This window comes from Sphingomonas mali NBRC 15500 (assembly GCF_001598415.1).
GTDB classification, from domain to species: domain Bacteria; phylum Pseudomonadota; class Alphaproteobacteria; order Sphingomonadales; family Sphingomonadaceae; genus Sphingomonas; species Sphingomonas mali.
On record NZ_BCYX01000016.1, the window covers coordinates 55394 to 105833 of the forward strand.

The following is a 50440-nucleotide window of genomic DNA, read 5'->3' on the forward strand; positions in this document are numbered from 1 at the left end:
GCAATATCGGGCTGCCGATCCTCGGCGAGGAGCCGCTGCCGGTCGGCGGCGTCTATGTGCTCGAATTGTCGAGCTACCAGATCGACCTGACCTTCGGCCTCGATTGCGACGTCGCGGTGCTGCTCAACATCACGCCGGACCATCTCGACCGTTATGATGGGTTCGATGCCTATGCCGCCTCGAAGGCGCGGCTGTTCGCGATGCAATCGAAGGATCACGACGCGGTGATCGGGATCGGCGACACCGCCTCCGCCAAGATCGCGCGCAGCCTGTCGGCACGCGGCGAGCATCTGTTCAAGATCGCGCCCGGCGTGTGCATGGATCAGTCGCGCTGGCCATCGCTTCAGGGTCCGCACAACGCGCAGAACGCGCTCGCCGCGATTACAGCGTGCCAGGCGCTCGGCGTCGCGGAATCGGCGATCGACGCCGGGCTGGAAAGCTTCAAGGGCCTGCCGCACCGCATGGAGCGGGTCGGCACCGTCAACGGCGTCGCCTATGTCAACGACAGCAAGGCGACCAATCCGGATTCGACCGCGCCCGCGCTGGCCGCGTTCGACGGCATCCACTGGATTCTCGGCGGCCAGGCCAAGACCAAGGACCTCGACGCCTGCCGTCCGTCGTTCGGGCATGTCCGCGCCGCTTATACGATCGGCGAAGCCGGGCCGATGTTCCTCGACCTGCTCAAGAACGACATCCCGACCGTTTATGCCGAAACGCTCGCGCATGCTGTCGAATTATGCCGCGCCGCCGCCAAGCCGGGTGAGACCGTCTTGCTGTCGCCGGCCTGCGCGTCGTTCGATCAGTTTCGCGACTACGAGGACCGCGGCGACACCTTCCGCGGATTGGTCGAGTCGCTGGCATGAATTCGCGGCCGGCCAAGGAAGGATTCCTGACCCGGGTCGCGCGACGCGGCGGGCGGTCGGACCGCTCGCCGCTCGGCGCGTGGTTCTGGGACATCGACTGGGTGCTGCTCATCCTGACTCTGTTCCTGATGGCGATCGGGCTGGTCGCGGTCGCGGCGGCCTCCCCGGCGTCGGCGCAGCGCTACTCGGACGCCACGCATCACATGCCCGCGCTTTACTATTTCTGGCGCCAGGTGATGTGGGTCGCGGTGTCGCTGCCGGTGCTGTTCATCGTCTCGATGCTGCCGACCGAAAGCGCGCGGCGCATGGCGTTGATCGGTTGCGCGGGCTTCCTGGTCATGCTGATGCTGGTGCCGCTGATCGGCGTCCAGGTGAATGGCGCGCGGCGTTGGCTTGGCGTCGGCGTCGCGCAATTCCAGCCGTCCGAATTCCTCAAGCCGTGTTTCATCGTTGCGGTCGCGTGGCTGTTGTCGCTCAAGAACAAGGAGCAGGGACTGTCCGGCGGCGTGCTTGCCGCGCTGACCGGCGGATTGACTGCTTTGGTCGCCGGACTGCTGATGCTGCAGCCCGATTTCGGGCAGACGGTGGTGTTCTGCGCGGTATGGCTCGCCTTGCTGCTGATCTCGGGGATTTCGGCGCGAGTGATCGGGGCGCTGTTCGGCGCCGCCTTTGTCGGCGTGATCTCGGCTTATCTATTCTATTCGACCGCGCGAACGCGCATCGACGCCTTCCTGTTTCCGGATTCGGCCGACGCCGCCGACCATTTCCAGGTCAATGCCGCGCGCGCGACGTTGACTGCTGGCGGCTGGTTCGGAACCGGTCCCGGCGGGGGACAGATGAAGTTCCGCCTGCCTGAAGCGCATACCGATTATATCTACTCGGTGATCGGTGAGGAATTCGGGCTGATATCCTGTGCGATCGTGGCGGTGATCTTCCTCGCGATCGTCGTGCGCGTTTTCGTCAAGCTGCTGGATGAGCAGGAAGAATTTCGTGTGCTGGCTGCGTCGGGCCTCGCCATCCAGTTCGGATTGCAGGCGCTGATCTCGATGGCGGTGAATACTGGCCTGGCGCCGTCCAAGGGCATGACGATGCCGTTCATAAGCTATGGCGGTTCGTCGATGATCGCGCTGTCGATCGGCATGGGGTTGCTGCTTGCGTTTACGCGCCGGAACCCGTTTGTGAGCCGCTCACCCTATGTCGTGAAATGGAGCGGCGAATGACGAGAGTGCGGCAATTCGTTCTGGCCGCAGGCGGGACCGGGGGGCACATGGTGCCCGCCGCAGCGCTGGCCGCCGAGTTGAAGAAGCGCGGCCATAAGGTCGATTTGATCAGCGACGAGCGCGGCGTGCGTTTTCCGGGACTGTTCGACGGGATCGAAACGCATGTGCTGCCCGCGGGGCGGATGCAGGGCGGCCCGATCGGCTGGTACCGCGCGGGCCGCGCGATGCTCGAAGGGCGCAAGCTCGCGATCGACCTGTTCGAGAAGATCAAGCCCGCCGCCGTCATCGGCTTCGGCGGCTATCCCGCGCTGCCGGCATTGCTCGCCGGGTTCAACCAGAAGGTGCCGACCGCAGTGCACGAGCAGAACGCCGTGCTCGGCCGGGTCAACCGGCTGGTGGCGGGTCGGGTCGACGCGATCGCTACCTCCTATGCCAAGGTCGACCGGCTGGCCGACAAATATCGCGGCAAGGCGCATTTGACCGGCAACCCCGTGCGGGAGGACGTGCTCGCGCTGCGCGACAAGCCTTATCCGCTGCTCGAAGAGGATGGCATCTTCCGTGTCCTGGTCACCGGCGGTAGCCAGGGCGCCAGCATCCTGAGCAGCGTCGTGCCCGACGGATTGTCGATGCTCCCGGTCAATTTCCGTCGCCGGCTGCAGGTCACGCACCAGGCACGGGTCGAGGACATCGAGAAGGCGCGGGCAAAATATGCCGAGCTGTCGATCGCGGCCGACCTCGCCACCTATCTGCCAGATCTGCCCGAGCATCTTGCCTGGGCGCACCTGGTGATCGCGCGCGCTGGGGCGTCGACCATCGCCGAGTTGACCGCCGCCGGGCGTCCGGCGATCCTGGTGCCGCTGCCCAGCGCGACCGACGATCACCAGACCGAGAATGCGCGCGAGATTTCGGAAGCCGGCGGCGCGCGAACGATCGCGCAGAGCCAGTTCACCCCGGTCGAACTCGCCAAGCAGATGCAGAAACTCGGCCTCGACCCCGCTGCGCTGCAGAACGCCGCGGCGCGCGCGAGATCGTGCGGGCATCCCAATGCCGCGCGTGATCTCGCCGATCTGGTCGAGGGTCTCGATCATCCCCCAGCCGATATTCCCGTCGGCAAAGTTCAGACCGCCACACCTGGCGGAGAAGCAGCAGCATTCGCATGACCGGGCTAAAGACCGATATCGGCGCCATCCATTTCGTCGGCATCGGCGGGATCGGCATGTCCGGCATTGCCGAGGTGATGCACAATCTCGGCTACAAGGTGCAGGGATCGGACGTGTCCGAGGGCTATGTCGTGCAAGGGCTGCGCGACAAGGGCATCGAGGTGAAGATCGGTCACGCCGCCGACAATCTCGGTGACGCCGCAGTCGTCGTGGTGTCGACCGCGATCAAGCGCGCCAATCCCGAGGTCGAGGCCGCGCTCGAACGCCGCATCCCGGTGGTGCGTCGCGCCGAGATGCTCGCCGAGCTGATGCGGCTCAAATCGACCGTCGCGGTCGCCGGCACCCACGGCAAGACCACCACGACCTCGATGGTCGCGGCGTTGCTCGACGCCGGCGGGATCGACCCGACCGTGATCAATGGCGGCATCATCAACAGCTATGGTTCGAACGCCCGGCTCGGCGACAGCGAGTGGATGGTGGTCGAGGCCGATGAGAGCGATGGCAGCTTCCTGCGGCTCGACGGCACGCTGGCGGTGGTGACCAATATCGATCCCGAGCATCTCGACCATTATGGCAGCTTCGACGCGATCAAGGATGCGTTCGTCCAGTTCATCGAGAATGTCCCGTTCTACGGCGCCGCCTTCCTCTGCCTCGACCATCCCGAAGTGCAGGCGGTGCTGCCGCGCGTGCGCGACCGCCGCATCGTCACCTACGGTTTCTCGACTCAGGCGGATATTCGCGGCGTCAACGTGACGCCGATCCCCGGCGGCAACCGGTTCGAGGCGATCATCCGCAATCGTGACGGCACGACGCGTTCGATCGAGAATATCGAATTGCCGATGCCCGGTCGCCATAATGTCCAGAACGCGCTGTCGGCGATCGGCGTCGCGCTCGAGCTCGGCGTCGACGACGCGACGATCCAGCAAGGCTTCGCCAAGTTCGGCGGCGTCAAACGCCGCTTCACCAAGGTCGGCGAGGTCAATGGCGCCGTGGTGATCGACGATTACGGCCACCACCCGGTCGAGATCCGCGCGGTGCTGTCGGCGGCGCGCGAGGGCGTGGCCAACCGCGTCATCGCGGTGGTCCAGCCGCATCGCTATACCCGTCTCAGCAATCTGATGGAGGACTTCCAGCAGGCGTTCAACGATGCCGACATGGTCTATGTCACCCCGGTCTATGCCGCGGGCGAACAGCCGATCGAGGGTGTCGATGCCCAGGCTTTGGTCGATGGCCTGAAGCGCCGTGGCCACCGCGCGGCCGCGACGATTGGTTCTGCGGAAGAACTCGCGAGCGAACTCGCGGGCGTCATCCAGCCGGGCGACATGATCGTGTGCCTGGGCGCGGGCGACATCACCAAATGGGCGGCGGGACTGGCCGACGGGATCGAGGCGGTGCGGTGACGGTCTGTTACGCCATGCCTCCGGTCCGCGGAAAACTGACGCACGGCGCGCCGCTGGCGCCGCTCGTGTGGTTCAAGAGCGGCGGCGCGGCCGAATATCTGTTCGAACCGGCCGACGTCGATGACCTCGCCAGCTTTCTCTACGCGCTCGACCCGTCGGTGCCGGTGATGGGGCTCGGCCTGGGCTCGAACCTGATCGTGCGTGATGGCGGCGTGCCCGGCGTAGTCGTGCGACTGGGCAAGACCTTCGCCAAGGTCGAGCGGCTCGACGAAACCACTCTCCGCTGCGGCGGTGGCGCAAGCGGCATCCTCGTCTCGTCGAACGCGCGTGATGCCGGGATCGCCGGCCTCGAATTCATGCGCTCCATCCCGGGCACGGTGGGCGGCTTCGTCCGGATGAATGGCGGCGCCTATGGCCGAGAGGTCAAGGACGTCCTGATCGAGGCCGATGTGGTCTTGCGCTCGGGCGAGCGCCGGACACTCGCGCTCGACGACCTCGGTTACACCTATCGCCACAGCGATTTGCCTGCGGGCGCGATCGTGGTCGGCGCGACCTTCCGCGGCCATCCCGGCGAGCCATCCGCGATCCAGGCCGAGATGGACCGCATCGCCGCTGCCCGCGAGGAATCGCAGCCGCTGCGCAGCCGCACCGGCGGGTCGACCTTCAAGAACCCGGACGGGCATAAGGCCTGGCAATTGGTCGACGAAGCCGGCTGCCGAGGCCTTCGCAAGGGTGGCGCGCAAGTATCGGAGAAGCATTGTAATTTTCTGCTCAACCTGGGTGACGCGACGAGCGCGGACATCGAAAGCTTGGGCGAAGAGGTACGCGAGAAGGTGAAGGCGAAGTCGGGCGTGATGCTGGAATGGGAAATTCAGCGCGTGGGGGTGGCCAAGTGAGCGCCTCCCTCCACGTTGCCGTTCTGATGGGCGGCTGGTCGGCCGAGCGCGAAGTCTCGCTCATGTCGGGCAAGGGCATTGCCGAGGCGCTGGAATCGCTCGGCCATCGCGTGACGCGGATCGATATGGGTCGCGACGTCGCGACGAAGCTTACCGAAGCGAAGCCTGACATCGTGTTCAACGCGCTCCACGGCACGCCGGGCGAGGATGGCTCGGTCCAGGGCATGCTCGACCTGATGGGCTTGAAATACACCCATTCGGGAATGGTCACCTCGGTCATCGCGATCGATAAGGTGCTGACCAAACAGGCGCTGGTCCCGCACGGCATCCCGATGCCGGGCGGGCGCATCGTGAAGTCGGCCGAAGTGTTCGAGGGCGATCCGCTCAAGCGGCCCTATGTGCTGAAACCGGTCAACGAAGGTTCGTCGGTCGGCGTCGCCATCGTCACCGATGACGGCAATTACGGTAACCCGATCGGCCGCGATGTCGCCGGTCCGTGGCAGGAATTCGAGGAACTGCTCGCCGAGCCCTATGTCCGCGGCCGCGAACTGACCACCGCGATCCTCGGCGGCCGCGCGCTCGGCGTCACCGAACTCAAGCCGAAATCGGGCTGGTACGATTACGACGCCAAATATACCGACGGCATGACCGAGCACGTCTTTCCGGCGCAAATTCCCGACACGATCGCTGCGGCCTGCAAGCGGCTCGCGCTCGAAGCGCACCATCTGCTCGGCTGCAAAGGTGCATCGCGATCGGACTTCCGCTGGGACGATGAGCGTGGCGAGGACGGGCTGTTCCTGCTCGAGGTCAATACCCAGCCCGGCATGACTCCCTTGAGCCTCGTCCCCGAACAGGCGAGACATCTCGGCATCTCCTATCCGGAGCTGGTGCAGATGATCATCGACGAGGCACTGGCATGAGCCGCGCGCCGACCAAGAGCGGGCGCCCGACCGCGCGCAGGCCGTCGGCAAAGCGCAAGCAGAAGAAGCCGTCGATCATCGATCGCATCCTGGCCTGGCTGCCCATCTCGCAGCACACGCTGCAGCGCATCGCGACCTGGTCGATCTTCGCGTTCGCGGTCGGAGCGGCGCTGGTCGTCGCCCAGATCTTCGGCATTCCCGGCGCGGTCGGCACCGCGGTCGCCGAACAGGCCGGCAATGCCGGTTTCCGTGTCGAGCAGATCGAGATCCGCGGCGTCAAGCGGATGGACCAGATGACAGTCTATGCCGTTGCGCTCGAACAGAAATCGCGCGCGATGCCGCTGGTCGACCTCAACCAGATCCGCGACAAATTGCTGCAATATGGCTGGGTGCAGGATGCCCATGTCTCGCGGCGGCTGCCCGACACCCTGCTGATCCGCATCGTCGAGCGCACGCCCGCGGCGGTGTGGCAGAACGAGGGGACGTTGAGCCTGATCGATCGCGACGGAGTCTATCTGGAGCCGGTATCGGCCGACGCGATGCCGGATTTGCCGCTGGTCATCGGTCCCGGCGCCGATCGCCAGGAGCCGGCCTATCAGACGCTGATGACCACCGCCCCCGCGCTCAAGCCCAAGGTGCGCGCCGCGACCTGGGTGGGCAACCGCCGCTGGGACCTGTTGTTCGACACCGGCGAGACCTTATCGCTGCCCGAGGGAACCGATGAGGCTGCCCAGGCGCTCCGGTTGTTTGCGGAGAGGGATGGTACGCTTCGCCTTTTGGGTAGAGGATGGTTAAAGTTCGACATGCGCAATCCGGATCGAATGGTGATGCGCAAGCCCGACGGATCGAGCCGGATTGGGGTTCCGACGAGTTCGAAGGGCAGTGCGCCGGCATCGGCGGATCGCGCGGCGTCGCGCGACCAGGTATGAGTGGGGGAATAGAGTTATGGCCAAGACACCACCGGAGGGGCTGATCACGGCGCTCGATATCGGGTCGTCCAAGGTCTCCGCGATGATCGCGCAGAAAGGCAGCGGGGGCGAGTTGATCGTGCTCGGCACCGGCCAACGCGAGAGCCGCGGCGTGCGGCGCGGTTGCATCGCCGACATGGCCGCAACCGAAGTCGCGGTGCGCGAGGCGGTCGAACAGGCCGAGCGTATCGCCCAGACCAATATCGAGAATGTCTGGGTCGGCTTTTCGGCCGGCGGGCTGGTCAGCGACGTCGCCTCGATCGAGTTCGAGATGGGCGGGCACCGCATCGAACAGAGCGATATCGACGCACTGTTGCGCGCGGGGCGTGAATCGATCGATCCCGCCGGGCGCATGGTGCTCCATGCCCAGCCGGCGCTCTACACGCTCGACGGTATTACCGGGGTCAAGAACCCGCTCGGCTTGCATGCCGATCGGATGGGCGTGCACATCCATGTCGTCGCCGCAGACGGATCGCCGGTGCGCAATATCGGCCTGTGCGTCGCCAAGTCGCATCTGGAGGTGAAGTCGATCATCGCAGCCCCGGTTGCGACGGGACTTGCGTGCCTGAGCGCCGAGGAACGCGAGCTGGGAACCGCGCTGGTCGAGATGGGGGCGGGGATCACCAACGTCTCGCTGTTCGCCGGCGGCATGCTGGTCGGGCTGGTCACCGTGCCGATGGGTGCGAGTGACATCACCGACGACATCGCCTCGACTTTCGGCGCCAGCCGCGCCCAGGCCGAGCGAATGAAGTGCTTCCACGGCTGCGCCAACGCGACGCCGCGCGACAATCACGAGATGCTGGAGATCGCGCCACTCAGCGACGACGGCGCCGGCGAGGGGCCACGTATCACCCGGGCGCAGCTGATCGCCGTGATCCGCCAACGGCTCGAATTGTTGATGGGAGAGATCGGCAAGGCGCTGACCGCGATGAAGTTCGACGGCAATGTCGGGCGTCAGGTTGTGCTGACCGGTGGCGGCGCCGAGCTCAAGGGTATCGCCGATTATGCGCAGGCAGCGCTCGGCCGGTCGGTGCGGGTCGGGCGGCCGCGCGGGCTCGCCGGCTTGCCCGACGCGCATTCGGGACCCGCTTTCGCGACCTTGGCCGGGTTGGTCCATCACGCCGCGACCGACCCGATCGACCTCAGGTCGTTGGCATCGGGCGAACATCAGCTGGTGCACCGTCCGTCGCCGATGTCGATCTTCCGTCGCCTGATCAGAACGGCTCGGGCGAATTATTAAAGAAATGCGTCATCGACCCCCATTTGTAGTGGATAGTAAGTGGGCGATGGTGCAAGAAGTTGTGGGCATAAGGTGTTCCGGGGGCCGGAGCATGTCGGAGAACGCGTAATGGTTGAATTTCTTCCTCCGGATGTGGACGAGCTGACTCCGCGCATAGCGGTGATCGGCGTCGGTGGGGCGGGCGGCAACGCGATCGCCAACATGATGAAGAACGATGTTCAAGGCGTCGACTTCCTCGTGGCGAATACCGATGCGCAGGCTCTGAAGCAGAGCCAGGCGGGGCAGAAGATCCAGCTCGGCGTGCGGATCACGCAAGGGCTCGGCGCCGGCGCACGGCCGGAAATCGGGCGTGCGGCGGCGGAGGAAGCGATCGACAGCGTCGCCAAGACGCTGGAAGGCGCGCACATGTGCTTCATCGCCGCGGGCATGGGCGGTGGCACCGGTACGGGAGCCGCTCCGGTCATCGCCAAGGCGGCGCGTGACATGGGCATCCTGACCGTCGGCGTCGTGACCAAGCCGTTCGCGTTCGAGGGCAATCGTCGCGCCAAGGCGGCCGAAGCCGGTATCGAGGAACTGCAGAAGTACGTCGATACGCTGATCGTCATTCCGAACCAGAATCTGTTCCTGGTCGCCAACGCCAACACCACGTTCAAACAGGCCTTCGAAATGGCCGACGAAGTGTTGCAGCAGGGCGTGCGCGGCATCACCGACCTGATGGTCATGCCCGGCCTGATCAACCTCGACTTCGCCGACGTCCGTTCGGTGATGCAGGAAATGGGCAAGGCGATGATGGGCACCGGCGAGGCCGAGGGCGACAACCGCGCCATCGAAGCCGCGTCGAAGGCGATCGCCAACCCGCTGCTCGACGGCGTCAGCATGAAGGGCGCCAAGGGTGTGATCGTCTCGATCACCGGTGGCGAGGACATGCGTCTGCTCGAAGTCGACGAAGCGGCCAATCATATCCGCGAACTGGTCGACGAAGACGCCAACATCATCTGGGGTTCGGCGTTCAATCCCGACCTCGAGGGCAAGATCCGCGTGTCGGTCGTCGCCACCGGGATCGAGGCCGACAGCGCTGCCGTGGCTGCCGCCGCGGCGGAGCCCGCGACCCGCGCGTTCAGCTTTGGACGCAGGGCGGAGTCGGTGATTCCGGCATCGCCAGTTGAAGCGGCGCCCGAACCTGAAGCGAAGGCGGAGCCTGAAGCGGACACCCAACCGTTGACGCTCGATACGCCGGCAGACACCACCGCGCCGGACGCTGACGCCGACGAACTGGTGCTCGGCAGCGAGGTCGCGGTCGACGATGCGGCCGTTCCCGCCGAGTATGAAACGCCAGCAGTTGCCGAGGCTGCGGCCGAGGAAACGCCGGGCTGGCTGTCGCCGGGCGAGAGCGCCGAAGAGGCTCCAGCCATTTCGACTGGTGACGAGGCGGAAGCGCCGCCGGCACCGCGCATGAAGCTGGGCGGCACGTTGTTCGAGCGGATGCAGAGCGTCGCGCGCGGCGGCTCGCGCTCCGAAGCGGACGAAGGTGAGAGCAAGGACTCGCTCGATATCCCGCGCTTCCTGCACCGCCAGAACAACCAGTAAGCCGATTTGCGGGGTGGGGGCGGCGTTCATCGTCGCCCCGCCCCGCCTCGCCGCTCGTGAAGCTCAAGGTCATTTCCCGTTCAGCCGCCGACCGGTCTAGGCTGATATCCAATATGATATTCCGACGCGCTTTTGGACTGGCAGCCGTTGTCTTGGCGATGAGCGGCGGACAGGCTTTCGCTCAGACTGCCGACGAGAATCGAGATGCCGACGCGCTGGCCGCGGACATGCGCATCCTCGCCGCCAATCCGCTCGACATCGAAGCGCTGGTTACAGCCGGCGAACTGACCCTCAGGATGGGTGATAATACCGCGGCGGCGGGATTTTTCGGCCGCGCCGAAAAGCTCGATCCGCTCAATCCGCGGGTAAAGGCCGGACTCGGCAGCCTGCTGGTGCGTGCCGAGCGCCCCGGCGAAGCGCTGCGCCGGTTCCAGGAAGCCGAGGCGCGCGGGCTAGACCCGAGCAAATATGCCGGCGATCGTGGCCTCGCTTATGATCTGATCGGTGAGCAGGAACGCGCGCAACGCGATTATCGCCTGGCGCTGCGGAAAGGGCCCGATGACGAGATAACGCGACGCTATGCGCTGTCGATGGGGATTTCGGGCCGCAAGAAGGAAGCGCTCGACCTGCTCGACCCGCTGCTTCGCAAGAGCGATCGCGCGGCATGGCGCGACCGCGCTTTCATCCTGGCAATGAGCGGCGACCGTGACGGCGCGCAAAAGATCGCCAATTCCATGATGTCGCCGGGGCTGGGCGCGGGGCTGGCCCCGTTCTTCGACCGGCTGCCGATGCTGTCGGCCGCCGATCGCGCCTTCGCGATCAATTTCGGTGAGTTGCGTGCGACGCCCGAACGTCTCGCCGACGCGCGGATGGTTCCGGCGCTGCCGCGGCTCGGGTCCGATCCGACCGCGCCGAAGGTGGTCGTGGCGGTGGAGCAACCCCGGCCGCGTCCGATTGTCCAGGACGATGCCGGGAAGCGCAAGAAGCGCAAGAAATACGAGTATCTCGCGCCCGCGGTGCCGGCGGCTACGCCCGCGCCGCCCGTCGAAGTGGCGATGAACCCGCCGTCTTACACCCCGCCGCGCGCGGCACCGACGCCCGCGCCGCCGCCGCCATCGCCATCGCCATCACCGCGCGTGGTCTATGCCGCGCCGCTTCCCACGCCGAAGCCGACGTCGACCCCGACACCGACGCCCTTGCCGCCACCGGTCAAGGTCGCGGAAGCGCCGAAATCGACGTCGCTCCCCGTGCCGACAGCACCCACCCCGGCGTCGGCGACGGTGGCGGCTCCCCCTCCGGCGCCATTGCCGGCGCCGGTCGTGGTCGCGGCAGCGCCCGCGCCGACCCCCGGCTTCAGCGCGACGAGCGCGGATAGCGGCGTAGCCGACCGCCCGACCGCCGCCGAGGCGGGGATCAGCCCAGCGCCGACCGCGACCTCCCGCGTCAGCGAGGATACCGTGCTCGCCAGGATCATCGCCGGTATCTCGGTGCCGGGCTCCGAACTCGGCGTCGCGCCGCTGCCCACGCGTGCCGCCCCTCCGCCACCGCCCGCGCCAAAGCCGGTTGAACCCGCGACGGAGCCCAAGGCGAAGGTGGAGCAACCCAAACCCGCCGCCAGGACGCCCGAACCCAGGTCGACGGTCCGCAAGACCGCGAACGAGGACGTGGCTGACGCTGGCGACAGCAGGTCCGCCAAGGGGCGCAACGGCAAACCGCCCGCCGACGCGAAGGCGTCGAAGGATGACGCTGCCGCGGTCGACCAGGCTGCCTGTCCCCCGCTGACCAAGGGCAAGACGGCGACGCGGAGCCGGACGACGGCAAAGGAGAAATCGACCGCCAAATGCGAGGTCGCGGACACCAAGGGCGGCCGCGATGCGAAAAAGGACAGCGCGACACTCGACGACAATGGATGTCCGCCGCCGGCCAAAGGCAGGGCGGCGACGCGCGGCAAGGCGACGCTGAGAGGGAAGTCGGCGGCCAAGTGCGAGACCGCGGATGCGAAGAATGCGCGCGACGCAAAGGACGACGCGGTCGCGCTCGACAAGAATGGCTGCCCCTTGCCGGCCAAGGGTAAATCCGGATCGCGCGGCCGGTCCGAGCCGCCCGTCACGGCGCGCGGCAAGACGGGCGCGAAGGGCAAGGCGTCGGCCAAATGCGAAGCTGCCGATGCCAAAGGCGCCAAGGCTGATGTGGCGACCAAAGGCGATCCTGCACGCGTCTGGGTACAAGTGGCTGGCGGTGCCAATCAGGCGGCGCTGGAAAAGGCCTGGAACGGGCTCAAGGCCAAGTCGCCCGATCTGTTCCGCAACCGTCAGGGATGGTCAACGCCGCTGCGCGCCACCAACCGCGTCCTGACCGGGCCGTTCAAGTCCGAGGACGAGGCGCAGACGTTCGTCAACCAGATGGCCAAGGCCGGCTTGTCGGGGTTCGTCTTCACCAGCACCAAGGGACAAAAGGTCGATCGCCTCGGCGGCAAGTGATTGCCGTGGGTTGAGCGCAAGTATCGGTTAGATTTCCCATACTCCCGCCGCTACAGGCGGGCGCGATGATCAGGACGCCCGCACCTTATGCTTCGCATCCCGAGGACAGCCGCGGGCGGCTTTATCCCGAACCGGAAACCACCACGCGGGGACCGCGCGACGCGTTTCAGCGCGACCGCGACCGCATCATCCACTCGATCAGCTTCCGCCGTCTGCGGCACAAGACCCAGGTCTTCCTGGCCCCGGATGGCGACCATTTCCGCGTCCGCCTGACGCACAGCCTGGAAGTCGCGCAGATCGGCCGCACCGTCGCACGCACGCTGGGGCTCAACGAAGACCTCACCGAAGCGCTGTGCCTCGCGCACGATATCGGTCACCCGCCCTTCGGCCATGCCGGCGAGGATGCGCTGGAGGCAGCGCTCAAAGATGGCGGCGGGTTCGACCATAACGGCAACACGCTGCGCACGCTGACCGAGATCGACAGCCCTTATCCGCGTTTTCCCGGCCTCAACCTGACCTGGGAAACGTTGGAGGGGCTCGCCAAGCACAACGGCCCGATCATCGAACCGCAATGGGCGCTGGCACGCGCCGACGAACAATTTCCGCTCGAGCTCGCGAACTGGCCCAGCCTGGAAGCGCAAGTCGCGGCGATCGCGGACGATATCGCCTATGACAATCACGACATCGACGACGGGCTGCGCGCCGGGTTGCTGAGCCTGGATCAAATGTTCGAACTGCCGATGATCGCCGCGCGCTGGGACGAATGCCGAGCGCGGTTCGCGGATGTGGCCCCGGAGCGCCTGGTCGGCGAACTGATCCGCGGTCAGATCGGCGGAATGGTCATGGACCTGATCGAGACCAGCCGTGCGGCGATCGCGGACGCGCGGGTAACATCGGCCGACGACGCGCGCGACGCGGGCAGGGCGCTGATCAAATTCTCCGAGCGGATGCGCGACGACGAGCGCGATCTGAAACGGTTCATGTACGCCAACCTGTATCATCATCCGCGCCAATTGGCGGCGGCGGAGGCGGCACGTCACGTCGTCGCCGGGCTGTTTGCGGCCTATCATGCCGACCCGTCGCTGATGCCGAGCGACTGGGCGGCGCGCTTGCCCGCCGACGAGCCCTGGCTGAGCCGCCACATCGCCGACTTCATTGCCGGCATGACCGATCGCTATGCCATCGCGCGCTATCGGGAAGTGGTCGGATCGATCGACCTGCCCGAAGGGTTCTGAAACACTATTCGCCACACCGCCGCGAAGGAATGCGCGATTTGGCGCGTTATGCCGGGGATAGTTGTGCGACATATGCGGGCTAGACCGCATGTGCGAACAGGAGTGACGCGCCAATGGCGGCGACCGATGTCAGCATTGCGCTCAATCGCTTCGGGCTTGGGGCCCGACCCGATGAGGGCATTCCCGACGATCCCAAGGCCTGGCTGAAGCATCAGATCGAGGCGTTCGACCCAAAGCCCGCGGCGATCGCCGCGGTGCCGCCGCGCGCCAAGGTGGCGGGTGAACTCGCCGATTTCTACGAACAGCAGCGCCAGTTGCGGCAGATGGGGCTGGGCCGCCGTCAGCAGCAGCGTGCCGCCACCGCGCCGACGCCGCCGGGGCAGCCGGGGATGATGCCGCCAGGCGCGCCGCAGGACATGACGATGGGGTCCGCTGCCGCAGTCGTCCCGCCCGGCACGCCCGAACCGGGCGCCAAGCCCGATGCCGACGACCCGCTCAAGGAGGCGCGGCGCTTCGTCGGACGCCAGGTCCGCGACGATTATGCCGCTGCGGTCGGTGCGCGGGCCAATGCCGCGCTGAGCAGTACCGCCCCATTCGCCGATCGCCTGACGCATTTCTGGGCCAACCATTTCGCGGTGTCGGCCGACAAGCTCCAGGTGATCGGCCTGTCGGGCCTGCTCGAGTTCGAGGCGATCCGCCCCAATCTGACGCGCACCTTCGGCGACATGCTCAATGCCGTCGAGCGTCATCCGGCGATGTTGCTCTATCTCGACCAGGCAGTGTCGGTCGGCCCCAATTCGACGGCAGGCAGGTTTGCCGCGCGGCGCCCGCGCGCGAACGGCCGAAAGCTCGGCCTCAACGAGAATCTCGCGCGCGAGATCATGGAATTGCACACGCTGGGCGTGCGCAGCGGCTACACCCAGGCCGACGTCACCGAATTCGCCCGCGCGCTGACCGGCTGGTCGGTCGCCGGGATCGGTCGCGGGCCCGGCGCGCGGATGGCGGGGACCGACGGCACACCGGGCGATTTCGTGTTCGCGGAGCGCCTGCATGAGCCGGGTGAGCGCACCATCATCGGGCGCAAATACGGACAGGACGGCGAGAAGCAAGCGCAGGCGGTGCTCGACACGCTGGCGACCAGTCCGGCGACCGCACAGCACATCGCGACCAAGCTGGCGCGCCACTTCGCCGGCGACACCCCGCCGCCCGCGCTCGTCCAGCGCCTCCAGGCGAGCTTCGTGAAGACCGGCGGCGATTTGCCCAGCCTCTATCACGTCCTGATCGACAGCCCCGAATGCTGGGTGCAGCAACCGGTCAAGTTCAAGTCGCCCTGGGAATGGACGGTGTCGGCCTATCGCGCGCTCGGCATGAAGCAGGTCCAACCGCTCGCCGCGGTCGGTCTGCTCAATCAGCTCGGCCAGCCAACCTGGAAGCCGGGCTCGCCCGCCGGCTATGACGATATCGCCGCGAGCTGGGCCGGACCTGATGCCTTGGTCCGCCGGGTCGAGGCGTCGGAGCGTTTCGCGACGCGTGCGGGGGCGCAGGTCGACGCCCGCGCGCTCGCCCCCAAACTCTTCCCAAAGACGCTGACACCGGCGACCGAACAGGCGCTGGCTCGCGCCGAAAGTCCCGGCCAGGCGCTCGCCTTGCTCCTCGTCTCTCCCGAAATGCTGAGGAGGTAATATGTACGATCGCCGTTCTTTCCTGATCCACTCGGCTGGCGCCGCCGCGCTTGCGCTGGCGCCGCGCATGGCATTCGCCAAGGCGGAGACCGACCGCCGCTTTGTCTTCATCATCCAGCGTGGAGCGGCCGACGGCCTCGGCACGATCGGCGCGGTCGGCGATCCGGCCTTTGCCGGCGCGCGCGGCCAGCTCGCAGAGGATTTCGCGGCCGGCAAAAGACTCGATGCGACATTCGCGCTCCACCCCGCCATGACGTCGCTCGCCGGCATGTACGACGCCAAGGAGGCGTTGTTCGCGCACGCCATAGCCTCGCCTTACCGCGATCGCTCGCATTTCGACGGCCAGAACGTCCTCGAAAGCGGCGGGCTCGGTGCCTACCAGGTCAAGGACGGCTGGATGAACCGCATGCTCGGCGTCATCCCGTCGGGCGAAGCCAAGGCAATCGCGATCTCGGCGACGATCCCGCTCGCGATGCGCGGACCGCATGAAGTGACCAGCTACGCGCCGTCTGCGCTTCCTCAGGCATCGGACGATCTGCTGACGCGTGTCGCCGCGCTCTATCAGGGTGACAGCCAGCTCCACGGCCTGTGGAGCGAGGCAATGGACACGCGCCAACTAACCAGCGACCTCGTCGATGTCAGCGTCAAGAACGCCGCGGCGACGGGTCAGCTCGCGGCGCGGTTGCTGACGCCGGCGAACGGCGCGCGCATCGCGATGATCGAGACCGGTGGCTGGGACACGCATGCCGGCCAGCGCAGCCGGCTGGCGACGCAACTCAAGGGTCTCGATGCAATGCTCGCAAGCCTGAAGACCGGCATGGGTCCGGTGTGGAACGACACGATGATCCTGGTCGCGACCGAATTCGGCCGCACCGTCGCGGTCAACGGTACCGGCGGCACCGACCACGGCACCGGGTCGGCAGCGATGCTGGTCGGCGGCGCGGTCAAAGGCGGGCGCGTGGTCGCCGACTGGCCGGGGCTAGGGCAGGCGGCTTTGTTCGAAGGCCGCGACCTCAAGCCGACGCTTGGCCTCGACCAGTTCGTCGCCGGTGCGGTCGCCGGGCATTATCAGGTCGAGCCAGGCAAGGTGATGGCGACCTTGTTTCCGGAAACCAAGGGAGCGGCGCCCGTCAGCGGTCTGTCGCGGGCGTGATCCGCGCGGCTGTGGCAGCGGCGCGAGCAGCCTCGACCGGCGCTGAGCAATCCCAATAAGGCGGGTTGCCGAAGGCACGCCGCAGGGTGTCGGTCAGCGCGACGACCTTGGCGGACTGGGTGCGGGCCAGCGGATAGCAGATATAGAGCTCGGCGCCTTCGCCTTCCGCCCCGATGTCGACATGGACGAGCGATCCGTTGGCAAGCTCTGCATGGACGAAGAAATCGGGCAGCAAGGCGATGCCCAGCCCGGCCAATGCCGCGTCGCGCATGATCAGGCCGTTGTTCACGCGCATCACGCTGCGCGGTCTGATCACGGTCCATCCCTCCGGCCCGTCGAACCGCCAATCGGCCTCGCGATTGGTGTAGACGATACCTTTATGGGCATTGAGGCAGGCCAGCGAGTGCGGCGTTCCGTTGCGCGCAAGATAATCGGGCGACGCGACCAGGATCCTCCGCGTCGTCGCCAGCCGCTTGGCGACCAACCGGTTGTCCGCCACCGGGCCGTGGCGGATCACCGCATCGAAGCCATCGGCCGCGGCGTCGACGAAACGGTCGTCGAGATCGAGCGTCAGATCCAGGCCGGGATGCTCGGCGAGAAAATCATATAAAGCGGGACCCAGATGCATCACGCCGAAGCTGACGGGTGCCGACAATTTCAGCGTGCCGGCCAGCGTGTCGCGCCGCTCGGCGATTTCCGACTGGGCCTCCCGCGCCTCGAACAGGATCCGTTGCGCGCGGGGCAGAAAGCTGTCGCCGTCCGCGGTCAGCGATAGCTTGCGTGTGGTTCGCTGGACCAGGCGGACGCCCAATGTCCGCTCGAGCTCGGCCAGCCGCTCGCTGATCACCGACTTGGCATGTCCCAATTGCCGGGCAGCCTCGCTGATCGAACCGGATTCGGCAGTGGCGACGAACGCGGCGATGCCGTCCATCTTGATCATCGTTCGATCCTTCCGAAAACCGAATTCGGCGTTGTCCGACTAGTCCGGACGATGCATCGCGCGCACTTTCCTGTCGATAGCGCCCAACGTGACGCGCCAAACAGGGATATCGCCATGCTTCGCTCAGCCATTCTCGCGTTAAGCCTGCTCGCCGCGGCGCCGGCTGCGGCCCAAGTCCAGCCCTTTCCGGCGTCCTTCGTCGAGCGCGATATCGCCACCAACGGTACGACGCTGCATGTTCGTATCGGCGGCAAGGGCCCCGCCGTGGTGTTGCTGCATGGTTATGGCGAAACCGGCGACATGTGGGCGCCGCTGGCGGCCGATCTGATGCGCGATCATACCGTCGTGGTTCCCGATCTGCGCGGGCTCGGCCTGTCGGCGCGCCCGGCCGGCGGCTATGACAAGAAGACGCAAGGCCAGGACATTGCCGGCGTCCTTGATGCCCTGAAGATCGACAAGGTCGACCTCGTCACCCACGATATCGGCAATATGGTCGGCTATGCCTTTGCCGCCGAGCATCGCGATCGCATCAAGCGGTTCGTGCTGATGGACGCGCCGATCCCGGGCATTGGGCCGTGGGAAGAGATATTGAAGAACCCGCTACTTTGGCATTTCCGCTTCGGGGGACCCGACATGGAGCGCTTGGTCGCTGGACGCGAGCGCATCTATCTCGACCGTTTCTGGAATGAATTTTCCGCCACGCCGGCCAAGTTCAGCGAGACGTCGCGCGAGCATTACGCCAAACTTTATGCGCTGCCCGGCGCGATGCACGCAGGCTTCTCCCAATTCGCGGCATTCGACCAGGATGCAATCGACGATCAGGCATTTCTCGCCGCGGGCAAGCTGACCATGCCGGTGTTGGCGATCGGTGGTGACAAGTCGTTCGGCACGACGATGGCGGCGGTGATGCGCTTCGCCGCGACCGATGTCACCGGGGCAGTGGTGGCCAATTCCGGTCACTGGCTGATGGAGGAACAGCCCGATGCGACGGTGAAGCTGGTTCGCGATTTTCTCAATGCTGGTACATGAACGTGCCGGGGGTCTGACAGCGTGCGCTTAGTCCGGGGCGCCTAAAGGGGCTTGCGCGCCATACCGATCAGCGCGGTCGACCAGATTCCTTCGGGCGGCAGGTTCAGCGCGAGCGCGGCCGCTTCCTCGGCGAACGCGGCGCGCTGCTCGTCGTCGAGGTCGCGCCACAAAGGCGACCAACCGAAGGCGAGCTTGGCATTGTCGCGAAACCATTCGACCGGCGGCGCCGGCCAGGCTCGTTCGACCGAATGGACCGCTTGCGGCTCGAGGCCGACCTGGCGGAACGCTTGCTCGAGCAGCGCCGACGAATTGAACAGTCGCGCCATCGGCGTCGGGACGGGACGATCGGGAAACAGACGCCGCGCCGCTTCCTGGAACAATATCGCCGGGCCGGCGCCGCCGGCATTCTCCCACACCGCGATCACCGCCAGCCCACCCGGCCGCAGCACACGGGCGATCTCCGCGAAACCGGCGGTCGGGTCGGGGAACATGAACACGCCGAACATCGAGAAAGCGGCATCGAAGCTCGCATCGGCGAAATCGAGCGCTTGGCCGTCCATCACCAAGGCGCGATCGCCGGGACGGATAGCGGCGGCCCGCTCCTGCGCTACGCGGACCATGCCGGACGAGAAATCGATCCCGATGGCGTCGGCGTCGTTCTTCAGCGCGATCGACAGCAGCGCACCCGCGCCGGTCGCGACGTCCAGCACGCGCGTGCCCTGGGGCAGGTCCGCAAGTTGCCATGCCGCCTCACAATACATCCGGGTCATGCGATCGGCTTCGTCGGCATAACGTTGCGCGAGCGAATCCCAGTGCGCGGGATCGTTCATGGCTTGGGGATGGGCAGTCATGCGGGTTGGCTAATGATACAACATCACATAGTCAATCGTGATGAGCGCCGGATGCCATGACGGGCATCGCAAATTTGAGTGTGGCGCGCGCTTGGTCTAAGGGCGCGCCTTCTCCTTATCGTTGGACCTCAGGAATGACCCTCTACACCCGCTTTGCCGCGCATATCGACGCGGCGCTCGACAACCTGACTGCGCACGGCGATCTGCCGAGCGGGCTGGCGCGAGGTGCGGTAACGGTCGAGCCGCCGCGCGATGCCAGCCATGGCGACCTCGCGACCAACGCGGCGATGGTGCTGGCCAAGCCGGCCGGGACCAATCCGCGACTGCTGGCCGACAAGATCGCGGCCGAACTCGGCAAGCTCGACGAGGTGGCGAGCGTCGCGGTGGCGGGGCCTGGCTTCATCAACATGACGCTGACCGACGATACCTGGCGCAACGAGCTCGCCGCGATCATCGATGGTGGCGCCGATTACGGCCGCTCGACCAAGGGGCACGGCCAGACGGTCAATGTCGAATATGTCTCGGCCAACCCGACAGGGCCGATGCATATGGGGCATTGCCGTGGCGCGGTGGTCGGCGATGCGCTTGCCGCCTTGCTCGAATGGGGCGGCTACAAAGTCATCCGCGAATATTATGTCAACGATGCCGGCGGCCAGGTCGACGTGCTCGCGCGCTCAGCGCACCTGCGGTACCGCGAGGCCTTGGGCGAAGATATCGGCGAGATCCCTGAAGGGCTTTATCCGGGCGACTATCTGATCCCGGTCGGCCAGGCGCTGGCGACTGAGTTCGGCGACAAGTTCGTCTCGGCACCCGAAAGCGAATGGCTTGCGCTGTTCCGCAAGATCGCGGTCGCGCAGATGCTGGTGCTGATCAAGGACGACCTCGCGCTGCTCGGCATCCAACACGATCTGTTCTCGTCCGAGGCCGAGTTGCAGGCGGCGAAGAAGCCTGAGGCGGCGGAGAAGGAATTGCGCGCGCGGGGCCTCGTCTATGACGGCGTACTCGAGGCGCCCAAGGGCGAAACGCCCGAGGATTGGGAGCCGGTCGAACTGCCGCTGTTCCGCTCGTCGCAATATGGCGACGATCAGGACCGGCCGATCAAGAAGTCGGACGGCAGCTGGACCTATTTCGGTGCCGACCTCGCTTACCATTGGCAGAAGGCGCAGACCGCCGACGCGTTGATCGACATCTGGGGCGCCGACCATGCCGGCACCGTCAAGCGGATCGTCGCGGCAGTGCAGGCGCTGACCGGCGGCAAGACGCGGTTCGACGTCAAGCTGGTGCAGATGGTGCGGCTGTTGCGCGGCGGCGAGCCGGTCAAGATGTCCAAGCGGGCGGGCAACTTCGTTACGCTCGCCGATGTCGTGCGCGAAGTCGGCAAGGACGTCGTCCGCTTCACCATGCTGACGCGCAAGGCCGATGCCCAGATGGACTTCGATTTCGCCAAGGTGGTCGAGGCGTCGAAGGACAATCCGGTCTTCTATGTGCAGTACGCGCATGCGCGAGTCGCATCGCTCAAGCGGCGCGCGGCCGAGGCCGGGATCGAGTGTAAGAGTGTCGACCTGTCCCAGCTTGATACGGAGGACCTGCGGCTGGTGAAGCTCGCGGCGCAGTTCCCACGCGTAGTCGAAACCGCGGCAGCGGCGCGTGAGCCGCACCGGATTGCCTTTTATCTCTACGACTTGGCGGCAGAGTTTCACGCGCAGTGGAACGTCGGCAACGACCGTCCCGAGCGCCGCTATCTGGTTCCGGACCGTCCCGAGCTCACCTGCGCGCGGCTTTTCCTCGGCGACGCGATCGGGCAGATTGTCCGCAATGGTCTCGCCATCATGGGGGTCGAGGCTGTCCAGGAGATGAAGTGATGGCGGGTGAAGAGGACGAATATGTGGCGTCGGAGCCTGTGCCCGAACCCGCGGCACGCGATGAGGACCGACTGCCCTGGCTCGAGACCGCGGCGGACGATGAGGAAGAGGGACCCTCGCTCGGCCGTCTCGTCGGGCTCGTCCTGCTCGGGCTCGTCGCGCTGGGGGCGGTGCTCGGCGGCGTCTATTGGTGGAAGCACCGTGCGCCCGCGCCTGGCAATGGCGACCTGATCGCCGCGCAGGAAGGCGATTACAAGGTCAAGCCCGAGGATCCCGGCGGCCTCAAGGTAGAGGGCGAGGGCGATGCCTCGGTCGCGACGAGCGGCGGCAATGGCGGCGGTAACAGCCAGATCGCGGTGACCAAGCTGCCCGAGGCGCCCGTCGCCGGCACCAGGGCTGCCTCCAATGCGAAGACCGGACCGGGCAGCCCGGTCGCGACCGCCAGCGTGGCTGGGTCGCGCGGCAAGCTGGTGGCGCCGCCCCCGGGCAAGCCGATCGCCGTCGCCAATGGCGGTGGCGGTGGTGCGCTGGTCCAGCTTGGCGCTTTCCCCAGCGAAGCCGCGGCTAACACCGCCTGGGCGCGTGAATCGAAGCGGTTCAATTACATTGCCAATCTCGGCAAGTCAGTCGAGAAGGCCGAGGTCAACGGTCGCACCTTCTACCGCCTCAAGGTCAATGCCGGCAGCGCTGGCGCCGCGCAGGAATTGTGCGGCAAGCTAAAGGTCGCGGGCGAAGCGTGCATCGTCACGAACTGACGACGCTTTACGCTGTTTGAAGAACGCGGAAACGGAAGGCCGGGGTTGATCCCCGGCCTTTTTGCGTCCGACTTGGCAAATCTCGCCGTCTCGTGACGGCGGGCGTTAGGACTCGGCGCCCTCGGGTATCGCCTTGGGGGGGTGGAGGCGCAATCGTCCGATGCGGCGCGAATCCGCTTCGAGCACTTCGAGCGTCCAGCCCGATGGCGTTTCCAGGCATTCGCCCTTGAGCGGCACGCGGCCGGCAAGCACCGCGGCGAGCCCACCCAGCGTGTCGACATCCTCGTCATGCTCGGCGAGTCGCGGGTCGATCGTCTCGGCGACGTCCTCGAGTTCGACGCGCGCATCGGCATCCCACGCCCCGCCGTCCAACGGGACCAGCAACGCCTCGGGCGCGTCATCATGCTCGTCTTCGATGTCGCCGACGATTTCCTCGACCAGATCCTCGATCGTGACCAGGCCTTCGGTGCCCGAATATTCGTCGAGCACGATCGCCAGGTGAACGCGCTTCGATTGCATGTCGGCGAGCAGGTCGAGCGCGCCGCGCGACATCGGCACGTAGAGTGGTTGACGGATCAGGTCGGCGATAGCGTCCGGATGCGGTGCGCCGGTCGCCAGGATCGCGAACACGTCCTTGACGTGGATCATCCCGATCACCTCGTCGAGGCTGCCGCGATAGACCGGCAAGCGGCTATGTCCCGCTTCGGCGAATAGCGTGACGAGATTGGCGAAGCTGGTCTTTTCCTCGACCGCGACGATGTCCGCGCGCGGTACGCCGACATCGCCTGCATCGCGCTCGCCGAAATGGAGCAGATTGCGCACCATCTGGCGCTCGAGCTGCGACAGGTCGCCGGCGGCATCGGGAGCGGGATCGTCCTCGTGGCGTTCGATCACGTCCTCGAGCTGATCGCGCAGCGTCGGTTCGTGTTCTCCGAACAGCGACTTCAGCTTGCGCCAGATACTGTCGCCGGCGTCGGTACTGGGGCCCTCGGGCATTGTAGTCGGTCAGTCCTCTTCGATCAGATAGGGGTCATCGATGCCGAGCGAGGCGAGCGCGTCGGTTTCGATCGCCTCCATCGCTTCAGCCTCGCGGTCGGTCATGTGGTCATAACCTAGCAGATGCAGCACGCCGTGCACGATCAAATGAGTCGCATGCGTTTCGATCGCGATACCGCGCTCCGCCGCCTCGGCCGCGCACACGCCATGCGCGAGGACGATATCCCCGAGCAGCACCTCGCCGTCGTCCGAATTCTGCGTCACGGTCTCGAGCAGATCGGCCTGGACCATCGGGAAGCTGAGGACGTTGGTCGGCTTATCCTTGTGGCGGTATTGGTGGTTGAGGGTGTGGACCTCTTCGTCCGAGGTAAGGCGCAGCGAAATCTCCACTGCCGCGGGGATCGTCAGCAGCTCGCCGTGCGGCGTGCGGTCGATCGCCGCGCGCGCGGCGCGGTCGGCCAGCGCGTCCCAGTCATGATCGGGCCAGGGGGCTTCGTGGGTGAGGGCGACTTCAAGCATCAGCCGTGCGGCCCCTCATACGCCTCGACGATCCGCCCGACGATCGGGTGGCGGACGACGTCAGCAGCAGTGAAGCGGCTCATCGCGATACCCTCGATCCCCTCCAGCCGGGTGACCGCATCGCGCATGCCCGATGCCTCGACACCGCCGGGCAGATCGACTTGGTTGGGATCGCCGCAGATCACCATGCGGCTGCGCTCGCCGAAACGCGTCAGGAACATCTTCATCTGCGCCGGCGTGGTGTTCTGCGCCTCGTCGAGGATGATGAAGGCGTCCGCCAGCGTGCGCCCGCGCATGAAGGCGATCGGCGCGATCTCGATCTCGCCCGAGCTGATCCGCCGCTCGACCTGTTCGGCCGGCAGGCAGTCGTTGAGCGCGTCGTAGAGCGGACGGAGATAGGGATCGACCTTCTCCTTCATGTCGCCGGGCAGGAAACCGAGCTTCTCGCCCGCCTCGACCGCGGGACGCGACAGGATCAGTCGCTGCACGCTGCCGGTGATCAGCTGCGACACCGCCTGCGCCACCGCGAGATAGGTCTTGCCGGTACCCGCCGGCCCGAGCGCGAAGATCATGTCGTTGCTGGTCAATTCGCGCATGTAATGCGCCTGCGCGGGGGTGCGCGGCACGATCGTCTTCTTGCGCGTGCGGATCATGATCGGCGGCGTCGGGCTGGCTTCCGCGCTGATGATCCCGTCGAGCACTGGCTCCGACGCCATCGCGATCGAGGCGTCGACCAGGCCGGTATCGATATCCTCGCCGCGCTGCAGACGTTTGTAGAGGTCATAGAGCACATCGCGACCCATCGCGACCTGCTCGGCCGATCCCTCGAGACCGACGCGGTTGCCGCGCGCGGTGATGTAGATGCCCAGGCGATGCTCGAGCGCGACCAGATTCTGATCATATTGCCCGAAAAGTTGCGCGAGCAGTTGCGGCTTGTCGAAGGTCAGCTCGACCCGGCTGCGTTCACCGGATTGGGCGGGGACAGGCTTGCGGCTCATGCGGTCCTTTCGGGGAGTAGGGATGGGTGGAGCAGCGCGTAGCCGGCTTTCATGACACCGCCGAACGAGGCCATGCGGAAAGATGTTCCGTCAGGCGTCAGGGCGGGAAGGGCGTCGCGCATCCGCGGATGACGATGGCAGATCGGCGGCGGTGATGACAGCAGGAATCGAGTCCGACGGTCGCGTCGGCGACAAGTGTGCGATCGGAGCAACATCGGAAGGGTCACTGTGGGACCGAGCTCACCGTCATGCCGGACTCGTTCCGGCATCCAAGGTGCTGCTGGCGATATCGCTTGAGGAGCGTTGGACCCCGGGACGAGCCCGGGGTGACGATGAAAATCACGCGGCCTGTTTCACCCGCTCAATGCCTGCAAGCGAGTTGGGGCCGGCGCTGACGATCTCCACCTCGACCAGATCACCGACCTGCGCATCGGTGATCAGATGGATCGATTGCAGCCAGGGCGACTTGCCGAGCATCTGGCCGGGAAGCTTGCCCTTGCGCTCGATCAGCACCTGGCACGTGCGGCCGACGCTCGCGGCGTTGAACGCGGCCTGGTCGCGGTTGAGCGCGGCCTGCAGGCGCTGGAGGCGGTCGTCCATCACCTCGGGCGCGATCTGGCCATCCATGTCGGCGGCGGGCGTGCCGGGGCGGGGGCTGTATTTGAAGCTGAACGCCTGGGCGTAACCGACTTCGTCGATCAGGCTCAGCGTGTCTTCGAACTCGGCCTCGGTCTCGCCGGGGAAGCCGACGATGAAGTCGCCCGACAGCGCGATATCGGGCCGCGCGGCACGGACGCGGTCGAGGATGCGCAGGTACGAGTCGCGGCTGTGACTGCGGTTCATCGCCTTGAGGATGCGATCGCTGCCCGCCTGCACCGGCAGATGGAGGAATGGCATCAGCTTCTCGACGTCGCGGTGCGCGTCGATCAAGCCATTGGTCATGTCGTTGGGATGACTGGTCGTATAACGGATGCGCGCCAGGCCGGGGATGCGGTCGAGTTCGCGGATCAGCGCGCCGAGGTCACGGTCTCCGTCGCTCCAGGCGTTGACGTTCTGGCCGAGCAGCGTGATTTCCTTGGCGCCGGCATCGACCAAAGCCTTGGCTTCGTCCACCAGCGCGTCCCAGGCTCGGCTGATCTCGGCGCCGCGCGTATAGGGAACGACGCAATAGGTGCAGAATTTGTCGCACCCTTCCTGCACCGTCAGGAACGCGGTCGGGCCGACCTTGCGCCGTGCCGGCAGCGCGCCGAATTTCGACAATACCGGCATATCGGTATCGAGCCCGAGCTCGCCGCGCGACGCCTTGGCGACCAAATCGGGCAGATTGTGATAGGCCTGCGGGCCGACGACGATATCCACCTTGGCGCGATGCGCGATCTCCACCCCTTCGGCTTGCGCGACGCAGCCGGCGACCGCGATCATCGGATCGTTGCCGTGCTTCCGCAGGCGCCCGATGTCCGAATAGACCTTCTCGGTCGCCTTTTCGCGGATGTGGCACGTGTTGAGCACGACCAGATCGGCGGCATTGGCATCGTCGGTGGCGGTCATGCCTTGCGCCGCCATCAACTCGGTCATGCGCTCGCCGTCATAGACGTTCATCTGGCAGCCGAACGACTTGACGTGAAAGGTTTTGGGATTGGTGGGCTTCGTCATGGGGCGGCGCCTATAGCAGGTCCTCTCCGGGACGGGGAGGGGTTCGTCCCGCCCAGACATCGTGGCCGATGAAGGTTGGGACGTCATGGCCCATCGCCTTGCCGAGCGCCTCACGGATGCGGCGCATACTTTCCGCGGCGATCGCCTTGCGGCCGGGAAAATCGCGCGGGTCGAACGGATCGAGGAAGGCGATGCGCAACGGGAAATTGCCCGGCCGCGCGAGCACACGCAGCGCATTGTCCTTGCCGTGCTCGTCGCCGATCCAGCCGATATCCGGCCCGACCTCGCCATAATCGAGCAGCACCGGCTGGACGAGAACGCCGGCGGGCGGCGGCTCCAGCACCTTCAGCAGCGGCGACTTGAACGGCAGCAGCGATCGCCCGTCGGTGGTGGTGCCTTCGGGGAAGACGGTGACCGACCAGTTTTCGGCGAGCGCGTCGCGCAGCCGGTTGATTTGCTCGGCGACGCCCAACCGGTCCTCGCGCGAGACGAAGACGGTGCGGTTGAGAGTCGAGAGCCAACCGACCACCGGCGCCTTGCGCAACTCCGCCTTGGCGACGAACGCCGTGCCGCTTGCCCCGGCAATCGCCAGGATGTCGATCCAGCTGCAATGGTTGGAGATGTAGAAGACGTCGCGCTTGAGCGGCGTGCCGATCCGCTCGACGCGCGCACCCGAACAATAGCCGGCCCAGGCGAGGAACAAACGCGGCCAGGGCGAGCTCAGGTGAAGCAACCGCCAGCAATAATGGAGCGGAACGAACAGGAGCAGCCCGGCGACCATGCCGATGGCGCGGCGCCAGATTCGAAGCCGGCCGGGCAATGGGATCGGCTGCGGAATCCCCCTGGCTGCCTGAAGGCGAGCCTCAATCCTTGCGGGAGAGGCTGACTCCATAGAGCTCCATCCGGTGATCGACGAGGCGGAAGCCGAGCTTCTCCGCGATCTGTTTCTGGAGCTGTTCGAGCTCGGGGTCGACGAATTCGATGACCCTGCCGGTCTCGACGTCGATCAGATGGTCGTGATGCGCTTCTGGCGAGGGCTCGTAGCGGGCGCGCCCGTCGCCGAAATCGTGGCGGTCGAGGATGCCGGCTTCCTCGAACAGGCGCACGGTGCGGTATACGGTCGCGATCGAGATGCCGGGGTCGATCGCCGATGCGCGGGCATAGACCTTCTCGACGTCGGGATGATCCTCCGCCTCGCTCAGCACGCGTGCGATCACGCGCCGCTGATCGGTGATGCGCAATCCTTTTTCGTGGCAAAGGGCTTCGAGGTCGATGTTGCGCGCCATGCGGCCGATATAGGCGCAACGCCCTTGTTGCGAAAGTAGAGAGTTATTCGCAATTAGCGGCGGCAAGCACCCCTCCCTTCCAGGGAGGGGCTGGGGGCTAGCGAAGCGAGCGGCCGCCATCGGCAAAACGAAAAGGCCGGGGGATTGACCCCCGGCCTTTTCAACCACCTCTCAATCCCTCCCTTGCGGGAAGGGAAAGAGGATTCAATCACTTGGTCTTGCGACGCTTGGTGCCCAGGCCGATCTTCTTCGCCAAGGTGCGGCGCTGTTCGGCATAGTTCGGCGCGACCATCGGATAGTCGGCTGCCAGGTTCCACTTGGCGCGATACTGTTCCGGCGTCATCTGATAATGCGTCATCAGGTGGCGCTTGAGCATCTTGAGCTTCTTCCCGTCCTCAAGGCAGACGATATAGTCGGGCTTGATCGAGGCGCGGATCGAAACCGCCGGTTCCTGCTTGGGTTCGGGGGCCGGCGCCTGCGGGGTGAGGCGCGACAGCCCGCGATAGATGTTCTGGATGACCAGTTCGATATCCGAAACGGCGACGTTGTTGTTACCGAGATATTCGGCGGCAATATCGGCGGTCAACGTGACCAAGGTTTCCTGCATATCGTTGGTGTTTTCCATCGTGATTCCTTCGACCCTACTAAGATTTGCGATCCCCCAACGCCGCGGGGCTTTGATCCATTTTGGGTAGGAGCGCAAGGATTAACCCCAAGCAAATGAGATTATTCACGCAATCTTGCGATGAAGCGTTAGCGCCGAATAAGTCCTGCCATCGACTCCGCGATAATAGTCGCGGCGTTCACCAATCTTGGAAAAGCCAGAACTGCTGTACAATTTGATCGCGTCGTTACCGGCACGGACTTCCAGATGGATACGTGAAATCTTGCGCGTGGCACAATCTGCCATGACCCCGCGAAGCAACGCCGCACCCACGCCGCGACGGCGCGCTTCGGGCACGACCGCGAGCAACAGTAACTCGGCCTCGTCCAGCACGCCGCGAGTCAGCGCGAATCCGACCGCGCGGCCGTTAAGTTCCGCGATCGTCAGCCATACGCCGGGGACCGCCAATATCCCGATCACCTGATTGCGCGTCCAGGCCTCGCCCCAGCGCGCGTCGAAGGCGTCGGCCATGATCCGGTCGACCCGATCGAGATCGCGGACATCGCCCTCGCGCAGATCGATCGCCGCGGTGCTCATGCGCCCGGCTTTTCTGGCGCCATGGGCTTGGCGTCGGGTGCACGGCCATAAATGGGCCGGGGCGGCAGGTTGATCAGGGCAGGGGGAAGCAGGACGACATTCGCTGCATCGGGCAGAAGATCGCGCCCGCCCTGCGCCAGGAACCGGACGCCATTGCCGACCGCGGTCGCGTCGAGCCGCGCCATCGCTTCCGAGGGGGGAAGGGAGGCGAAATCGGCAGTAGCGACGAGCGGATCGCGGGTGAAGGGCTGCATGAAGACCTCGCCATGCCCTCCTTCCAGCACCACCGCAAGCCGGTCGAGCGCGGCATCGGCGGCAAAGGCGGCGGCGGCGACCAATGGCAGCGAGGAGAAACCGCGGACCGGCACGCTCCAACCCAGGCCGAGTCCGCGCGCGGCGGCGATGCCGACGCGGATGCCGGTGAAGCTGCCCGGACCGCAATCGACCAGGATGGCGTCGGCGCGGCCGCCATCCGGTAATGCAGCGATCATCGGCACCAGGCGTTCGGCATGACCCCGCCCGACGACCTCGTGCGCCGATGCGATCACCGCCGTCCCTTCGATCAGAGCGACCGAGCAGGCGGCGGTGGCGGTTTCGATGACGAGCGTGCGGGCCATGTCAGCCCGCTAGCGCAATTTTGCGGTCAGAGAACAGTGTTGAACTTCTCGAACGCGGGGCGCGGCAGCCGGCCGAAGATGCTCGCCGGGTCGCCATGACCCAGCGTCGACAGGATCGTCGACCGGTAATTGGGCTGGTCGGCGAAGAAAGCGGCGTCGACCGCGGCGTTGTCGAACCCGGTCATCGGGCCGGTATCGAATCCCAAAGCACGCGCGGCGATGATGAAATAGGCGGCCTGCAGCGTCGAGTTGAGGAAGGCATGCCGCTCGCGCGATACCGGTTCGGCGAACCAGGGCCGTGCATCGACGTGCGGAAAGAATTCGGGCAGATGCTCGTGGAATTCCTTGTCATAGGCGATGATCACGCTGGCCGGCGCCTTGCGGATCTTGTCGGCATTGGTCGCGCTGGCAGCGGTAGCGAGCTTGTCCTTGGCATCCTGGCTCAGCAGCCACACGAACCGCGCCGGCTGCTGGTTGGCCGAGGTCGGGCCCATCTTCACCAGCTCGTAGATCGCCTTGATGTCGTCCTGGGTGACCGGTGCGTCGGTATAGCCATTATAGGTGCGCGCGGTGCGGAAGATCGTGTCGAGTGCGCTGTCCGTGAGCTTCTCGCTCATGGCCATTCTCCTATATTGATGCGTGAAAGACGTCGACAGGCGCGGATCAGACCGCGCGAACCTCGGTAACTTCGGGAACGTAATATTTGAGCAGCTGTTCGATGCCGTTCTTCAGCGTCGCGGTCGATGACGGACAGCCCGAACACGCGCCCTGCATGCGCAGGAACACCTTACCCTTGTCGAATCCTTGATAGATGATGTCGCCGCCGTCATTCGCCACCGCCGGGCGGACGCGGGTGTCGATGAGTTCGCGAATCTGCGCGACGATATCGGCATCCGCGGGATCGTCGTTCAGGCCCGCATCATCTCCGGGGACACTGATACCAGCCGCCGACGCCGGCTTGAACAACGGCATGCCGGCGGAGAAATGGTCGAGCAGGATCGCCAGCACGTCGGGCTTGAGCCCCGGCCAGTCGACGCCAGGCGCCGCGGTTACCGACACGAAGTCCCGACCGAAGAACACGCCAGTGACGTCGCCCAGGTTGAACAGCGCTTCGGCGAGCGGCGAGGCGTCAGCCTCTTCAGGCGTCGCGAAGTCGCGCGTGCCGGCGTCCATTACGGCCCGTCCCGGCAGGAACTTGAGCGTCGCCGGATTGGGCGTGGCTTCGGTCTCGATCAGCATGGGGGTCATGTGGGCCTGAAGGCCTCCATGATCAAGCGCTCAAGCGGAAACGGATTGTTGCGGGCGGCGAAGCGCGATTGCATCCCCATCCTCGTCGGCATGGCGGTCAGCTCGGATCCGCCTTGGGCAGAAAGCCTTGCGCGAGACCATGATAGAGCCGCTCGCGGCAAACCAACGCGGCGGCGCCCTCCGCGATGATCGCAGCGGCGAGCAGTGGCAGCATCAAACCGCGACTTCCCGTCGTTTCCGAAATGATGATGACCGCGGTCAGCGGGGCGCGGACCACCCCGGTGAAATAGGCGACCATGCCGAGCAGGATGACCGCCCCGGCCGGTTCGCTCGGAAACAGCGCATGGAGCAGATTGCCGACACCCGCGCCGGTCGCGAGACTCGGCGAGAAGATGCCGCCAGGCAATCCTGCCGCCGTGGTCAGCAACGTGCTGGCGAATTTCGCCGGCCCGAACCAGAGCGAGGTCGCCTGACCGTGGATCATCGCGCTGGCGGGGGCATATCCGGTTCCCCAGGTCGTCCCGGTGGCAATGCCCAATACCGCGACGATCAATCCGCAGACGAGAGCGAGTGCCAATGGCCGCCCGCCCGATACGCGTCGCGCGCCACCGCGCGCGAACCACAAGGTCAGGCGCGAGAACAAGCCACCGCTCGCGCCGCCCAGTACGCCGGCGACCGGCGCCACGATCAGCACCGTCCCGAGCGGCAGCGTCTGCCCGACGATTCCGAAATAGACGTAATCGCCCGCTACGCCTTGCGCGATCATCCCGGCGATGAGGACCGCGGTCATGACGAGCAAGGTCATGCGCTGCTCGTAGGCAGCGGCAAGCTCCTCGATGGCGAATGCGACGCCCGCCAGCGGCGTGTTGAACGCTGCCGCGACGCCGGCACCCGCACCCGCCACCATCACCGAGGCCGTGATCGGCACGCGCAGCCATTTATGGGCATAGGCCATGATCGTCGCGCCGAGCTGGACCGTCGGTCCCTCGCGTCCGACCGAGGCGCCAGCAGCGAGCGCGCCCGCTGTCAGCACGGTCTTCAATAACGCCGTCCGGCCGGAGGCGAGATCGGACATGGCTGCAGCTGGATCGTGCTTGGCGGCGATGATCTGCGGAATGCCCGATCCGCGCGCGGCCGGCGCCAAGCGATTAGTTAGCCACACGATCACGACATAGCTTGCCGGCGTCAGCACCAGCGGCAACCACCAATATTGCGCCGTCATGGCATCGAACAGGCCGCTCGCCCGATCTGCCACCCGGGCGAAGGCGATCGCCGCCAGACCGACCAAGGTTGCACCGCCAACGATCGCAGCCCGCCGCCGCCAGACAGTAGCGGTGGGGCCGTGGCGGCGTAACAGGACCCTTGTCCGGCGCAGGGACGCGCCATTGTTTCGTGGTCGGGGGGAATCGGTCATCGCGGGCCCGCTTAGGACGGTGGAAGCGATTTTGCATCCCCGCCATGCCGGCCTTGATCGGTCGGCGCGGTCCGGGCCTTGCTTGGGGAAACCGCAATAGCGCCCTTATGATCAGGCCCGAGCCGGTAGCGCGTAGGCGATCACGCTGTCGCCCGCCGGCGTCTCCATGAAGTGATGTCCTCCGGCGAAGATCACCAGATATTCGCGGCCATCCTGTTGATAGACTATCGGTGTCGCCTGGCCGCCCGCGGGAAGCGGCGCTGACCAGACGGTCCTGCCGGTCCTGAGGTCTATCGCGCGGATCAGATCGTCGGTCGCCGCCGCGATGAAGATCAGCCCACTGGCGGTGGTCACCGCGCCGCCATTATTGGGCGTGCCGATCGTCAGCGGCAGCATCGTCGGCAGGTTGAACGGTCCGTTGCGACGGGCGGTGCCGAGCGGGCGGTCCCACAGCGTCTTGCCCGAAGCGATGTCGATCGCGCGGATGCCGCCATAAGGCGGACGCTTGCACATCAATTTGGTGAACGGCATCCGCCAGCCGGCATTGACCTCGATCGCATAGGGTACGCCCCATTGCGGATCGATCGAGTGCGACTTGCTCGAGATTTCCTTCGAGGCGAAGCGCGGCTTGATGCCCTTGCGGTCGGCCTCGGCGCGCGGCAGCAGCCGGACCAGGTTGGGCGTATCGTTGTAATTGGCGATCAGGATGCCGCGGACCGGATCGATCGACACGCCGCCCCAGTCGCTGCCGCCATTATAGCCGGGATATTCGACGCTGTTGCGCCCGACATTGGGCGGCGTGAACTGGCCGCGATAATCGGCACGGCGAAACTGAATGCGGCAGAGCATCTGGTCGATCGGCGACATGCCCCACATGTCCGATTCGACCAGCGGAGGCTGGCGCAGCGTCTGCCACAAAGAGACGATCTGGCGCGCCGCGCGCTCGCCCGGCTCTACGCCCCCCTGCGGCGCGGCGACCGAGCCAATCGGGGTCAGCGCGCGCCCGGTCGCGCGGTCGAGAATGTAGAGGTCGCCCTGTTTGGACGGCACGACCAGGGCCGCGACGCCCTTGTAATCGATCAGCGAGGGCGGGCTGCCGAAGTCATAGTCCCACACATCCTTCTTGACTGCCTGGAAACTCCAGCGCGGCTTACCGGTGGTGACGTCGATCGCGACGATCGAGCTCGAATAGGCGTTTTCCTGTGGGGAGCGACCCGTCGAGATATAATCGTCCGCGACGTTGCCGAGGGGTACGTAGACCAAGCCGAGTTTCTCGTCGCCGGCGCTGCCGGTCCACATATTGGGCGTGCCCCGCGCCCAGCTCTGCCCCGCCGGCGGATAACCGGTCCAGTCGGGGTGGACCATGTCCCATGCCCAGGCGAGCTTACCCGTCTTCGCGTCGAAGCCCTGGATCACCCCCGACGGCGCGCCGCGATATTGGCCGTCGAGGATCTGATGTCCGACCACGACGATGCCACGCACGATGCTCGGCGCCGAATTGATCGACGCGAGGCCGGGATAGACCTTGCCCATGCCGATCTTCGTGTCCTGCTGGCCGGTACCGTTGAATTCGGAGCAGGGGGCGCCGGTCGTCGCGTCGAGCGCGATCAGGCGGGAATCGAGCGTACCCTCGATGATCCGCGCGGCGCAGGGGGTTCCCGTCGTCTCTCCAGGGACCTGGTAATAAGCGACGCCGCGGCACGCGGTGGTATAGGGAATCCAGGCGTCGGGCACCTTGGGATCGTAGCGCCAGGCGGTCTTGCCGGTCGCGGCGTCGAGCGCGACGACGACATTCTTGGCGGTGCAGGTGTAGAGCAGGTTGCCGACCTTGAGCGGCGTATTCTCGGTCCCGTAGAGCTTCTGGAAGGCGGCGGTGGTCGGGGTGCCGCCGGTATGCGTCTCCCAGGCTTTTTGCAGCTTGCCGACATTGTCGGGCGCGATTTGGGTCAGCGGCGAATAGCGCCAATTGGCATAGGTTCCGCCATAACTCGGCCAGTCGCCACCGGTCGCGAGCCCGGACGGATCGGTCATGCCCGGCGACATTTGCGCCGGTAACGCCAGCGCGGGCGACCCGCCGCCGGCGAGCAGGCCGAAGATCGCGACGACCGCGACGAGCGCACCGGCGATCCCCCCGCCGGCCCATTTCCACCGGTTGCGGTCGGTCGCCAGGGTCGGCATGACCAAAGCGACGGCGATCAGCAGCACGAACGGCGCGATCAGCCAGGGGACCATCGCCCAGGCGTTGCCGCGTGCTTCGGCCAGTCCCCAGATCGCGCTGAGCACGAACAGGGCAACATAGATCCAGCCGCCGAGCAGCCGGCCCCGGAAAAGGAACCAGGCCGAGGCAAGCATCGCGACGCCGGCGATGAGATAATAGAGCGACCCGCCGAGTATGGCGAGATAAGCGCCGCCCACCGTGAGCACGAGGCCGATCAGGCCGATGAGCGCAGCAACGATGATGGCTGGCCAGCTGCGTCCCATGGTCTTCTCCGTCGGCTCGGGAAGCGGGCGAACAGGCACGCTTCGTCGCGCCCCTAACGAAACAGGGATGAGGGCCGTTCCGGATGCGGAGCAACCGAGTGTGGAAAATTTGAGAGTGCCGGCGCGGACTTAACCCGTGCCGTCGGTCGGCGCCTGAGGACGCCGCCGGCCGGACTGATCGCAAGGGGCCGAATAGCCGGAGCTATTCCGCCGCGATCAGTCAGACATCCATCTGCTTCACCGCGTCATTCCAGGCCATCACGTTATCGCGCGCCTCCTGGACGAACGCCGATCGGCGGACGACGTTGAGGAAGGTGTCGGCGATCCACTTGCCAGGATTGCGCAGCGGGCGCTTGATCTGGATGAGCAGGACGACGCGGATATTGTCGGTGTCGTTCCACACTTCGTGGTCATAGGTGTCGTCGAACACCAGGGTCTCGCCTTCGGCCCAGCGCACGATGCGGTCGTCGACGCGCATCCGGACATCGCCGTCCCTGGGGACGATCAGGCCGAGATGGCACGTGATCAGTCCCTTGGTCACACCGCGATGGGCGGGGATGTGCGTGCCGGGCGCGAGGATCGAAAAGAACGCGCTGTTGAGGTCGGGAATCCTGGCGACCGCCGCAGTGGTGACGGGACAACGCTCGAGATTCTCCTCGATGCAATAGCCATAACCCCACAGGAAAAAGCTGCGCCATTTGTTGACCGGGGCGATCGCGCGATGATCGGGCGAGATGCTCGACAGTGAGGGCGATTTGTCGCCCATCGCCGCGTCAAGCATCTCGTCGCGAATTGCCTGCCAATTGTCGCGCAGATGCTGCGTCCAGGGAAAGTCGCGGACGTCGAGCACCGGGTCGTTCGGCACCAGCGACGAGGACGCGATCATCCGGTCGAAGAACCCGCGCAAATGCTTGCCATAACGGATGATGAACGGCCGTTTCTCGGCCTTGCCGCCAATCGGCGAGCTATCGGATTGGGGCGTGCCCGATATCACGGTCATGTTGGGCACGCTGCCTTCGGCGACGTTGCCCGATTTCTGCCGCAATACTGGCGGTTCCAGTTGTTGATCGACGCTCACAAAGCCTCTTCATCGTCCAACGGGACCGGCACCAATGTCGCACGAGGGCCGATCGAGCCAAAAAATGTCGAATACGCTACGCAGATGCGGCAGCGCACAATTGCCGCTAGCCCTGATCTGGGTCGAAAAAATGGCGACACAAGGGGCAGGATATGACCTTTGGCTATTCGGGTGAGGACGGTTGCCGCTCGCCGGGCGACACCTTACACAGGTGCCATGGCCATTATGTTCCGCGTTCCGCGTCTCGCCGTCCTCGTCTCCATTGCCCTCGGGATGTCGCTTCCCGCGATCGCCCAGCAGACGACCCCGACGGCGCCGGCGCCGCTTGCCGTCCGTCCGGAAGTCGATCGCTCGCCCTGGCTGTTCAAGGGCAGCGACATCACTCCCGATCCCGAATGGCATTTCGGGACCTTGCCCAATGGCCTGCGCTATGCGGTGCGCAAGAATGGCGTGCCGCCCGGCCAGGTGTCGATCCGCGTGCGCATCGATGCGGGCTCGCTCTACGAGAACGACAGCGAACAGGGCTATGCCCATTTCATGGAACATCTGGTGTTCCGCGGCAGCCAATATGTCGCCGACAATGAGGCCAAGCGCACGTGGCAGCGGCTGGGCGCGACCTTCGGCAGCGACACCAATGCCCAGACCACCTTTACCCAGACGGTGTTCAAGCTCGATCTGCCGTCCGCGACGCCAGCCTCGGTCGACGAGAGCCTGAAGATCCTGTCGGGGATGATGGAAGCACCGAGCTTCGACGACAAGGTCGTCAATTCGGAGCGCCCGGTGGTGATGGCGGAGCAGCGCGAGGCGCCGGGGCCGCAGGTGCGATTCGGCGACGCTCAGCGCGCGACGATCTTCGCGGGCCAGCCGTTCGCGACCCGCTCGCCGATCGGGACGACCAAGACGCTGGAAGCGGCCACCGCCGCCAGCCTTCGCGCGTTCCACGACAGATGGTATCGGCCCGAGCGCGCCGTCGTGATCATCTCGGGCGATATCGATCCGTTGGTGTTCGAGACCTTGGTCGACAAGAATTTCTCGAGCTGGAAGGGTAAGGGGCCCAATCCGGCCGATCCCGATTTCGGCACCCCGGCGACTAAGCAGCCGACCACCGGAACATTGGTCGAGCCGGGTCTGCCGACACTGATCGCCATGGCGACATTGCGACCGTGGCACTTCAACAACGATCTGATCCTGTTCAACCAGAAGCGCCTGGTCGACCTGATCGCGGTGCAGATCATCAACCGCCGGCTGGAATCGCGCGCGCGCGCCGGAGGCAGCTTCCTCCAGGCGCAAGTCAGCCTCGACGACGTGTCGCGCTCGGTCAACGGCACGTTCGTCAACATCGTGCCGGTCGGCAACAATTGGGAACAGGCGCTGAAGGACGTGCGCGCGGTGATCGCCGATGCCCAGGCCAACCCACCGAGCCAGGCCGAACTCGACCGCGAGCTCGCCGAATATGACGCCGCGATGAAGAATGGCGTCGATACCTCACGGGTAGAGGCGGGGTCGGCGCAGGCCGACAATATGGTCCAGGCGCTCGATATCCGCGAGACGGTCGCGGCGCCCGACGTGTCGTACAAGATCCTGACCGACGCGCGCGCCAAGGGCATGTTCACACCGGCATCGATCCTGGCGTCGACCAAGCGCGTGTTCCAGGGCGACGCGACGCGGGCCTTCATCTCGACGCCGACGGCCGACCCGGCGGCGTCGACCAAATTGGCCGCCGCGCTCGACGCCGACGTGTCGAAGCTGGCGCCCAAGCGCACCGCGCTGGCGGCGATCGACTTCTCCAAGCTGCCGCCGCTGGGCGCGCCGGGCAAGGTGGTCAGCACCGAGAGCATCCCCGATCTCGAGATGCAGAAGGTCGTGTTCGCCAATGGCGTGCGCTTGCTGCTGTTCGTCAATTCGAGCGAGACCAACCGCGTCTATGTCCGCGTGCGCTGGGGCGGCGGGTATAACGCCATCCCGTCCGACCGCCGTACGCCGGCCTGGGCAGGCGATATGGCACTGGTGCCGAGCGGGATCGGCAAATTGGGCCAGGAACAGCTCGATCAGCTCGCGACCGGCCGGCGATTGGGCTTCGACTTCGGGATCGACGACGATGCCTTCACGCTCGCCGGGGTCAGCTCGCCGCAGGACTACAAGGATCAGCTGCGGCTGTTCGCCGACAAATTGAGCACGCCCGGCTGGGATCCTGCGCCGCTGGCGCGCGCCAAGGCGGTGATGTTGGCGGGCTATCCGGGACTCGATTCCTCGCCCGATGGCGTGCTCAGCCGCGACCTCGAATGGTTCCTGCACGACAAGGATCCGCGCTGGGGGATTCCGCCGGCGACGACCGTCTCGGCGCTGACCCCGGCGCAGTTCCGTACCTTCTGGCAGCCGATCCTGGCCTCCGGTCCGATCGAGGTAGAAGTGTTCGGCGACGTCAAGGGCGACGAGGCGATCGCCGCCGTCGCGGCGACCTTCGGCGCGCTGAAACCGCGTGCGGCGCCCGCCGCCGCCGTGCCGCCGATCAAATTTCCCGAACATAATGCGACGCCGGTGGTGCGGACGCATTCGGGCCAGGAGAACCAGGCGGTCGCGCTGATCGCCTGGCCGACCGGCGGCGGCGTCGAGGGGATTCCCGAAGGTCGCAAGCTCGACGTGCTGGCACAGGTGTTCAGCGACCGGCTGTATGACCGGCTGCGCACCGAAGCGGGCGCGAGCTATTCGCCCAGCGTCGGGTCGAGCTGGCCCGATGGCGCTTCGAGCGGCGGGCGGATCATGGCGATCGGCCAGGTGCCGCCCGACAAGACCGACCTCTTCTTCCGCCTGTCGCGCGAGATCGCGATCGACCTGGTCAAGAACCCGATCAGCGACGACGAACTGCAGCGGGCCAAGACCCCGATGCAGCAATATGTCATGCGCGCGTCGACCGGGAACACCTTCTGGCTCAATCTGCTCTCGGGCGCCGCTTATGATCCGCGCAAGATCGCCTCGGCGCGCAGCATCCTGCTCGACTATCAGAACGTGACCGCCGCCGATCTCCAGGCGGTAGCGGCCAAGTATCTGCGCCCCGACCGCGACTGGACGATGGAAGTGGTGCCCAAGGCGGTCGCGGCCAAGGAAGGGCTGAGCGTCGCCGGCGGGGCGCAATAGGCGTGCGCCGACCGCGCGCATCTTGTTGGCGCGGACGACGTCTTGGCTACTACGCACCTGCGCAGAATCGCTAACGTGATTTTGCTTCGTTGCTCGGGACGCCCACGGACTACACTGAAGCCTGGCAGGCGTAACGCCGCGCAGAAGCGCAGGGCGTCCGATCGGTGCTTCTGATTGGGTAGGACGTCGAGCGGCGCACCGGCCGCGCCTCGGCCCGGCAGAAGCGCGGGTCGAAGCCTAGAGTTTCGTGTATTTAGTAAACTGTCACCGCAATTCTAAGGTGTTTTTAGCCGCCACGCCGCATGGCTGTCGGCTACGATGACACGTGTAGTACCCCTTATTTCCGCGATGGGTGAAGCCATCGCTGACTGCACCTCATCATGTCGCTGCGAAAGCAGGGAATCTAAGGATATTTGTTTCGAAACCACTCGGCGGAGCGTGCGGCGGGTGCGATCAGCCGCGCCGGCGCGATCGCGGTGGCAAGGCGATTTTAACCTTTTGTTAACCATCTCCGGTCACCTTTAGGCAACATTCTGAAAACAAGTTATTTAGCCGAAGAGAAGGGGCAGAGATGCGCTGGTTCTTGGTCGGAGTGGCGACGCTGAGCGTCGTCCTGGCCGGATGCACAACGGGTCCGAAGGCGGTGGTGACCGTTGCCGCCGGGGCCCCGGTCGAACAGCCGACCGGCTGGCGTGCGACCGCAACGGCCGACGATCAGGCGCGGATCGAGGGCCTGGGCGATCGCATGCAGCGCATGCTCGCGGCGGTGCCGGCCGGCGCCCGGGCGCGCGTCGCGGCGGAGAGGCCGTTGCTCGACCCCAAGTCGGGACTCGACGCGCCGGCGCTCTCGCCGGGATCCTATCAGTGCAGGTTGGTCAGGGTTGGCGGCCGGCGCGGCGTGGTCAGCTACAAGTCCGATTTCTGCTATATCGCTATGGTCGACGGAAAGCAGAGCTTCACCAAGCAGACCGGTACGCAATTGCCCGGCGGCTGGCTGTTCGACGACGATAACGGCAAGCGCCTGATCTTCCTGGGCACGCTGCGTCCGCAGCAGGCCCCATCGGCACCGCCTTACGGGCAAGTACGGCAGCGCGACGTCGCCGCGGTAATCGAGCGCATCGCGCCGTTCCGCTGGCGGATGGCGCTCGTCAAGAATGACGGGCAGAGCGACCAGATGCTCGATATCTACGAGCTGATCCCGGTGGTGAACGGGTCGAGCTGACGCGTGTGAGGTGACGAGCAAGACACCCCCTCAACGAGAGGGGGGATGGACTATCCCTTATAGAGCGCGTCGAGGCGCGGGCCGTACACTTCCTTCAGCACATGGCGTCGAATCTTCAGGCTCGGCGTCATCTGCTGGTTCTCGATCGTGAACGGTTCGTCGGCCAGGATGAAGCGGCGGACGCGTTCGACCACCGACAAATCCTTGTTGACCCGCTCGACCGCAGCCAGCAGCGCGGCGCGATAGTCGAGGTCGTCGGCGAGCGCCTTCGAATTGCACACTGCCCCGGTCCTGGCGCACCATTCCTGGGTCCATTCGGGATCGGGGACCAGTACCGCGACCATATAAGGCCGCCGGTCGCCGGCGATCATCGCCTGGCCGATCTCGGGCTGCAGCGTCAGCATGCCCTCGACCTTTTGCGGCGACACATTGTCGCCCTTGTCGTTGATGATCAGGTCCTTCTTGCGGTCGGTGATCTTGATCCGGCCCTTGCCGTCGATCATTCCGATGTCGCCGGTGTGCAGCCAGCCGCCCTTGAGTACGCGCGCGGTCTCTTCGGGATTGCGCCAGTAGCCGTGCATGACCAGTTCGCCGCGGACCAATATCTCGCCATCTTCGGCGATCCGCACCTCGACTCCGTCGAGCGGCGGGCCGACCGTATCCATCTTGAGGCCGGCGCGCGGGCGGTTGCACGAAATGACCGGCGCCGCCTCGGTCTGACCGTAGCCTTGCAGGAAGGTGAGGCCGAGCGACTGGAAGAAGACGCCGATCTCGGGATTGAGCGGCGCGCCGCCGGACACCATCGCCTTGATCCGTCCGCCGAACCGCTTGGCGATCTTGGGCATCAAGAGCGACTTCACGATCAGGTTCATCGGCTGATCGTAGAAGGGGACTCCGCCCGCGGCCTTCTTGCCGCCGATCGAGACCGCGCGGCCGAGCAGGTAGTTCGATACCGCACCCTGTTTCTCGACGGCCTTGACGATGCGCGTCCTCAACACCTCGAACAGGCGTGGGACGACGACCATGATCGTCGGGCGGACTTCCTCGATATTGCTGGCGAGCTTGTCCAACCCTTCCGCATAGTAAATCTGCGCGCCGAGCCCGATCGGGAAATGCTGGCCGCCGGTATGTTCATAGGCATGGGAGAGGGGAAGGAACGAGAGGAACACCTCGTCGTCCCAGCCGAAATCCTCGGCAATCAGGGTGCAGCACGCCTCGACATTGTGCAGGATCGCCCCGTGATGCTGCCGCACGCCGCGCGGCGCGCCGCCGGTGCCCGAGGTGTAGATGATGCACGCCAGATCATCGCGGCCCGCAGTGATCAACAAATCGTCGGGCTGCGCCGGGTGGTCGGCGATCAGTTTCGACCAATTATGATAGACGAGGTCGGTCTGGCCGACGCGCAGATCCTCCAAGCCGATCACGATCTTGGCCTCGCTGGCGCGCGCGGCGGCGGGGAGCAGCGGGCGGGCAAGCTTGGCGGTCGACACGATGATCGCGCGCGCGCCCGAATTTTCGATAATGTGGCTGTGATCGCGTTCGGTATTGGTGATGTAGGTCGGCACCGTCACGCAACCCGCGGCCATGATCGCCAGGTCGCTGATGCACCATTCGGGGCGATTCTCGCTGACCAGCATGACGCGGTCGCCGGGTTGCAGCCCGATCGCCTTCAACGCGGTTGCCAGGCTCGCAACCTGCCTTGCGGTCTCGGCCCAGCTGAGCGGTACCCAGGTGTCGCCCTGCTTGTGCCACAGGAACGGCTGGTCGCTCCCGGCCCGGGCGCGCGCAAAGAACATCGCGACCAGGTTGGGGAATTTCTCGATCTGCCGCATCCGGTCCTCTCCCATACGACGCGCCGCGTTCGGCTGCGCCATTAGGACGACGTTATTCGGACGGGCGGTTGGGCGCCATCCCCATCCGCCTGATCGCCGTCACCTTGCCGTCCTGTCCCATTGCGACACCTTCGCTGCGCGGATCGGCGGCGCCGACCCACTTGCCGCCGACGCGCTCGATCGCATTGGCCTTGAGCCCCAGTGGGGAGACCATGATCTTCTCGCCGAGTGCGCGCAGTTGCGGCACCATCGTCTCGGCCTGCGTGCCCGATTCGGCGACAGCCATCGGGCCCGGTGCATAGACCAGACCCAGGCCGATCGCGTCCTGCGCGCTCATCTTCCAGTCGACCACGCCGATGATCGCCTTTGCTACCTGGGCAATGATCGTCGATCCGCCGGCCGCGCCGATCGCCAGCCGGACCTTGCCGTCGGGACCGTAGACGATGGTTGGTGCCATCGAGCTGCGCGGGCGCTTGCCCGGCGCGACGCGGTTGGCGACGAGATAGCCGTCCTTGTCGGGCACGATGTCGAAATCGGTCAGCTCGTTATTGAGCATGATGCCGTCGACCGACAGGCCCGATCCCCATGGCCCCTCGATCGTCGTGGTGACCTCGACGACATTGCCCGCCTTGTCGGTGACGACGAGGTCGGTGGTGCCGGGGGTTTCGCTCGCCGGCACGCGCTTGCGCGGCGGAGCGCCCGGCGGGGTGCCGGGGACGACGTCGGCGATCGACTTGCCAGGGGAGATCAATGCCGAGCGCGAGGCGATGTAATTGCGGCTCAGCAGGCCGGCGAGCGGCACGCTGACGAAATCGGGATCGCCGACATACATGTCGCGGTCGGCATAAGCGAGGCGCGAGCTCTCGGCGAATAGATGCCAGGCGACCGGCGAATCCTTACCCAGCTTCGCCATGTCGAAGCGTTCGAGTTGCTTCAGGATCATCAGCACGGTGAATCCGCCCGACGAGGGCGGGCCCATGCCGCAGATGCGGTAGACGCGATAGCTGCCGCAGAGCGGCGTGCGCGGCTTGGCGCGATAGCTGCCGATGTCGCTGATCGTCATCTTCGACGGATTGCGCTGGGCGTTATTGACCGTCGTCACGAGGCGTTGCGCGGTGCCACCGGTATAGAAGGCGTTGGGGCCGAGGCGAGCGACGCGGTCGAACAACTCGGCTTGCTTCGGGTTCTTGATGATCGTGCCCGCCGGCCACGGCTTGCCCGAGGCATCCATGAAGATCGCGCGGGCATTAGAATCCATGTGGCTGGCATATTGGACCAGCGCATTGGCCAGCCGCGGCGATGCCTGGAAGCCGTCGCGTGCCAGCCGGATGGCCGGCTGGAACAGCCGCGCCCAGGGCAGCTTGCCCGATTGCGCGTGCGCCATCGCCATTACGCGAAGCTGGCCAGGCACGCCGACGCTGCGTCCGCCGGGCACTGCCGCATTGTGCGGCAGCGGCTTGCCATTGGCGTCGTAGAACCACTTGCCGTCGGCGGCCATCGGCGCCGCTTCTCGACCGTCGATCGTGTTGATCTTGCCGCTCGTCGCGTCATGGCGAACGAAGAAGGTGCCGCCGCCCATCCCGGAGCTTTGCGGCTCGACGACGTTGAGCGCGAGCATCGTCGCGATCGCCGCATCGGTCGCGCTGCCGCCGGCGTTGAGGATTTCGACCCCGGCCGCCGCCGCGCGTGGATCGGCGGCGCTGACCATGCCGGTCGCGGCGGGCTGGACGACCTTGGCGAGCCGTGCGGGCTGCCGTGCGGATCCCGATGCCGCCATGGTGGAGAGGACGATGGCGGCGGCGACGATCAGTTTCTTCATGGCGGACAACCCTAACGGCAGGGAGGGGAGAGACAAGGCGTTGCGGCCGCGCGACCTATAGACGCGGGTTACGGCGCAGCGCGAGGATCATCACGACGATCACCGCGATCGGTACGAGCAGGATGACCGCATAGGTGAAAAGGTGGATGAGCAACATCGGACTTCCTTGGTTAACCGGCCTCGATCAGCTCGTTCCGATCGCGTCCTCGATCCGCGTAAACCCATCGCGGCGCATCAGCATATTCATCTCGCTCACGACCTGTCGCGGCAGGGCCGGCCCGCCATAGACGAGGCCGGTGTAGAGCTGAACCAGCGTGGCGCCGGCGCGGATGCGGGCATAGGCTTCGGCGCCGCTGTCGATCCCGCCGACTGCAATGAGCGGTAGAGTGCCGCCGGTCGCCGTCCTGAAATCGCGCAATCGCTGGGCGGCAAGCGTCGCGAGCGGCGCGCCCGATAGGCCACCGCTTTCGCCGGCATGAGGCGAGGTCAGCGGCGGACGACTGACGGTGGTATTGCCGACGATCAGCGCATCGATGCCGGCCTGGATTGCGGCGCGGGCGATCTCGTCGATCTGTGCGGGCTCCTGGTCGGGTGCGACCTTGAGGAACAGCGGCGTCGTGCCGCGCGCCGCGGCGGCGCGGGTGAGCAAATCGGTCAGCGCGGGGCCGTGCTGCAGGTCGCGCAGACCCGGCGTGTTGGGCGAGCTGATGTTGATCGTGACATAATCGGCGATGGGCGCGGCGGCGGCCACCCCGTTCTCGTAATCGGCGATACGATCGACCGCGTCCTTGTTGGCGCCGACATTGATGCCGAGCATGCCGGTGCGCTTTGCGGCTTTCGCGCGGGGCAAGGCAGCGGCGAGCCCGCCATTGTTGAATCCCATGCGGTTGATCACCGCGCGATCAGGAACGAGGCGAAACAACCGCGGTCTCGGATTGCCCGCTTGCGGCAACGGCGTCAGCGTTCCGATTTCGACCGCGCCAAAACCCAGTCCGAAAAACCCGGCAATAGCGCGGCCGTCCTTGTCGGCGCCGGCGGCTAGCCCGAGCGGATTAGGAAAGGTCAGTCCGGCCAGGGTAACCGGCAAGGACGTCGTACCGGCGGCAAGCGGCGTTCCGATCGCTCCCCAGGCGGCAAGCATATCGATGGTAAGGCCGTGCGCGGTTTCGGCATCGATCGCGAACAGCAGCGGGCGGGCGAGAAAAGCCATGGCCCGTGCCATGGCAGGCCGGGCTGCGAGGGTCAAAGCCCCTTACGTTACGGAAACCTACAAAAATCGCCGCACGGCGAATCCGTCCAATACGACTCGGGGATGATGGGCCTAGGACAAGCATGCGACCCGAGGGGCCCCTGGGAGGGGGTTCTTTCCCTTGACGGCCCGGTTTTCGAAAGAAAATCGGGCCGCTTTCTTATGTTAAGCGAAACCTACGATATACTCATTTTGGGTAGCGGGTTCGTCGGAAATGGTATAAAAACCGCGCTACGAAAGAAAACACAGGGGCGCAACTTTCGTGTCGGATATCCAACTCGATTATCGGGTTCCTTCACCCGACCTCGCGGATCACGTAACATTATTCTATAATTTTCGAGCCAACGTACCTTGGTTCGAAGATATGGAGCGCGCAGACTATGCGCAGTTCCGCTTTCGCCTCAGCCCCGGTTTCGCCGCTTATTATTTCCCCAACGGTGAGAAATATGCGGGTCCGATCCACGTCGTGGGACCGACTAGCGGCGCGACCAGATGTCGTGTCGAAGGGCCGGTGCGTCTGTTCGGGTTCGGCATCACGCCGGCGGGTTGGGCGGCGATGCTCGGCGGCGACGCGTCGGACATGCTCGACGATGCAATGGAGGTCGGGCCAAATCTGCGCCCGCGCGCCGAAATGGTCTTCCGGGCGATTGCGGGTACGGAGAATATGGACGAACGCGTGCTGATCGCGGAGGCGTTTGTCCGCGAACTCACCTGCAGGGCAACGCGGGAATCGGTCAGTTTCGCGCATCAGGTGGATGAATGGCTGGAAGGCAGCACGTCCCCCGATATCGACGACCTGATCGCGGTCACCGGGCTGTCGCGCCGGCAAGTCGAACGCAAATGCAACGCTCTCTATGGCGCGCCGCCCAAGCTGCTGGCGCGCAAATATCGCGCGTTGCGTGCGGCGGTCGCGATGTGCCGCGGCGATATCAGCTTCGATGACGCGGTCGGTCGCGGTTTCTACGACCAGTCGCATTTGATCCGCGAAGTGAAGCAATTCACTGGCCTGACTCCCAAGCAGATCCGCGATCGCCCGACCGCGCTGGCGGAGATCACCGTGCAGCAGCGCCTGGCGATGTCGGGGCTGGTGCGGCCGCTGATCACCAGCACCTGATTTCCTTCTCCCCTCGCGGGAGAACGAAGGGGCCCGCTTGCGCAGCGAGTGGGAAGGGTGAGGGCAGGCGATAGCCACCCAACCTACCCTTACCCTTCACGGCTTCGCCGCTCCCTCCCTCTCCCGACGGGAGAGGGAATAGCGATTTAGGTGGTTGACGTTCCTAGCCCTCACGCCCAAATGGCAATCGGATCGATTTGATCTGATTTGAGAGTCGTTCGCAACAATGCGTCTTTCCAGCCTGGCCGATTATGCCGTGGTGATGATGTCCGCCGCCGCGCGCCATTGCGGCGGGGCGGGGCGTCTCAACGCGACCAGCCTGGCGGAAGAGACGGGATTGCCGTTGCCCACCGTGCAGAAATTGGTGAGCAAGCTTTCATCCGCGGGGCTGATCGAGAGCCAGCGCGGCACCGGCGGCGGGTTTCGCCTGTCGCGGCCGCCCGCGGCGATCAGCCTGGCCGACATCGTCGAGGCGATCGAGGGACCGATCGCGATGACCGCCTGCGTCGAGCATGGCGCGCACGATTGCTGTGTCGAGGAGAGTTGCCGCGTGAAACCGCACTGGAATGCCGTCAACGGCGCCGTCCGCGGTGTGCTGGCTGGCGTCAGTCTCGCCAGCCTATCCGTTGCTCCTGCGCTGGAGGTCCAGGCCTGATGCCGCGCGTAGCGCACTCTTTTCTTCTTCGCGCCTCCGCGCCTTCGCGTGAATCATTTTTTCTCACGCAAAGGCGCGAAGGCGCAAAGCTTTTTGATGGCCGCTTCGCGGCTTGGGGTTTGTAATGGCAACCAAGAACGCCGAGGCGCTGGCCGCCGCGAACAAGAAGTACGAATGGGGCTTTGCCTCCGACGTCGAGCAGGAGTTTGCGCCCAAGGGGCTGAGCGAAGACACCGTCCGCTACATCTCGGCCAAGAAGAACGAGCCCGAATGGATGCTCGACTGGCGGCTGAAGGCGTTCCGCCTGTGGCAGACGATGGAAGCGCCCGATTGGGCCAAGCTCGACATCGCGCCGATCGATTATCAGGACGCTTATTATTACGCCGAGCCCAAGGCGAAGAAGACGATCGCGAGCCTCGACGAGCTCGATCCCGAGATCCGGCGGACCTATGAGAAGCTCGGCATTCCGATCGAGGAGCAGAAAGTGCTCGCCGGGGTCGAGGGCGCGCGCAAGATCGCGGTCGACGCGGTGTTCGACAGCGTCAGCGTCGCGACGACGTTCCGCGCGGAGCTGAAGGCGGCGGGAGTCATCTTCCTGTCGATCAGCGAGGCGATCCGCGAATATCCCGAGCTGGTGAAGAAGTGGCTGGGCAAGGTGGTGCCCCAGCACGACAATTATTTCGCGACGCTCAACTGCGCAGTCTTCTCGGACGGCACCTTCGTCTATGTGCCCGAGGGCGTGCGCTGCCCGATGGAACTGTCGACCTATTTCCGCATCAATGCCGAGAATACCGGCCAGTTCGAGCGCACGCTGATCATTGCCGACAAGGGCGCGTACGTCTCGTACCTTGAAGGCTGCACCGCGCCGATGCGCGATGAGAACCAGCTTCACGCCGCGGTGGTCGAACTGGTTGCGCTGGACGATGCCGAGATCAAATACTCGACCGTCCAGAATTGGTATCCGGGCGACGAGAATGGGCTGGGCGGGATCTACAATTTCGTCACCAAGCGCGCGCTCTGCCAGGGCAAGAACAGCAAGGTGTCATGGACTCAGGTCGAGACCGGATCGGCGATCACCTGGAAATATCCCAGCTGCGTGCTGGCTGGCGAGAATTCGGTCGGCGAATTCTACTCGGTCGCGGTGACCAACAATCGCCAGCAGGCGGATACCGGCACCAAGATGATCCATCTCGGCAAGGGGTCGCGCTCGACCATCGTGTCGAAGGGGATTTCGGCCGGACGCTCGGACAATACCTATCGCGGGCTGGTCCGCGTCGCGCCGACGGCGGAAGGCGTACGCAACTTCACTCAGTGCGACAGCTTGCTGCTCGGCAGCGAATGCGGCGCGCATACCGTGCCGTATATCGAGGTGCGCAACCCCTCGGCGCAGATCGAGCACGAAGCGACGACCTCGAAGATCAGCGAGGACCAATTGTTCTACGCGATGCAGCGCGGTCTCGATCAGGAAGCGGCGGTCGCGCTGATCGTCAACGGCTTCGCGCGCGAGGTGCTGCAGCAACTGCCGATGGAGTTTGCGGTCGAGGCGCAGAAATTGCTGGGGATCAGTTTGGAGGGGAGTGTTGGCTAATGATTGCGTTCCTAGTGGCTAGCCTAATTTCGCCTGTTGCCATTGATAAATTAGAGACGGACTGTAACGAAATTTGTGCCTACTATACTAATAGACTTGCACCTCCTATTCGGGACAAGAGCGGCTATATCATGAAGAGCTACAAGCTCTATACTAATTGTATCTTGAATTTATCCAAGGCGTTGGACTGGAGCAGCGTGGTGGGTAAGGAGGATGCACAACGCTTCATGGATCAAGCCTGGAGCCAGTGCGCCGCCGAGCGTATATCCGGAGATAAAAGCGCAATTGCCGTCGCCAAGACGCTGCCGGGCGTAGATCCCGCGAAGATTGCAGCATCTGTTTCGGCGAAGCGTGCGATTAATATCTATATATTAGTATCACTTATTTTTCAAAAGGCTGGTCGTGGGTCGCAGATGAGCGACTATGTCAAAGAAATGCGTGCTAAGTTGGCGCCAGAGTTGATTGCGAAGTAATGCTCAAAATCAAAAACCTCCATGCCGAAGTAGACGGCAAACCGATCCTCAAGGGGCTTTCGCTCAGCGTGAACGCGGGCGAGGTGCACGCGATCATGGGGCCGAACGGCGCGGGCAAGTCGACGCTTGGCTATGTGCTCGGCGGGCGGCCTGGCTATGACGTGACCGAGGGGTCGGTCAGTTTCGAGGGCGAGGATCTGCTCGCGATGGCGCCGCACGAGCGCGCCGCGGCTGGGCTGTTCCTCGGCTTCCAGTATCCGGTCGAGATCCCTGGCGTGTCGAACGTCCAGTTCCTGCGCGAGGCGCTCAACAGCCAGCGGCGTGCGCGGGGCGAGGGGCCACTGTCGGGTGGCGATTTCCTCAAGCTGGCGCGGGCCGAGGCGGCGGCTTTGTCGATGGATGCCGAGATGCTCAAGCGCCCGGTCAATGTCGGGTTCTCGGGCGGCGAGAAGAAGCGCAACGAGATGGTGCAGATGGGGATCATCGCGCCCAAGCTCGCGATCCTCGACGAGACCGACAGCGGACTCGACATCGACGCACTGCGCGTGGTCGGCGACGGCATCAACCGCATCATGCGCGCGCCCGACAAGGCCGTGGTGCTGATCACCCATTATCAGCGGCTGCTCGATTACGTGAAGCCTGACTTCGTCCATGTGCTCGAGGCCGGACGCATCACGCGGACAGGCGGGGCCGAACTGGCGCTCGAACTCGAGCGCGAAGGCTATGGAGCGGTGGCAGCGTGACGAAGCTCTGCGCCGCAGGCGCCTCCAGATTTTTGATCGCACAAAGACACGAAGCCGCGAAGAAGGTGAGCGCGCTTTGCGCCTTTGTGGCTTTGTGCGAGTTACATTCATGACCCTGCTCGCGCTTCCTACCCGCCGCGATGAGGCATGGCGCTACAGCGATCTCGATGCGTTAGCCGAGGCGTGGCCACTCAATCCGCCCGAGGCGATCCGTGTCGCGGCGGGCGAAGAAATCGCCCGCGTCGTGGTGCAGGACTCGCCTCCCGGTTCGGTCGCGGTCAAGGACATTGCGATCGTGCTCGAGAAAGGCGCGCGTGCGACGCTCCACGTGCTCAATATCGGCGGCAAACTGGGCCGTGTGTCGATTGACGTGACCTTGCACGAGGGCGCGCATTTCGAGCTTGGCGCGGTCATCCTCGGCGGCGGCGAGCAGACGCTCGAGATTGTCACCACGGTCAACCATATCGAGCCCAACGCGACCTCGAACCAGGTTGTGCGTTCGGTGCTCGGCGGCAAGGCAACCGGCAGCTATCTCGGCAAGGTCGCGGTCGCGCGCGATGCGCAGAAGACCGATGCCAGCCAGTCGGTGAAGGCGATGCTGCTCACGCGCACCGCGACCGCCAACGCCAAGCCCGAGCTGGAGATTTTCGCCGACGACGTGAAATGCGCGCACGGCGCGACCGTTGGCGAGCTGGACGGACAAGCGCTGTTCTATCTCGAAAGCCGCGGAATTCCGCCGGCCGAGGCCAAGAAACTGCTGCTTCGCGCGTTCGTCGGGAGCGTGTTCGACGATATCGCGGATGAGGCCGAGCGGACGCGGGTCGAAGCGGCGGCGCAGGCCGCGCTGGAGCGGATGCTTGATAGCTCCCTCTCCCAGC

43 protein-coding genes (1 of these 43 only partly in view) are annotated in these 50440 nt (G+C 65.4%); 24 read left to right on the top strand and 19 right to left on the bottom strand.

Going from position 1 to position 50440, the window contains the following annotated elements; translation table 11 throughout:
- The 13 genes from murD to SMA01S_RS13255 form a co-directional block, all read left to right on the top strand.
- Nucleotides 1-863 carry the 3' portion of a UDP-N-acetylmuramoyl-L-alanine--D-glutamate ligase gene (gene murD, locus SMA01S_RS13195; protein ID WP_066822772.1) on the top strand. Its footprint begins 418 nt before the window's first position, so only the last 863 of its 1281 coding nucleotides appear in the window; its start codon lies off the left edge, out of view; its stop codon occupies nucleotides 861-863.
- On the top strand, nucleotides 860-2083 hold the full coding sequence (locus SMA01S_RS13200; RefSeq protein ID WP_066822774.1) for an FtsW/RodA/SpoVE family cell cycle protein: 1224 nt from the start codon (nucleotides 860-862) through the stop codon (nucleotides 2081-2083). Before murD ends, SMA01S_RS13200 begins: the two co-directional genes overlap by 4 nt.
- Nucleotides 2080-3243: an undecaprenyldiphospho-muramoylpentapeptide beta-N-acetylglucosaminyltransferase gene (gene murG, locus SMA01S_RS13205; protein WP_066822901.1), complete on the top strand. Its 1164-nt coding sequence runs from the start codon at nucleotides 2080-2082 to the stop codon at nucleotides 3241-3243. The genes SMA01S_RS13200 and murG overlap by 4 nt, the downstream gene beginning before the upstream one ends.
- Entirely contained in the window at nucleotides 3240-4643 is a 1404-nt protein-coding gene (gene murC, locus SMA01S_RS13210; protein ID WP_066822777.1) for a UDP-N-acetylmuramate--L-alanine ligase, read from the top strand. Before murG ends, murC begins: the two co-directional genes overlap by 4 nt.
- A gap of 14 nt (nucleotides 4644-4657) precedes the next feature.
- A complete protein-coding gene (murB, locus tag SMA01S_RS13215; protein ID WP_066822780.1) occupies nucleotides 4658-5539 on the top strand; it encodes a UDP-N-acetylmuramate dehydrogenase in 882 nt (293 codons plus the stop codon).
- On the top strand, nucleotides 5506-6459 hold the full coding sequence (locus SMA01S_RS13220) for a D-alanine--D-alanine ligase (protein WP_066822782.1): 954 nt from the start codon (nucleotides 5506-5508) through the stop codon (nucleotides 6457-6459). Before murB ends, SMA01S_RS13220 begins: the two co-directional genes overlap by 34 nt.
- Nucleotides 6456-7388 carry a cell division protein FtsQ/DivIB gene (locus tag SMA01S_RS13225; protein ID WP_066822786.1) on the top strand — a complete coding sequence of 311 codons (933 nt, stop codon included), beginning with the start codon at nucleotides 6456-6458 and terminating at the stop codon, nucleotides 7386-7388. The genes SMA01S_RS13220 and SMA01S_RS13225 overlap by 4 nt, the downstream gene beginning before the upstream one ends.
- 16 nt (nucleotides 7389-7404) lie before the next feature.
- On the top strand, nucleotides 7405-8667 hold the full coding sequence (gene ftsA / locus SMA01S_RS13230; protein WP_066822789.1) for a cell division protein FtsA: 1263 nt from the start codon (nucleotides 7405-7407) through the stop codon (nucleotides 8665-8667).
- 108 nt (nucleotides 8668-8775) lie between these two features.
- A complete protein-coding gene (ftsZ, locus tag SMA01S_RS13235) occupies nucleotides 8776-10254 on the top strand; it encodes a cell division protein FtsZ (RefSeq protein ID WP_066822792.1) in 1479 nt (492 codons plus the stop codon).
- Between the two features lie 158 nt (nucleotides 10255-10412).
- Entirely contained in the window at nucleotides 10413-12734 is a 2322-nt protein-coding gene (locus tag SMA01S_RS25290; protein WP_066822796.1) for an SPOR domain-containing protein, read from the top strand.
- A gap of 65 nt (nucleotides 12735-12799) precedes the next feature.
- On the top strand, nucleotides 12800-13969 hold the full coding sequence (locus tag SMA01S_RS13245; RefSeq protein ID WP_066822800.1) for a deoxyguanosinetriphosphate triphosphohydrolase: 1170 nt from the start codon (nucleotides 12800-12802) through the stop codon (nucleotides 13967-13969).
- 113 nt (nucleotides 13970-14082) lie between these two features.
- Nucleotides 14083-15651, top strand: coding sequence for a DUF1800 domain-containing protein (locus SMA01S_RS13250; RefSeq protein ID WP_066822804.1), 1569 nt, complete (start codon nucleotides 14083-14085; stop codon nucleotides 15649-15651).
- 1 nt (nucleotide 15652) lies between these two features.
- Nucleotides 15653-16804 (top strand): DUF1501 domain-containing protein, encoded by a 1152-nt coding sequence (locus SMA01S_RS13255; protein ID WP_066822808.1) that lies wholly within the window; start codon nucleotides 15653-15655, stop codon nucleotides 16802-16804.
- On the opposite strand, the gene SMA01S_RS13260 is transcribed toward SMA01S_RS13255, so the two are convergent.
- Nucleotides 16782-17744, bottom strand: a complete 963-nt coding sequence (locus SMA01S_RS13260; RefSeq protein ID WP_084250292.1) for a LysR family transcriptional regulator — start codon at nucleotides 17742-17744, stop codon at nucleotides 16782-16784. The genes SMA01S_RS13255 and SMA01S_RS13260 overlap by 23 nt on opposite strands.
- Nucleotides 17745-17858: 114 nt before the next feature.
- Here SMA01S_RS13260 and SMA01S_RS13265 point away from each other — a divergent pair, with 114 nt between their 5' ends.
- On the top strand, nucleotides 17859-18773 hold the full coding sequence (locus tag SMA01S_RS13265; RefSeq protein WP_066822811.1) for an alpha/beta fold hydrolase: 915 nt from the start codon (nucleotides 17859-17861) through the stop codon (nucleotides 18771-18773).
- A gap of 41 nt (nucleotides 18774-18814) precedes the next feature.
- On the opposite strand, the gene SMA01S_RS13270 is transcribed toward SMA01S_RS13265, so the two are convergent.
- Nucleotides 18815-19624: a class I SAM-dependent methyltransferase gene (locus tag SMA01S_RS13270; RefSeq protein WP_066822813.1), complete on the bottom strand. Its 810-nt coding sequence runs from the start codon at nucleotides 19622-19624 to the stop codon at nucleotides 18815-18817.
- Between the two features lie 134 nt (nucleotides 19625-19758).
- Here SMA01S_RS13270 and argS point away from each other — a divergent pair, with 134 nt between their 5' ends.
- Together argS and SMA01S_RS13280 are read left to right on the top strand one after the other, a co-directional pair.
- Nucleotides 19759-21486: an arginine--tRNA ligase gene (gene argS / locus SMA01S_RS13275; protein WP_066822821.1), complete on the top strand. Its 1728-nt coding sequence runs from the start codon at nucleotides 19759-19761 to the stop codon at nucleotides 21484-21486.
- Entirely contained in the window at nucleotides 21486-22241 is a 756-nt protein-coding gene (locus SMA01S_RS13280) for an SPOR domain-containing protein (RefSeq protein ID WP_066822824.1), read from the top strand. The genes argS and SMA01S_RS13280 overlap by 1 nt, the downstream gene beginning before the upstream one ends.
- Before the next feature lie 105 nt (nucleotides 22242-22346).
- Here the strand turns inward: SMA01S_RS13280 and SMA01S_RS13285 are convergent, their stop codons facing one another.
- The 14 genes from SMA01S_RS13285 to SMA01S_RS13350 all read right to left on the bottom strand — a co-directional run bounded on the left by SMA01S_RS13285 (nucleotide 22347) and on the right by SMA01S_RS13350 (nucleotide 35732).
- Complete coding sequence (locus SMA01S_RS13285) at nucleotides 22347-23237, bottom strand: hemolysin family protein (protein WP_066822827.1); 891 nt, start codon at nucleotides 23235-23237, stop codon at nucleotides 22347-22349.
- A gap of 9 nt (nucleotides 23238-23246) precedes the next feature.
- Nucleotides 23247-23756 (bottom strand): rRNA maturation RNase YbeY, encoded by a 510-nt coding sequence (gene ybeY, locus SMA01S_RS13290; RefSeq protein WP_066822830.1) that lies wholly within the window; start codon nucleotides 23754-23756, stop codon nucleotides 23247-23249.
- A complete protein-coding gene (locus SMA01S_RS13295) occupies nucleotides 23756-24754 on the bottom strand; it encodes a PhoH family protein (protein WP_066822833.1) in 999 nt (332 codons plus the stop codon). The genes ybeY and SMA01S_RS13295 overlap by 1 nt, the downstream gene beginning before the upstream one ends.
- Nucleotides 24755-25093: 339 nt before the next feature.
- Nucleotides 25094-26407, bottom strand: coding sequence for a tRNA (N6-isopentenyl adenosine(37)-C2)-methylthiotransferase MiaB (miaB, locus tag SMA01S_RS13300; RefSeq protein ID WP_084250293.1), 1314 nt, complete (start codon nucleotides 26405-26407; stop codon nucleotides 25094-25096).
- A gap of 10 nt (nucleotides 26408-26417) precedes the next feature.
- Entirely contained in the window at nucleotides 26418-27299 is an 882-nt protein-coding gene (locus SMA01S_RS13305; protein WP_066822836.1) for a lysophospholipid acyltransferase family protein, read from the bottom strand.
- A complete protein-coding gene (locus SMA01S_RS13310) occupies nucleotides 27271-27693 on the bottom strand; it encodes a Fur family transcriptional regulator (RefSeq protein ID WP_066812252.1) in 423 nt (140 codons plus the stop codon). Before SMA01S_RS13310 ends, SMA01S_RS13305 begins: the two co-directional genes overlap by 29 nt.
- A 208-nt stretch (nucleotides 27694-27901) precedes the next feature.
- Nucleotides 27902-28318: a Ros/MucR family transcriptional regulator gene (locus tag SMA01S_RS13315; RefSeq protein WP_066822839.1), complete on the bottom strand. Its 417-nt coding sequence runs from the start codon at nucleotides 28316-28318 to the stop codon at nucleotides 27902-27904.
- A gap of 105 nt (nucleotides 28319-28423) precedes the next feature.
- Nucleotides 28424-28894, bottom strand: coding sequence for a ribosomal protein S18-alanine N-acetyltransferase (gene rimI / locus SMA01S_RS13320; protein ID WP_066822841.1), 471 nt, complete (start codon nucleotides 28892-28894; stop codon nucleotides 28424-28426).
- Entirely contained in the window at nucleotides 28891-29511 is a 621-nt protein-coding gene (tsaB, locus tag SMA01S_RS13325) for a tRNA (adenosine(37)-N6)-threonylcarbamoyltransferase complex dimerization subunit type 1 TsaB (protein WP_066822844.1), read from the bottom strand. The genes rimI and tsaB overlap by 4 nt, the downstream gene beginning before the upstream one ends.
- Nucleotides 29512-29537: 26 nt before the next feature.
- Complete coding sequence (locus SMA01S_RS13330; RefSeq protein WP_066822906.1) at nucleotides 29538-30128, bottom strand: malonic semialdehyde reductase; 591 nt, start codon at nucleotides 30126-30128, stop codon at nucleotides 29538-29540.
- Between the two features lie 46 nt (nucleotides 30129-30174).
- The gene (locus SMA01S_RS13335) at nucleotides 30175-30750 is read right to left on the bottom strand and encodes a NifU family protein (protein ID WP_066822847.1); all 576 of its coding nucleotides are present in this window, start codon (nucleotides 30748-30750) and stop codon (nucleotides 30175-30177) included.
- A gap of 106 nt (nucleotides 30751-30856) precedes the next feature.
- Nucleotides 30857-32173, bottom strand: a complete 1317-nt coding sequence (locus SMA01S_RS13340) for a chloride channel protein (RefSeq protein ID WP_066822850.1) — start codon at nucleotides 32171-32173, stop codon at nucleotides 30857-30859.
- A 111-nt stretch (nucleotides 32174-32284) separates the two neighbouring features.
- Entirely contained in the window at nucleotides 32285-34654 is a 2370-nt protein-coding gene (locus SMA01S_RS13345) for a membrane-bound PQQ-dependent dehydrogenase, glucose/quinate/shikimate family (RefSeq protein ID WP_066822853.1), read from the bottom strand.
- A gap of 220 nt (nucleotides 34655-34874) precedes the next feature.
- Nucleotides 34875-35732 (bottom strand): aspartyl/asparaginyl beta-hydroxylase domain-containing protein, encoded by an 858-nt coding sequence (locus SMA01S_RS13350; protein WP_245649273.1) that lies wholly within the window; start codon nucleotides 35730-35732, stop codon nucleotides 34875-34877.
- A 216-nt stretch (nucleotides 35733-35948) separates the two neighbouring features.
- Between SMA01S_RS13350 and SMA01S_RS13355 the strand changes: the two genes are divergently transcribed.
- Nucleotides 35949-38867, top strand: a complete 2919-nt coding sequence (locus SMA01S_RS13355) for a M16 family metallopeptidase (protein WP_066822855.1) — start codon at nucleotides 35949-35951, stop codon at nucleotides 38865-38867.
- A gap of 571 nt (nucleotides 38868-39438) precedes the next feature.
- On the top strand, nucleotides 39439-40089 hold the full coding sequence (locus SMA01S_RS13360) for a DUF4893 domain-containing protein (RefSeq protein WP_066822857.1): 651 nt from the start codon (nucleotides 39439-39441) through the stop codon (nucleotides 40087-40089).
- 50 nt (nucleotides 40090-40139) lie between these two features.
- Here the strand turns inward: SMA01S_RS13360 and SMA01S_RS13365 are convergent, their stop codons facing one another.
- The 3 genes from SMA01S_RS13365 to SMA01S_RS13375 form a co-directional block, all read right to left on the bottom strand.
- Nucleotides 40140-41921: an AMP-dependent synthetase/ligase gene (locus SMA01S_RS13365; protein WP_066822912.1), complete on the bottom strand. Its 1782-nt coding sequence runs from the start codon at nucleotides 41919-41921 to the stop codon at nucleotides 40140-40142.
- Between the two features lie 52 nt (nucleotides 41922-41973).
- On the bottom strand, nucleotides 41974-43698 hold the full coding sequence (ggt, locus tag SMA01S_RS13370; protein ID WP_439654310.1) for a gamma-glutamyltransferase: 1725 nt from the start codon (nucleotides 43696-43698) through the stop codon (nucleotides 41974-41976).
- Nucleotides 43699-43924: 226 nt separating this feature from the next.
- Nucleotides 43925-44950, bottom strand: a complete 1026-nt coding sequence (locus SMA01S_RS13375; protein ID WP_066822859.1) for a quinone-dependent dihydroorotate dehydrogenase — start codon at nucleotides 44948-44950, stop codon at nucleotides 43925-43927.
- A gap of 403 nt (nucleotides 44951-45353) precedes the next feature.
- Between SMA01S_RS13375 and SMA01S_RS13380 the strand changes: the two genes are divergently transcribed.
- From SMA01S_RS13380 to SMA01S_RS13405, 6 genes are all read left to right on the top strand, one after another.
- Complete coding sequence (locus SMA01S_RS13380; RefSeq protein WP_245649274.1) at nucleotides 45354-46103, top strand: helix-turn-helix domain-containing protein; 750 nt, start codon at nucleotides 45354-45356, stop codon at nucleotides 46101-46103.
- A 226-nt stretch (nucleotides 46104-46329) separates the two neighbouring features.
- Entirely contained in the window at nucleotides 46330-46758 is a 429-nt protein-coding gene (locus SMA01S_RS13385; protein WP_066822864.1) for an SUF system Fe-S cluster assembly regulator, read from the top strand.
- A 124-nt stretch (nucleotides 46759-46882) separates the two neighbouring features.
- Nucleotides 46883-48346, top strand: a complete 1464-nt coding sequence (gene sufB, locus SMA01S_RS13390; RefSeq protein ID WP_066822866.1) for a Fe-S cluster assembly protein SufB — start codon at nucleotides 46883-46885, stop codon at nucleotides 48344-48346.
- Between the two features lie 131 nt (nucleotides 48347-48477).
- A complete protein-coding gene (locus SMA01S_RS13395; protein WP_157093935.1) occupies nucleotides 48478-48819 on the top strand; it encodes a hypothetical protein in 342 nt (113 codons plus the stop codon).
- On the top strand, nucleotides 48819-49562 hold the full coding sequence (gene sufC / locus SMA01S_RS13400; RefSeq protein WP_066822878.1) for a Fe-S cluster assembly ATPase SufC: 744 nt from the start codon (nucleotides 48819-48821) through the stop codon (nucleotides 49560-49562). The genes SMA01S_RS13395 and sufC overlap by 1 nt, the downstream gene beginning before the upstream one ends.
- Before the next feature lie 109 nt (nucleotides 49563-49671).
- A partial coding sequence (locus SMA01S_RS13405; RefSeq protein WP_084250294.1) for a SufD family Fe-S cluster assembly protein occupies nucleotides 49672-50440 on the top strand: 769 nt, incomplete at its 3' end.

What these genes read in the sequence shown, in the direction of transcription:
- SMA01S_RS13295 (WP_066822833.1), bottom strand. Translation starts at nt 24,754, where the DNA reads ATGAGCCGCAAGCCTGTCCCCGCCCAATCCGGTGAACGCAGCCGGGTC.
- SMA01S_RS25290 (WP_066822796.1), top strand. Translation starts at nt 10,413, where the DNA reads ATGAGCGGCGGACAGGCTTTCGCTCAGACTGCCGACGAGAATCGAGAT.
- SMA01S_RS13245 (WP_066822800.1), top strand. Translation starts at nt 12,800, where the DNA reads ATGATCAGGACGCCCGCACCTTATGCTTCGCATCCCGAGGACAGCCGC.
- SMA01S_RS13335 (WP_066822847.1), bottom strand. Translation starts at nt 30,750, where the DNA reads ATGCTGATCGAGACCGAAGCCACGCCCAATCCGGCGACGCTCAAGTTC.
- ggt (WP_439654310.1), bottom strand. Translation starts at nt 43,698, where the DNA reads ATGGCGGCATCGGGATCCGCACGGCAGCCCGCACGGCTCGCCAAGGTC.
- SMA01S_RS13360 (WP_066822857.1), top strand. Translation starts at nt 39,439, where the DNA reads ATGCGCTGGTTCTTGGTCGGAGTGGCGACGCTGAGCGTCGTCCTGGCC.
- SMA01S_RS13305 (WP_066822836.1), bottom strand. Translation starts at nt 27,299, where the DNA reads ATGGAGTCAGCCTCTCCCGCAAGGATTGAGGCTCGCCTTCAGGCAGCC.
- argS (WP_066822821.1), top strand. Translation starts at nt 19,759, where the DNA reads ATGACCCTCTACACCCGCTTTGCCGCGCATATCGACGCGGCGCTCGAC.
- SMA01S_RS13375 (WP_066822859.1), bottom strand. Translation starts at nt 44,950, where the DNA reads ATGGCTTTTCTCGCCCGCCCGCTGCTGTTCGCGATCGATGCCGAAACC.
- SMA01S_RS13395 (WP_157093935.1), top strand. Translation starts at nt 48,478, where the DNA reads ATGAAGAGCTACAAGCTCTATACTAATTGTATCTTGAATTTATCCAAG.
- SMA01S_RS13280 (WP_066822824.1), top strand. Translation starts at nt 21,486, where the DNA reads ATGGCGGGTGAAGAGGACGAATATGTGGCGTCGGAGCCTGTGCCCGAA.
- SMA01S_RS13330 (WP_066822906.1), bottom strand. Translation starts at nt 30,128, where the DNA reads ATGAGCGAGAAGCTCACGGACAGCGCACTCGACACGATCTTCCGCACC.
- SMA01S_RS13225 (WP_066822786.1), top strand. Translation starts at nt 6,456, where the DNA reads ATGAGCCGCGCGCCGACCAAGAGCGGGCGCCCGACCGCGCGCAGGCCG.
- miaB (WP_084250293.1), bottom strand. Translation starts at nt 26,407, where the DNA reads ATGACGAAGCCCACCAATCCCAAAACCTTTCACGTCAAGTCGTTCGGC.
- tsaB (WP_066822844.1), bottom strand. Translation starts at nt 29,511, where the DNA reads ATGGCCCGCACGCTCGTCATCGAAACCGCCACCGCCGCCTGCTCGGTC.
- SMA01S_RS13285 (WP_066822827.1), bottom strand. Translation starts at nt 23,237, where the DNA reads ATGCCCGAGGGCCCCAGTACCGACGCCGGCGACAGTATCTGGCGCAAG.
- SMA01S_RS13355 (WP_066822855.1), top strand. Translation starts at nt 35,949, where the DNA reads ATGGCCATTATGTTCCGCGTTCCGCGTCTCGCCGTCCTCGTCTCCATT.
- ftsZ (WP_066822792.1), top strand. Translation starts at nt 8,776, where the DNA reads ATGGTTGAATTTCTTCCTCCGGATGTGGACGAGCTGACTCCGCGCATA.
- ftsA (WP_066822789.1), top strand. Translation starts at nt 7,405, where the DNA reads ATGGCCAAGACACCACCGGAGGGGCTGATCACGGCGCTCGATATCGGG.
- SMA01S_RS13340 (WP_066822850.1), bottom strand. Translation starts at nt 32,173, where the DNA reads ATGACCGATTCCCCCCGACCACGAAACAATGGCGCGTCCCTGCGCCGG.
- SMA01S_RS13365 (WP_066822912.1), bottom strand. Translation starts at nt 41,921, where the DNA reads ATGCGGCAGATCGAGAAATTCCCCAACCTGGTCGCGATGTTCTTTGCG.
- SMA01S_RS13270 (WP_066822813.1), bottom strand. Translation starts at nt 19,624, where the DNA reads ATGACTGCCCATCCCCAAGCCATGAACGATCCCGCGCACTGGGATTCG.
- murB (WP_066822780.1), top strand. Translation starts at nt 4,658, where the DNA reads ATGCCTCCGGTCCGCGGAAAACTGACGCACGGCGCGCCGCTGGCGCCG.
- rimI (WP_066822841.1), bottom strand. Translation starts at nt 28,894, where the DNA reads ATGAGCACCGCGGCGATCGATCTGCGCGAGGGCGATGTCCGCGATCTC.
- SMA01S_RS13385 (WP_066822864.1), top strand. Translation starts at nt 46,330, where the DNA reads ATGCGTCTTTCCAGCCTGGCCGATTATGCCGTGGTGATGATGTCCGCC.
- sufB (WP_066822866.1), top strand. Translation starts at nt 46,883, where the DNA reads ATGGCAACCAAGAACGCCGAGGCGCTGGCCGCCGCGAACAAGAAGTAC.
- SMA01S_RS13310 (WP_066812252.1), bottom strand. Translation starts at nt 27,693, where the DNA reads ATGGCGCGCAACATCGACCTCGAAGCCCTTTGCCACGAAAAAGGATTG.
- ybeY (WP_066822830.1), bottom strand. Translation starts at nt 23,756, where the DNA reads ATGCTTGAAGTCGCCCTCACCCACGAAGCCCCCTGGCCCGATCATGAC.
- sufC (WP_066822878.1), top strand. Translation starts at nt 48,819, where the DNA reads ATGCTCAAAATCAAAAACCTCCATGCCGAAGTAGACGGCAAACCGATC.
- SMA01S_RS13255 (WP_066822808.1), top strand. Translation starts at nt 15,653, where the DNA reads ATGTACGATCGCCGTTCTTTCCTGATCCACTCGGCTGGCGCCGCCGCG.
- SMA01S_RS13315 (WP_066822839.1), bottom strand. Translation starts at nt 28,318, where the DNA reads ATGGAAAACACCAACGATATGCAGGAAACCTTGGTCACGTTGACCGCC.
- SMA01S_RS13220 (WP_066822782.1), top strand. Translation starts at nt 5,506, where the DNA reads ATGGGAAATTCAGCGCGTGGGGGTGGCCAAGTGAGCGCCTCCCTCCAC.
- murC (WP_066822777.1), top strand. Translation starts at nt 3,240, where the DNA reads ATGACCGGGCTAAAGACCGATATCGGCGCCATCCATTTCGTCGGCATC.
- SMA01S_RS13345 (WP_066822853.1), bottom strand. Translation starts at nt 34,654, where the DNA reads ATGGGACGCAGCTGGCCAGCCATCATCGTTGCTGCGCTCATCGGCCTG.
- SMA01S_RS13250 (WP_066822804.1), top strand. Translation starts at nt 14,083, where the DNA reads ATGGCGGCGACCGATGTCAGCATTGCGCTCAATCGCTTCGGGCTTGGG.
- SMA01S_RS13200 (WP_066822774.1), top strand. Translation starts at nt 860, where the DNA reads ATGAATTCGCGGCCGGCCAAGGAAGGATTCCTGACCCGGGTCGCGCGA.
- SMA01S_RS13265 (WP_066822811.1), top strand. Translation starts at nt 17,859, where the DNA reads ATGCTTCGCTCAGCCATTCTCGCGTTAAGCCTGCTCGCCGCGGCGCCG.
- murG (WP_066822901.1), top strand. Translation starts at nt 2,080, where the DNA reads ATGACGAGAGTGCGGCAATTCGTTCTGGCCGCAGGCGGGACCGGGGGG.
- SMA01S_RS13380 (WP_245649274.1), top strand. Translation starts at nt 45,354, where the DNA reads ATGGAGCGCGCAGACTATGCGCAGTTCCGCTTTCGCCTCAGCCCCGGT.
- SMA01S_RS13260 (WP_084250292.1), bottom strand. Translation starts at nt 17,744, where the DNA reads ATGATCAAGATGGACGGCATCGCCGCGTTCGTCGCCACTGCCGAATCC.